We start from the raw sequence: 57,671 nt of genomic DNA, 5'->3' as shown, positions 1-57,671 counted from the left end.
GAGAAGCATCTCTATATTCATAGGATATATTACTTGAATAGAAATCGTTAGTTAATAAATATAGCATCAACATCCCTAGGGAGTATTTGTCTGCATTTTTATTTATCATATCCTTTTGGTCTAGTAAAACCTCTGGTGCAATAAAATATCTTGTTAAGTCTGTATAACTAGTATTAATAGAAGCTTCATATACATTAGCTAAATCCATTATCTTTATATTATCATCTTCCGACAGAAATATATTAGAAGGACTTAAATGCTTATATATTATCCCTCTATAGTGTAAAAAATCTAATACTGTACAGGCTTGGATTATAATCATAAGCTTTTCCTTTAAACTTAAATCTTTATAAATTTTATCAAGGCAAGGGTTATCTATATATTCTGTTGTACAATAATATTGTTTTATATTTACTCTTTTTCTATCTATGGTTTTTATTGTGGAGAACTGCTCACTGGAAAGTAAATATTTATGTTTAATTCTAGTTAAGTTGACAAAATTGTTAATAAAGTAATCAATGACTTTCTTTTGCTTATCAATATTGTATAGCTTCATAAATAACCTTTTATCATCATTCCAAAAATCTACTACTTCATATATACTACTGTAAATATTATCTTCCAAAACCTTATTAACTTTGTACCTGTTGTCTACTAACTTCATCTCTATTTCCCCTTTATTCCATTTATAAAATGGAAAGATTATTCTTTCAATTATCTTTCATTGCATTATATAAAGATTCTAGACCTTTACTAAGAGAGACCTTTTCCTCATCTGTCAAATCCACCATTTTAGAATCTAAAAATTTCACCCGTTTTTCTAAAACCTTTTTTACGATATCGTGTCCCTTTGGCAACACTTCAATTCTAACTACCCTTTTATCTTTTTCGTCTTTTTTTCTTACTACCAATTGATTTTTTTCCATTCTATCTACTAGATCTGTTATTGTACTACAAGCTAAAGCCATTTTCTGACTCAATTCCCCTATAGTTAATTCTCCGTTATAAATAAGAATTTGCAAAGCACTGAATTGAGGAATCGTGATATTAAAGTCGTTTAATATCTCTCTACCTTTTAATCGAATAATGTAGTCGACTTTTCTAAGATGTTTTTCAATACTAGCTATATTGTTTGAAATACCCTTTTCTTTCAAAACTCCACCTCCACTTTATAAAATTATTTTTATCTATTATGGAACAAAAATTTTAAACCCTTCCGGTTCTATTTCAAAGACGGATGGTAATTTACCGCCATATTCTCCATCAATATCTATTACCACATCTTCAGCAGTATCTACCTTGATCTTCTTTGATTTAAAGTAAGATACATTAGGATGATTTACATGCTCTCCCCTAAAGATATTAATGAATATTTGAGCTAAGTCCTGAACTTCTGACTTTTTAATAATTACCACATCTAAATAACCATCAGACACATTAGCATCTGGTGCTAATCTTTTAAATCCGCCAATTGAAGCACTATTTGAAATTAAAAACAATAATATATCTTCTTCCTTTGTATATTCTTCACTTTCAAATTTTACTCTAATAGGCTTAAATTTTTGTTTTGGTATTTCTTTTAAACCTTCTATATAATAAGCCATCCTTCCAAAAATAGCCTTTGCTTCAGCTGGTACTTGAAAGCCAACATTGGTCAATAGACCACCAGCTGCTACGTTAATAAAATATTCATCATTTACCTTGCCTAAATCTACTTTTTTAATCTTTTTATTTTTTATCATGGCGAAAAAATCATCCATATTTCTTGGTAATTCCATATGATTTGCAAAATCATTAACTGTACCAGCCGATAAAATAGCTACCGGAATTTTCCTATGGCTTTGAGCAACTCCTTTTGCTACCTCATTTACAGTGCCATCTCCTCCACAGGCAACAATAAAATCCCATCCTTCATCACAAGCTCTCATAGCTTCTATCATTGCATCGTTTTTTTTGGTAGTATTGAATTTACCGACTACATAACCATCATTTATTAAAAGATTACATAAGTAATCTACTCTTCTCTGAATATTTTGCCTTCCAGATGAAGGATTGCATATGACTTTAACCTTCTCCACCTATATCAACCTCTCCAATTGAATAATTTAATTATTTAATTATATCTACTATATATAGTATATCAATAGTGATTTCTTTAGCAATACCATTAGTAAAAGATAGATATAATGTTTCAAACTATTTAAAAGAGAACCCAACTGGGTTCTCTTTAATAATTTATCGTTTTTTAAATGCATCTTTAACTATGTCTATTATTTCCACAATTAATGTTATGTAGTCGGTTATGTTTTTAATATTATTTTGCAATGTTGAAGCTGTACCACTTATGCTTTCTCCTACTACATCAATTGTATCATATACTATCTCACTAGTGCTATCTAATTTTTCTGTAATAGAGTTTGCATTAGAAATTAAAGATGTCACTTCTGGAGATAATTCCCCAATTAAAGCCTTTGTTTCTTCTGAAATAAAATTTATATTCTCCGATATCCCAGGTAATTGCTTTAAAACCCTATCCATCTCCTCTTCATTTTTCTCCGCTAATCTTCTAGCTTGAAATACTAGGTGGTTGACGTTTTTAATCAATATTATTAAATAGCCTAGAACCCCTATTCCTAATAGGAATAATATAAATTTTAATAGTTCTTCGATTGTTATAGTAGCTGTCATAATAATCACCTACTGAATTTCCTGATTGTTTTCAGGTTCCTCATTGGTTTTAGCTTTCTCTAATTCAACTTCTATCATATCCCTTTCTTTAAACTCTTTGACTTTTTCTTTAATATCACCTCTAATTTTCCCTTCAATTTCCTTTATGGATTCAACGGAGTCCTGTACAGACTTTTTAACATTTTCTGCAGTATCCTTAGTCTTCTTGGTTATATGCTCTCTTGTTTCTTTTCCGGATTTTGGCGCAAAAAGAATACCAGTAATAGCTCCTATAGCTGTTCCTAAGGCTATTTTTTTAGCAGTATCAACCTTTTCTTTTCTCTCTGCTTTTCTTTTTCTTTCATTTAGTAAATCCATCAATTTCACATAAATCTCCCCTTTATATCTGTTTTGAGTATTAAATACCCTAAAAACATCCTATTAATCAATTTAGATAGTAAATCTACTGATTGTGGGGAAATATTAAAGGATATTATTTTTTATCTAATTTTTTTAGCATATCCTGCAATTTTCTTGCTTGATATCCTGATTCTTCAGCAAAGCTTCTTAATAAATCTGCAACTTCTGTATCCTGTACATTTTTTGCATACATCTCATAATCCCGCACCATTTCCTGAGCATCGAGTATTTTTTTCTTCAAAACTTCTTTTGTATTCAATTCCATCTTTTTGCCTCCTATTCTTATTACTATATATTAGTTATAATTAAATATTTCTATAATGGGTAAATAGAGTATAAAATTAGTATGATCTAATATATATCAATTTTATACTTTTAAAAAAAATTATTTCATTTATAATTATAAATATAGTTATTATTTTGAGTATCGAAATATCTCTATATAGGGGGAAAATCATGAAGGCTTTTAAAACCTTAAAAGAATTTTTTATTAGTAACAAATGGAATTATCTATTTGGTATAGTTTGGCTAATCGTCATTGATTCAGTCCAGCTCATAGTTCCACAAATATTAAGGACAGCAACAGATCTTCTTGAAAATAGAATGCTAACCTTTCAAGGTTTAATTAAATATAGTTTATATATTATATTAACTGGCTTAATTATTGCTATAGGTAGATACTTTTGGAGAATATATATATTAGGAACCTCAAGAAGAATGGAATACTATTTAAGAAAAAAACTTTTTGGTCATCTATTAACCTTACCACCAAATTATTATGATACCCATAAGACCGGAGATTTAATGGCACATGCTACAAATGATATAAATGCAATTCGACATGCTTTAGGTCAGGGTATAATAATGTTTATTGATTCAATATTTTTGACCTTTTTGACAATTATTATGATGGTTAAAACTACTACCCTAAAGTTAACCATAATCGCCTTATTTACTCTACCCTTTATTACTATTATGGTTAGGCAATTTGGAAAGGTTATACATAGACGATTTCGCTTAGTACAAGAAGCTTTCTCCGATTTAACAGATGCGGCTCAAGAGAGTTTTGCAGGAATAAGGGTAATTAAATCCTTTGTACAAGAAGATCTAGTCACAGAAAATTTTACAAAAGTAAATCAAAATAATTTTGAAAAAAACCTTCAATTGGTAAAGGTTTCAGGGATATTTCATCCTTTAATCCAATTTATTTCGTCAATAAGTTTTTTTATTGTTATAATTTATGGTGGTAGACTTGTAATATTAGATATTATTTCTCTAGGTGATTTTATCGCCTTCAATAATTATCTAAGTCTACTAATATGGCCTATGATGGCTATGGGTTGGGTTATCAATCTTTTGCAACGTGGAATTGCTTCAATGGAAAGAATTAATGCCATATTAGAAGTAAAGCCTGAAATTATAGACTCTAATACTGCTTTAGAACTAAACTCTTTAAAAGGTAAAATTGAATTTAAAAATGTATACTTTAAATATCCCTTAAGTACAGATTATGTTTTAAAAGATATAAATTTCACTATAGATAAAGGTAATACTTTAGCTATTGTTGGTAGAACAGGCAGTGGTAAGACCACTATAATCAATTTACTTTTACGTCTATATGAAACAGAAAAAGGAAATATACTCTTAGATAATATTAATATAAAAGATATAAAAATAAAATCTATAAGGGAAAATATAAGCTATGTCCCTCAGGACAATTTCCTATTTACTACCACCATAAGAGAAAATATTGGCTTCGCCTTTGATATCCCTATTGAAGAAGAGCGAATGATAGAATCCTCTAAATTAGCTCAAGTATATGACAATATTGTGGATTTCCCTAAAAAATTCGATACTGTATTAGGTGAAAGGGGAGTTACACTATCTGGAGGACAAAAACAAAGAGTATCTATAGCTAGGGCTTTAGCAAAAGATGCTCCCATACTAATACTAGATGATAGTCTCTCCAGTGTAGACACAGAAACAGAAGAAAAAATATTAAACCAATTAGAAAGTATTACAAATAAAAAGACTACCATAATAGTTAGCCATAGAATTTCTACTGTAAAAGATGCAGATGAAATTATTGTCCTAGATGAAGGTAGAATAATAGAACGGGGAGATCATGATACCTTATTAAAAATTGATGGATTGTATAGGTATTTGTATGAAAAGCAATTGCTAGAGGAAAAAATATCTGGAGACTAACGGGAGGGATATTATGGGTAATAATTTTCATGAAGATCAAGTATTAGGAAAAGCTTATGATTCTAAGTTAATGAAAAGATTGTTAAAATACGCCAAACCCTATTGGCATTTATTAGCTTTAACTATAGTTTTAATGATGGTAGTTACTGGTCTTGAACTTGTTAGACCTTATCTTATAAAAATAACGATAGATGATTATATAAATGGCTATAGAAAACCTATGTATGAAGTAGGATTATCTGAACCCTATGAAGGAACTATTTATAATGGGAAAAAATACGTTAGAATAGATAGGTTATCAGAAAGTGAAAAGGAAACATTAAAGAATAATCCTATTAAACTTTTGATTAAAGAAAAAAATAATTATTATTTAATAAGTCCTGAAGATAGTAATTTCTCTCAAGGTCTTAAATTAACGAAATCTGACTACCAAGATTTTCGAAAATATGATATAGATAGTCTGACTAAAATAGGTATTATATTTATAATTGCCATTATTATAGCCTTCTTGTTTAATTATTTACAAGTCTATATACTGAATTATACAAGTCAAAAAATAATTTTTAATATTAGACAGGATATTTTTTCACATATCCAGAGCTTGCCTATAGCTTATTTTGACAGAAATCCAGTTGGAAGATTGGTAACCAGAGTTACTAATGATACGGAGAATTTAAACGAGATGTATACTGGTGTTTTAGTAAACCTATTTAAAGACATGTTTATATTAGGCGGTATAATAATTATTATGCTTAAAATGGACTTTAAATTAGCATTGGTATCTTTTGCCTTAGTACCATTAATACTTATTGCCTCCATTATTTTTAGGAGGAAAATTAGAGAGGTATATAGACTAGGACGAGTCCAATTGGCTAAAATAAATTCTACTTTAAATGAAAATATTACCGGTATGAAAACCATCCAAATATTCAAAAAAGAAGAGAAAATTTTTAACCAATTTGATAAAATTAATAATGAATACTTAAATACCGCAAAAAGAGAAATAGGATTATATGCTATATTTAGACCTTCTATTGAGGTAATCCATTCTCTAGGGTTAGCCCTTCTAATATATTATGGTGGTCATCAAGTATTATCTGGAGTTATAGAATTTGGAGTATTGTATGCTTTTATTGATTATTTACAAAGGTTTTTCCAGCCTATTCGTGATATTACAGAAAAGTACAATATACTCCAATCAGCTATGGCTTCCAGCGAGAGAATATTTATGGTCTTAGATGAAGAATCTAAAGTTAGTAATAGTGAAAATCCCATTCCTATTACTGAGTGTAAAGGAAAGATCGAATTTAAAAATGTATGGTTTGCTTATGAAGATGAAAATTGGGTGTTAAAAGATATCAGCTTTACCATTAATCCAGGAGAAACAGTAGCATTTGTTGGAGCCACTGGTGCTGGTAAATCTTCCATTATTAATTTAATAGCCCGTTTCTATGATATTCAAAAAGGAGAAATATTAATTGATGGAGTAAATATTAAGGATTACGATAAATATGAATTACGTAAACATATTGGTGTTGTGCTCCAAGATGTCTTTCTCTTTACAGGGACTATTAAAGATAATATAAGATTGAATAACAAAAATATTAAAGATAAAGAAATAGTTGAAATAGCAAAGCATGTCAATGCTCATCATTTTATTGAAAAGTTACCTCATCGGTATGAAGAACCAGTTATGGAAAGAGGTTCAAATTTATCAGCTGGCGAAAGACAACTATTGGCTTTTGCAAGGACTTTAGCCTTTAACCCGAGTATTTTAATCCTAGATGAGGCAACTTCAAATATCGACACAGAAACCGAGTTGTTGATACAGGATGCATTATCTAAATTAATAAGATATAGGACTACCATTGCTGTAGCTCATAGACTATCCACTATCCAAAACTCAGATAAGATAATAGTACTTAGCAAGGGAGTTATTAAGGAAATGGGAAGTCATCAAGAATTATTAGAAAGAGAAGGTATATATTATGATCTTTATAGATTACAATTTAAAGAAGACTTTTTTGCTTAGCTTTTACTAACAATAACAAAAATATTTTATAGGGGTGTTGAATATGTATGATTGTCATATCCATAGTGATTTCTCAATAGATGGTAAATTCTTGATGGAAGAAATGGTGTTAGGAGCAATTGAAAAAAACATGAAAAGTATTTGTTTTACAGATCATATCGATTTTGATGTAACTAAAAATAGAATTGATATCGATTTCAGACCTGACGATTATTTTAAAAAGATTAAACAAGTTAAATATAAATATATGGATAAAATTGAAATATTGGCTGGAGTGGAAATCGGTATGCAACCCCATCTACGCCACAGATATAATGAGTTTATTAACAACAATCCCTTTGATTTTGTCATAATGTCTATACATAGCATCGAAAGAGAAGATATACATGCTGATAATTTTACCTATGACAAAAGACCTTTAGAAGCTTTAACCATTTATTATGAATACTTATATCAAAGTATAAAAAATTATAATAATTATGACGTAATTGGACATATAGACTATATTGATAGATATTTTGAAGTTCCTTCACAAATACCATGTTTTAAGGAATACTATCCTTATGTAAAACAAATTTTAGAATTAATAATTCAGCAAGGAAAAGGTCTTGAAATGAACACCGCCGGGGTCAAATACGGGTTAGGATATTACCATCCTAAAATTGAAATACTAAAATTATATAAGGAGTTAGGTGGTGAAATAATTACAATTGGTTCTGATGCTCATAACCCTGAATTCATAGGATATGAATATAAAGAAGTGGAAAAATTACTTCGGGAATTGGAATTTAAATATATATACCTATATAAAGAAAGAAAGAAATTCCCCATACATATAGGTTAAACTTCTTTTCTTTCTATTGAGTAGTTTTGTTTGAAGCCACAATTTTGACATTGGTAAGTATGAACGCATTTATTTCTATTTACACCATCTACTAAATGAGTTATTTCATCTAGTAAATATGGACTATAGTCATCCATAAGATTTACCAAGGGCCCTTTATCTTCCATGGTAAAATCACAACTTGAACAATTAAAATCTATTTTATATAAGCCATTACATAGTGGACACACTAATTTCATAGGAACCTCCTTGTATTAATGAAATCTTATTATATTATTTACATAGAAGTATTATAATATACAAAAGTCCCTTAGGAACTAGTTCCTAAGGGACTTTTGTATTCCCACAGTGCCGTCCTTCCAATTAATTCACACCCGCCTCTCACAAGGTGGGTGCCCTGTCAACAGCTTGAAGCTTCCATCCAAAGAAGGCCTGCTCTACACTGCTGAACTCGAACTCCCGTGTCCACTATGTCGGTTGAATTATTTGGACTAACGCACACCGCAGAAATATTTTCTACATATATTATACCCTTTATATATATAATCTGCAAGTAACAGATACAATTAAAAATGAGAATTTATGGCTATTTAGCCAATATTTCATTTAATTCTTCCTCATTTAACGATTCTTTGATTATTAGTTTATTTGCAATTAGATCTAAATATTCTTTATTTTTCTTTAATAATTCTTTTGTATCCATATAAAGGTTTTCTAACATCTCTTTAGCTCTTTCCATTAAAGAGATATCTGTATTTAAATTACTGTTGAGAATAACATCATAATTTATTAAACCTAGTTGTTCATCCATTCCATAGGATCCCATCATAGCTAAAATCATCTCTGTTGCTTTTTGTAAATCGGAAGAAGCACCTGTAGTTATATTATCTATACCGAAAATAATTTCTTCTGCTGCTCTTCCCCCTAATGCAACCATAATATTTGATACAATATCATTTTTGGTTTGATACATCTTATCTGGAGGTATGTTTAAACTAAATCCTCCCATGCCTTTTGTACTGGGAATAATACTTACCTTCGTAACTCTATTTGACTTAGTGAGCTTTTTAGCTACCAATGCATGTCCAGCTTCATGATAAGCTGTAACCTTCTTGTCTTCAATAGAAATGCTACTTCTATCCTTTTTCTCTTCCCCTACCAGTACAGTGAAATAAGCTTTATTTATATGTTCCATAGTAATCCGTCTATCCCTATTTCTGGCAGCTATCATAGCAGATTCATTCATTAAGTTCTCAAGTTTTGCTCCACTAAAATAGACAGTTTCTAAGGCTACTTTTCTTAAATCTACATCTTTAGATATAGGTTTATTTCTACTATGGAGTTTTAAAATGGCCAATCTAGCGTTCACATCTGGTAATCCTACCTCTATCTGCCTATCAAACCTTCCTGGTCTTAATAAAGCTTCGTCTAGTGTATCGATTCTATTGGTGGCTGCTAAAACGATTATGCCTTCATTGCCTTTGAACCCAGACATTTCAGTTAATAAGGCATTTAATGTTCTGTCTCCCTCTTCACTACTACTTTGAGAATTTGCCCCTTTTCTTTTCTTCCCTAAAGCATCGATTTCATCGATAAATATTACTGATTTTCCCTTTTCTTTTGCTCTTTTAAACAATTCTCTTATCCTACTTGCACCTAAACCAGCATATACTTGTATAAAATCCGAACCTGATACAGCATAAAAAGGAACCCCTGCCTCTGTAGCTAATGCTTTAGCTAATAATGTTTTTCCCGTTCCCGGAGGTCCATATAATAATACCCCTCTCGGTAACCTAGCTCCATATCTAATGTATTTTTCAGGATCTTGTATAAAGTCTACCAATTCCTTTAGAGAAGCTTTTGCCTCTTCATTACCAGCCACATCGTCAAAAGTAACCTTCTCCAATGACGAGCTCTCAGTATCTAAATTTGACATAGTAGCCATCTCTTTTTCTACCTGCTTTGTATTATTTTTAATTAGAAATGCTACCCCTGCTATTCCTAACATCATAAGAAGAAAGCTGACCCCTTGATTAATAACCCCGTTTTTATCTCCTTCCATCACTTTAATATTATTTAATAATAGATATTCTTTAAAGTTTTCTGTCCGTGGATTATCTGTAACAAATTTTGTACCATTCTTTAACTTACCAACTAATTTGTCAGAATCACTTATCTCTACTTCATCTATCAAGTTTTTTTCAATATGTTGTAAGAATGATTTATATGATATTTCTTCATATCCTTTATCTCTGTTGGTGTAAAAATATATACTAAAAACCAATCCAATGGATATAATTAAAACTAATATTAGTTTTACTCTTCCATTTATTCTCATATGATTTTCCTCCTTGGTTTACATAATGCTATTAAAATTATAGCATTACCGAAGAGCCTTGTCTATTTCTTATTTTTGACAATAATAATAGAGATTCTTTCCTTTCCTAATATTAAGAAAAGAAAGAATCTCAAACTAATCTCAAACTTTAAATATCAATTGTCAATTCACTAATCTCTACCTAAAATATATAATATTCTGTCTAACTTTTTTAACTGTTCTTCGTTCAACATTGGCCTAATACTATTTAATTTTTCAAATATGGCTTCATATTCTTCTGGAGTCATTTCCGACTCCATTTGTTCATTTACCTTTATTATTTCAACAAATATATCATCTTCCGATTTATCAGAATATGCACCTGTCAATCCTTCTATTATCTCTATCTGTTCTTCAGAAGGTTGAAAGTCTTTAAACTCTTCCATTGCCCTTTTTAAATTATCATCTTTTTTCATAATTACTCCCCCCTATAGGCTCCTAATTTAATTTATGAACTACCACCTAGATATATTACAATTAAATTTTGTAACTTTTTTTATGTTACAGCATAGAATAGATATATACCTATATAATTCTAGGGGGATTTGAAATGAACATTGGACTTGTCTTACTTCTAGCGTTAACCACTTTCAAAAATAAAGATACGAAGGAAATTAAGCTATTAAACAATAATTTTAAAACAATAGACTTAAATCTACCTTATACCATGGAGAAGATTAATATTATGAAAAAAATAGGTCCTTATTTTCCTAAAGAATTTATTCCTTCAATAAATAAAGCCCTTATGTTTACTGAAAAGTTTATTAAACTTTACGAAACAATGGAGTTTATGAAATTTTCCGAAGCTAATTATATTCAAAATACAGTTTCTGTTGAAAATAATCAACAAAGATTAAGTTACATAGCGGAGACTATAAAAAAAGAATCTTCAAAAGAAAAAATAGATCAAATGGGTGGAGCTATAGGAATGGTGCTTACTATGGATAGATTTAATAAATTATTTCAAATATTAGAATCTATTATGACAAATCCAGATAACCTAAATGATCCATCTAATATAGTAAAATTGATGGAACCTTTTATGGAAGGTAAAGACGAAAAAGAAAAAAAACAGCTAATGGATATGACTAAAATGATAGAAATAATAAAAACATTAGATACTCCAAAAAAGTCTACTAAAAAGGAAGAAAAAACTTAAGAAAATGCTTTAGCTCTTAAAATAGAGCTAAAGCATTTTTATGCTAATAACTTTTAAAATGGTCTATCAATTTTTGGATATCATTAGGAATTGGAGCCTTAAATTCTATATCTTCTTTACTCCTTGGAAGTTTTGCTTTTAAATAGTGAGAATGCAAAGCCTGCCTCTTTATATATTTACTAGATTTATAATATAAAGTATCTCCAATAATAGGGTGTCCCATGTGATTTAAATGGACTCGTATCTGATGACTTCTGCCAGTTAAAATTTGTACATCCAAAAGGCTAGCTTCTTTATATCTTTCTATAACTTTATATTTAGTTATAGCTTCTTTTCCTTTATTAGTAACAGTTTTTTTAATGCTTTTTTCTTCTTCTCTACCAATAGGTAGGTCAATAATATCTTGATCTTTCTTTACAATGCCTGCTACTACAACTATGTACCTCTTCACCACTTCATTGTTTTCGAATTGTAATGCCATCTGTTGATGAGCGAAGGGCGATTTAGCCACTAATAGAATCCCTGATGTATCCATATCTAATCTATTGACAAATCGTATCTTCCTATTTATTTCTTTGGTTTTAAAATAATAGCTTATTCCATTGGACAAAGTATTTTTTTGATGACTTTTAGTTTGATGTACTACCATAAATGGTTGTTTGTTTAATACTAATAAATCCATATCTTCATATATAATCTCTAAAGGAATAGGTTCTGGTAAAATATTTTCTTCTTCATCTTCTATTTTAATAGATACAATATCTCCTTTTTTCAATGATCTATCCTTTCTTTTAAATTCTCCATTTACAAATATGTTTCTTACCCTATACAATCTTCTGAAAAGTCTTCCTGAAATTTTATTATCTAATAAAAATTCTTCTAAAGATTCACCCTCCGCTTCTACTTTGAATATAATTACATCTTGGTTGTTCATTAATAAATTCATATTACCCTCCAAATATATACGCTTTTGTTGTATAATATAGCTACAGTTTATTATACCAATAATATAATAAATTTAAATGACATACAAGTTTGGAGGGAATTTTTTTGAATCCTACTGCTAAAAAAAGGATTATAAATGTTATTTCTAATTATAATCCAGCATCTAAAAAAACTAGTAATTTCCTAATCAAAAAGTTGAATAATAAAGGTTTTATTGTTCCTGAAAAATACGATAACAGTGCAGAATTAAATATTTGCATTGGTGGAGATGGAGCTTTTTTGAGGACAGTACACAAATATCAATTTCCTGATATACCCTTTGTTGGTATAAATACTGGCCATTTAGGCTTTTTTCAAGAGATACTTCCTGAACATATTGATGAGTTTATAGAAAAATATATGAATAAGGACTATGTTATTGAAGAAATTTTTTTGGTAAAAGCTAATATATGTACTCAAACGAGTTGCTTTGAATTATATGGTGTCAATGAAATTGTAATTAAAGGAATCCAATCTAAAGTAGTACATTTAGAAATATTTATAGATGGAAATCATTTGGAGAAGTTTTGCGGTGATGGAACAATTATATCTACACCTGTTGGAAGTACAGCTTATAATTTTTCCTCTGGTGGTAGTATAATATACCCTTCTTTAAAAACTTTACAGATTACCCCACTATCGCCAATAAGTTCTAGAGCGTATCGTTCTTTGCCTAATAGTGCAGTAGTACCAGGTGATATTCCAATAACTATTAAACCAGAATATCGATATGAAAATTCTATTTTAATAGTTGTTGATGGATTTGAAATAAGATATGATAATATTACTAAAATAGATTTCACAATCCCAGAGAAGACCATATGTAAATTAAACTTCGATAAGAATATGTATTGGAATAATTTAAAGAGTAAGTTTTTATAGAAATAAGGGCAGACTATTTTATCTGCCCTTTTCTATTAAATACTATACCCTATTTAATTTTTAATAGTGTTTATAGACTCTATCATTATATTCCTTGCTATTGGTGCTGCGGCTTGGCCTCCTGTACTTCCTTCTTCTTCTAAAACGACTGCCACTGCAATTTTAGGATCGTCTGCTGGAGCAAAACCTATGAACCAAGCATGAGCCTTTCCCGATGGATTTTCAGCAGTACCAGTTTTCCCAGCTACCCTAATATTTTTAATGCTTGCATTTTTGGATGTTCCTCTTTTTACTCCTTCAACCATCATGTTTTTAACTTCATTAGCTATAAAAACATCTATTGCTCTAGAAATTATTTGTGGCTGGTTACGCTTTATCACTTTCCCTTCTGGGGATATTATCTCTTTTACTAAAATCGGTTTTACAACATCTCCCTTATTTGCTATACCAGAAGCCACTAGAGCCATATTTAAAGGAGTAACTAAAACTTTCCCCTGCCCAATACTAGAAGCAGCAATATCAGTTTTACCTAAGTTTTCCCTGTAAGGGAAAGATGATTTTGCCACGGGAAGATCAAAAGCAATATTTTTATTTATCATAAATCTTTCTGCTACTTCCCCCAATTTATCCTTCCCGATTAAAACACCTTTTTCTGCAAAATAGGTATTACAAGACTTAACTAAAGCATCTTCCAAATTTAGTTTTCCATGAGCTTTGCTATTATAGTCTTTTAATACATATCCATCTATTTTTGTACTTCCGGTACATTCATACTCCCTATCCAAATCCCTTTTTTCTATTGCTGCTATAGTAGTTATTACCTTAAATGTTGAACCAGGAGTATATAATCCGGAGGTAGCTCTGTTTAAGAATGGACTATTTACATCTTCTACAATATTGCTCCAATTCTCTTTAAGGGTTAAAGGGTTAAAGTCGGGTAAGCTTACCATAGAGTATATTTCTCCTGTATTTGGATTCATAGCTACTATGGATCCTTTTTTCCCTTTTAAAAGATTTCTACTGTACTCCTGAAGGTGGTGATCTATAGTTAGTTTAAGTGTATTGCCCTCTGTATTTGGTATTACTATATTTTTTAATTCACTTAAAGGGGTTGAATCACTTATATTTAACAAAGCATTATTATATTCCAACTCTAAGCCTACTTTTCCATATTCTCTATAACTATAACCTATAATATGACTATAAAGATTGCCATAATTATAAAGCCTTTTATAGGTCTCTCCTTCCTTTTCGCTATAAGCTAATATCTTACCTTCCCTATCTATAATAGAACCTCTTAGTATTTTCTCTTCATTTATCCATAGTCTTTTATTATAGCTATTCATTTTTATAGATTCAGCCTTAAATATTTGAAAATAACTTAAATATGCTACTAGACTTACAAATAAAATACAAATTCCAATTAGCACGGTAATTATCCTTTTAAGTTCTTTGTCCATCTTTTTCCTCCTCAAAATCCAATTCTTCTGATGCTACTTGAAGAATTCCTAAAGCTATAAAACTTGACAAAATAGAACTACCACCGTAACTGACAAAAGGTATAGTAATTCCAGTAAGTGGAATCATCTTTAAAACTCCACCAAATATTATAAAAGATTGGATTCCGAACAATATACTTATTCCTAGAGCCACTATTCTATAAAACTTGTTCTGTTGATTTATTGAAATTTTAAATCCCCTATAAACCAATATTAAGAACAACATTATTATACCTATACCAGTAAATATCCCCATTTCTTCACATATAGCAGAAAAAATAAAATCTGTATGGACTTCTGGGATAAAATCTGGATATCCTAAGCCAATCCCGGTACCAAAAAAACCACCCTCAGCAATTGCAAATAAAGACTGGGTTATCTGGTATCCTTTATTATCGATATATTTCCATGGATTTAACCAGGTTTCAAATCTAATTCTTACATGAGGAAAGATAAAATATCCTAATGTTCCACTTACAATAAAGATTAAAAGATTATATAATACTAATTTCCTATTTTCCTCATATATAAATTGGATTGCTAAGAATAGGGTATAAAAAATTAAAACTGAGCCTAAATCTCTTTGTAAAAATAGGAAAAGAATGAAAATATACATAACTCCCATTAAATAATAAGGACCATACTTCTTTTTCTTATAATTTTCATAATTGGTATAATAAGCACTAATAAGAAAAATTGCTAGTATTTTGATAATTTCTGAAGGTTGAAAACCAAACCTACCAATTGTAATCCAGTTAATAGATCCTTTTGTTCTTGTGCCTAATAGTAAAGTCATTATAAATAAGATGATTGAACCTATTCCGTAGACTAAAATTCGATTTTCCCATCCCTTTGTCCTTTTAAAGAATATATAGGTTATAAAAAATATAACAATACCCATACCTACCCAAAGGACTTGTTTTACACCTAGAACAGGATCTATCCTATATATCATTATAATCCCAATACTTATAAGCATGGTAACTATCAAAAATATATAATTGTCACCTGTAGAAATACGCAATAATAGAAAATTAGATATATATACAATAAATATAAGACTTATGCCATAGATTATAGTAAATTTGTCTAAATTATCCTTATTATATATAAAAAGTAGTATTAAGGCCATTAATTCAAATAGCACCAGTAGATTACGTGGTAATTTATAACTAACTTTTTTATTCAACATATTTCCATCCCTACTCTCTACCTACATATAAAAATTCTATCTGTCCTATTCTAATCCTATCACCATTCTTTAATTTAACAACATCCAATACCTTATCTCCATTTAAAAAAGTACCATTAGCACTACCTAAATCCTCTAAATAATAATTGCCTTCATCCTTTACTATTTTTAAATGTTTTTTCGAAATATAAGGATCCTTTATTATAATTTCATTGTCCTTTCCTCTACCTAAATAGATTCCATCATCTAGATGATAGTATTCTTTCACTTTGAAAGGTAAAGTGTCTTTTTTATTCACTAGTTTTAAATAGCTACTGTCATCCAATGGAGCAGTATCTATTCCCTTGATATCCAAATATATAAGTCTTATTATACTTAGTATAAATAAATAGATTATTACTATAAAAACATATTTAAAGATTAAAGAAAATATATTATACATTTTAGTCCTCCAAATTATTCTATCCTTTTAATAATGTTATCACAAAGATTCTATATTGTGAATAAATTTAATCTATAAGTTTATATTTAATTCTAACCCATTATCTGTTAGAATAGTATTTAACATTAGAAGCCATATACAAGGAGGGATTAAATGAATAAAAAGTTAAAGCGATCTAGTTCTGATAAAGTTTTAGCTGGGGTTTGTGGAGGAATAGGAGAATATTTTAATGTGGATCCAGTAATTGTTCGTATTTTATGGGTTCTAGTAGCATTTATGCCAGGAGGGCCAGGCCTAATAGCCTATATAGTCTGTGCATTAATTATTCCTGAAGACGATGGAGTAATATACCAAGATACTAGCAGTAATTCCAGTAATAGTTCTAGTAATAATTCCAGTAATACACCTATTTTCATTGGTATTGCCTTAGTTGTAGTAGGTGCTTATATGCTAGCAAGATTATTATTACCTCAGCACATTTTCAGATACTTCAATATCTTTAGATATTGGCCAATATTATTAATCATTGCAGGTCTTTATATTATATACAATAATAAGAAATAATCCAAATACTAGTACTATATTTATATATATTATCATCGGTAAACCTATATAATGTATTTTTAACCTACCAACTGGAAATAATATGTATAATGATAATTAGGAAGGTAGTGATATTATGAGAATTCCAAGCCATATAGGTATTATCCCCGATGGTAATAGAAGATGGGCTTTAGAAAATGGACTATCTAAAGAAGCGGGTTATAAAGAAGGATTAAAACCAGGTTTAGAACTATTTAAGCTATGTGAAAAGGTGGGAATAAAAGAATTAACCTACTATGGATTTACTATGGATAATACTAAGCGTCCTAGAGTTCAGCGATTGGCCTTCACCCAAGCTTGCATAGAAGCAGTTAAAATGCTATCAAAAGAAAATGCTTCTTTATTGGTAGTAGGTAATACGGATTCAGAAATGTTTCCTAAACCTTTAATCCCCTTTACCATAAAAAGACAAGATTTTGGTAGTGGAGGGATAAAGGTAAATTTTCTAGTTAATTATGGATGGCAATGGGATTTGAAAAACTATTTTATTTCAGATCAAAATAATCAAAATTTGACCCAGCTAATAAACTCTAGAAATATTTCTAGAGTAGATCTTGTTATCCGCTGGGGTGGAAGAAGAAGGTTAAGCGGTTTCCCTCCTTTACAAACGGTCTATTCAGATTTTTATGTAGTCGATGATTATTGGCCAGATTTCAAACCAAAACATTTTTATGATGCTCTAGAATGGTATGATAAACAGGATATAACCCTAGGAGGATAGACCTCCTTTTTTTGTTGCTTAAATTATAATAAAGTGCTAAAATTAATACACTAAAAGGTAAGGAGGATTGCAATGAAAAATTATGGAGTCTTTGATATATTAGGTCCTGTAATGATTGGCCCTTCTAGTTCTCATACTGCAGGAGCTGCTAGGCTCGGAAAAATCGGAAGAGAAATTGCAGGAAATCAATTCTACAAAGTAACATTCTATCTACATGGTTCCTTCGCCAAAACCTATAAGGGCCATGGCACTGATAGAGCATTGGTAGCAGGTATCCTTGGAATGGATCCCTCGGATGAAAGAATAAAAAGATCCTTAAATATAGCTAAAGAAGAAGGAATAGACATAGAGTTTATAGAAGCAGATTTAGGGTATGTACATCCAAATACCGTTAAAATGGTTTTCCATTATAAAGATAAAGAAAATTATTATATAATCGGTTCTTCTATTGGTGGAGGCAATATTTTAATTACCAATATAAATGGTAATGAAGTTGAATTTACTGGTGATTATCCAACTATATTAATAAAATATAAAGATCAAAAAGGTTCTATAAGTAGGATAAGCTCAATACTTTCAAACGAAGATATTAATATAGCTACCATGAAAGTATCACGGGAAGGTAATATTGCAACTATGGTTATGGAAATAGATAATCCAATAAAGGAAGAAATAATAGACAGTATATCATCTCTAGATGAAATTATATATATTACGGGAATTAACCCCATAGGGAGGTCTTAATCTATGTTTAACAAAGGAAAAGAACTATTAACCCTATGTAAAGAACAAAATAAAAAAATATGGGAAATAGTTATAGAAAAAGAAATGAAAGATAATGATATGTCCTATGATGAACTTATGGAAAATATGAAATTTGTTTTAGATACCATGATAAATTCTGCTAATAGTGGTCTAAATAAGGATATTATTTCTGTTTCTAAACTTACTGGTGGAGCAGCTAAGAAATTAGAAGACTATAAAAATAAAAATAATACTATTTCCGGAAATCTACTAACATCTGCCATGGCAAAAGCCTTATCCACCTCAGAGGTCAATGCATCCATGGGTAGAATAGTGGCCGCCCCAACTGCTGGTGCTTCAGGTATATTACCTAGTGCAATTATTACAGTTAAAGATAAGTTTAATCTAACGGAAAAAGATATGATCCAAGGATTGTTTACTGCTGGAGGAATAGGCCAAATAGTAGCTAAGAATGCTACTATTTCAGGAGCTGAAGGGGGTTGTCAAGCTGAATGCGGAGTAGCTAGCGCTATGGCTGCTGCTGCTGTAATTGAAATGGTAGGAGGAGATGTAGAAACAGCATTAGATGCAGCATCTTTTTCCCTCATAAATATTATGGGTTTAGTTTGCGATCCAGTAGCAGGATTAGTTGAATTTCCCTGTGCATTGCGTAATGCCTCTGGAGTAGCTAATGCTTTAATATCCGCCGATCTCGCTATGGCAGGAGTCAAATCCTTAGTACCTTTTGACGAGGTAGTAGAAGCCATGTATCGAGTAGGAAAAGCAATGCCTGAATCCTTGAAAGAAACTGCTTTAGGTGGAGTTGCAGCTACTGCAACAGGAGAGGAGTTTAAAAGGAGGGTTTTATGATAGAAGTATATAATGAAATCTATAAATTTGTTTTGAATGAGTTAGAAAAAAGTTATCTAGAACCTTACTCCAATGATTTTTTTAAATTTGTCCAAGGAAATGATTTTAAGATAAAACTGAATAATATCCTATTAGAAAACAAATACAATGCCTTATCTTTAATGAATTTACTATATCCATTATATAAAAAACATCAAGAGTTATCAGAAATAGGTTGGCTAAAATATATTCATGATTATGTTTTAAGTTTATCTTTTCCTGAAAAGGTTAATACGAGATTTAAGGAGAATTTATCTCCTTTAGTCTCCTTTTACTTAAACCTATTACGTACTTTTTCTAATTGCGAGGCAAAGTACAATAAAAACAGTTTCGTATATAAATATCCCATAAGTTTCCTAAAACCTGAAGAAGAGTATAAAATTAAATTTTTAGATGAATATTTAAATTTTAAAAATGCATTTTTAAATAATTGGGTATATGAATTAATGAAAATTGATTTATCCCTAACCAGCCATAATACCGTAGACCATGTAGTTGGAGTAAATCATCTTAGCCTTAATATAAGCAGACAACTTAAAGCTTTAGGATTGCCTATTGATTTAGGTATTGTAGTAGGTGCAGGATTAGGCCATGATATAGGTAAATATGGTGTATATGAAGAAGATATGAGTAGGGTGCCTTATCTCCATTATTATTATACTGAGGAGTGGTTTAATAGATTAGGTATAGAAAAAACTGGTCACATTGCCACCAACCACTCGACTTGGGATTTAGAACTGGAAAACTTACCTCTTGAATCTCTAGTTTTAATATATGCAGATTTTAGAGTAAAAAATAAAAAATTTGAACATGGTTTTAAAATGCATATATACACTTTAGATGAGGCTTATAATGTTATACTCAATAAATTAGATAATCTAGATTCTAAAAAAGAACAGAGATATGAAAAAGTATATAGAAAACTAAAAGATTTTGAAAATTATATGCTGAACCTAGGGGTAACTACAGATCTATCAAAAGAAAACCCTGTGAAAAAAGCTTCAAAACCTTATTCTCTAATGGCCAATAGAGAAATTGTTGATAATATAAAATATTTTGCAATAGATCATAATATAAATTTAATGGCCAAGCTAATGGATGATATTAGTTTTAACTATATTTTAGAAATGGCTAGATCTGAATTTAACTGGAGAAAACTTAGACTATATCTTCAAATTTTTAAAGAATATTCGACTTATTTGACCCAAAAACAAAAAATAGTAACTTTGCATTTTTTAACAGATTTGTTATTCCACAGGGAGGAAGATATCCGAAATGAAGCTGCAGAATTAATAGGGGTATTAATTAGTCAGTATGATGAGGAATATAGAAAAGAAATACCCAAATCTATTAAAAGGAAAAACCCGGAAACAACTAGTGTAAAAGTTTTAGCAGATCTTCTTAACTATATTCTGTATCCAGACCATAAAATACCAGAATCTAATATAGAATGGCAATATAATTTAAAAACCATTATCAAATCCTTATTTTATAATTCTAGAATGGGGAACTATGAAAAGTATTCAAAACTACTAATTATTTATTATAGCCAATATCAATCTATGTCTCCAATTAATCAATTATATTTATCTCAGACTTTAAAATATATTCCCCTACTCTATTTAAATGATAGGGATTTAAATAGAATTTACGACTATATATTAAATCAATTAAACTCAAGTATGCTAGAGATTAGGCTTACAATACTAGATATAATTGACGAAATATTCCAAGAATTAAAAGAAAAAAAGGAGTTTATTATTCTGCTTAAAAATTGGTTGCTAGATAATTTACAATTTTCACCCTATGTTTCTGAAAATTACTTAAAATATAAATTGGCTGTCAAAATTAACTTGGAATCACATATTTTAAAACTTTTAGAATTTAATTATAAAAAATTCGAAGAAAATATTTCTGAAATATTCCTAAAAAATTTAAAAACTGCAACAGAATGGATGAACAAAAAAGTAAATATCGATATCCTATATGATCAGGTAAAAAAATCTCCAGATTCCTATGGTCTTCATACTGGTATGCATTTTTGTAATCTACTAAAGGTTAGTGCCATAGAAAAAGTACGTAACTATGCTGGACATACTCTATTACACATATTTGAATTTCTATCACAAGAGGAAAGAAATGATATTGCTGTTGAACTTCTTAGAGCTTTAGAAATGCAGAACTATCAATTTACTAAATATATACCAAATTATTTAGGCCAACTACTTTTATATCTACAACCTACTGAATTAGATGAGATAATCGATGATTTCCAAGAAAAAGTTCGACAGTCGAATACTCAAGTAGTATTCTTGCTATTAAAAACCATAGGTGTATGTATAGAAAATTATCCTCAATATGGTCAAAGATTTAGGGAGAAAGAAAAGTTTAACGAAGAACGATTGGATAGACTTTTAGGATTATTATTAAATGGGATGGCCTCCTTTGATGAAGAAATAAAGACCGAAGCCTTTAGAATTGTTGGTAGTCAAATTTTTAATTCTAACAGACTATTATTAGAAGAAAAATACTTTATATTTACTAGAATAGGAAAAAAAATATTGACATTATTGACTAAAAAGGAAGACGATGAGTTTATCTTTCTCAACAATTCTGCTTCATTAAACAATATATATAGATTTATACTTGATTACGAATTTATTTATGGTCCAATTGAGTTAATTACCAATAAAAAAGTAGCTTTTTTCCCAGGAAGCTTTGATCCTTTTTCTCTCAGTCATAAGAAGATTGCTACAGAAATAAATAGACAAGGCTTTGAAGTCCACCTAGCAGTAGATGAATTCTCCTGGTCTAAAAGGACTCAGCCCCATAGATTTAGAAGAGATATTATCAATATGACTATTGCTCATGAAAAGGATATATTTTTATTTCCTAGTGAGATCCCTATCAATATAAGCAATGATAAAGATTTACTCAATCTTAAATCCCTATTTACCAATAGAGATCTCTATATGGTAGTAGGTACAGATGTGTTAGTTAATGCTTCTGCTTATGAAAAAGGAGGGGTATTAAATGAATTTCCCCATATAATTTTTGATAGGAAAAGCATTCAGTCAAAAGAAAATGAGGATATTATATTGGAAAAAAGGTTTAAAAATATTAAAGGAGAGATATTAAGACTTTCACTTCCTCCCCAATATGAAGATATTAGTTCTACTCAAATTAGAGAATCTATAGATTTAAATAGAGATGTTTCGAATCAAATAGACCCTTTAGCCCAACGATATATCTATAAATATGGACTATATTTAAATGAACCCCAATATAAATCTTTAGTACAAACAAAAACTATGGAAACAGAAATCATAGATAATATGGATGACCATTTGATTCAATATATAAATAAAGAATTTAGCCATAGAATAGATATAGAAGCTATCCATGAATTAAAAAATAAACTCAATCCCATAATGCTTTTGGTTAGAGATACAAAAAGTAATTCTATTCTTGGATTTTCAATCTTCTATTGGGTTAAAAATAGTATGCTATATGATGAATTCCAAAACACCAATATAACGGAATATTTTAGGAAGCATTCAAAGGGTAGGTTAGTTCTAATTTCAGGAATATATACCAAAACTAATGACTATCATATTGCTGAAATAATATTGAATGAAACTTTAGCTTATTGTATAAGTTTAGACTATAATTATGCCATATTTAAGAATTGTTTAACTAATTACAATAAGGAATATATAGAAGAAAATCTAAAAGATCAAGGTTTTATAAAGACTCCTTTTAGCTACAACAATTGTCCAATTTTTGTAGTGGACATGAATGCTCCTATGACTTTAAATCAAGATTTAGAGAACCTATTAAAACCTCCTTTTGAAAATAACATAGAATTAAGGAAAGAAATTAGTAATAGGAGGAAAAATCTCAAAGAAGCTATTTCTAATTTGCACCCAGGCCAATTATTACTATCTTTCAATAGAGATATGGTTTATAGCAAATTGATTCAAAAAATCTGTGATGTTAATGAAGCTTCTATAATACAAAAAAAGAACAGAATTTTAGGTCCTAATATATGTGTACCTTTTGGCTCTATATTAAATGGTACCATATTGCCAAATACTATTACTAAAACCATGCATACGGAAAAAATATTTAATCCTAGTATTATGGATTTTACAATTGCTGCCTTCCCAAATTATTTAAGCTTAGAGAATCAAACTAAAGTACTGAAGTCCTTTGATAGACCAGTAATTTTAGTAGATGATCTTCTTCATAAAGGTTACAGACTAAATGTAATTGAACCTTTATTAAGAAAAACTCAAGTGCCCATTAAGAAAGTAATAGTAGGAATTCTAACTGGTAAGGGAAGTGAAATTGGAAAAGTAAAGGATATTGATGTAGATTGTGCTTATTTTGTACCTAATTTAAACCTTTGGTTCAATGAAAGTGACCAATATCCCTTTATAGGTGGAGATATGGTGTTTAGAGAAGGGCTTTCTCAAGATTATTTAATACCAAGTGTTAATTTAATTCTTCCCTATGTTTCACCAAGTTTTATTAAAAACACTCCACCCCAAAATATATATATATTATCTGAAACCTGTTTAATCAATGCAATAGAAATATTCAAAATTATTGAAAAGGCTTATCAAGAAATCAATGAAAAAAATTTAAAAATAAAAAACTTAGGAGAAATATTAGTATCTCCAAGAAGGCCTGATATTTATAAAAGTATGGATTCCATTAGCAATCAGAAGCCTTCATCGTGTTTAGAGTCGGATTTGGAACATCTTAGGAGAATAAAAAATATTATTATTAGATAGTTTCTAGAAGAAAGTGAGGAAAATATGATTAATTACTATAAATACAAAGAAAATTATTTTTTTTCTTTCCAGGAATATAGTTTTGAAAAGATTCATGAAGAGGAAATAAAAAATAGCAAAGAAAAATTATATTTTTTAAATAAACTAGACCCCATTGAATCTAGAAGAAATTATTTAATTAATCATCCAGCTTTATTATTCATAGATAAAGAAGGAGTTGAATTACTCCTTTTAGAAAGAAAAGATTATTTAAATTTTATTCCAACTTGGATAATAGATAAAATCAATAGGAACTTGGTCGTTTCATTAAACACCTATTATCCTAATTGGGAAGATGTTTTTAATCAAAAAAACAATAAAAAGTGGAAAATTAACTTATTAGCCTTAGGTGATGTGGGAAGTACCCTTCTTATAGGTTTAAGACTTTTGGGTGAAGATTGTATTGATAAAATTGGCATCTACGATAGAAATCCTAACAGGTTAAAACGATGGGAATATGAACTTAATCAAATAAGAAAGCCTTTTGATGAAGAAGCTTTTCCCCCTGTTTATCCACTGGATAAGGATGAGTTATTTGATTGCGATATTTTCTTATTTTGTGCCTCAAAAGGAATACCGCCTGTAGGCAGTAATATTGATGATGTTCGAATGGCACAATTTGAATCTAATTCTGAAATAATAAAAGAATATGCAGTAATGGCAAGAAATAAGAAATTTAAAGGGATATTTGCAGTAGTGTCAGATCCTGTAGATCTATTGTGTAAAGTAGCCTTTTTAGAAAGCAATAAAAATGAGAAGAATAAATATGATTTTCTAGGTTTGGCTTCAAATCAAATAATCGGATATGGACTAGGAGTTATGAATGGTCGAGCTAGCTTTTATGCCGAAAAATCCAATAGCACAATCCCTTATTTAAATGAGGGAAGGGTTTTTGGTCCTCATGGAGAAGGATTGATTGTAGCTAATAGTATTGATAATTATAATGAAAAATTATCTGAATACTTAACTTATAAAACTTTGAATGCTAATAAAGATGTTCGGAATTTAGGTTTTAAACCCTACGTTGCCCCTAGCCTATCTTCTGGTGCCCTTTCCATTATTGCTACTATTAAAGGAAAATGGTTCTATGGTTCTACCTATATGGGAGGTGTCTATATGGGTTCTAAATGTAGATTAGTTGGTCATCAAATAGAGGTGGAGCAATTAGATATGCCTTCTAAATTGTTTGATAAAATAAAACAAACCTATGAAATGTTGGTGAACATAATATGAAAAAATATTATCTAATACTACCAGAAAAACCTTCTCCTTTCTTAAAAAGAATGATAGATAGGACTACTAGAAATATAGAATATGAAGTCTTAGAAGATTACGAGCAATTACCAAGTTTAAAAAACAGAAAAATAATTTTTGCTGTAGAATTGCCTATAACGGGAATTAGCAACAATTTAAATAGATTTTTTCTAAAATTATTCACTAGAGGTTATGATTCTTTATTAGGTTCCGAGGGGATAGTCCTAGTTCATAGCCAATATCAGTATTTCACAAAAACTACAGCCCAATCTATTATATTTCAATCTAATCTTTTGGGTTGTAGATTCCCTGGTAGACCTATGGTAGAAGCTACGGGAAATTTAGACAATTTTATTCCATTACAGAAGGTATATGGATTATCTATAGAAGAAATCTGCTTATTCTTATGTGAGGAACTAGGAAAAAGGCTTATCAATGATGAAATAAACAAGGTAAAGAAACCTAAAATTCTAGTTCTCCATTCGAGCAATAGGATGTATTCCAATACTTTATCTCTATGGGATATGGTAAAGGAAAATCTATATGAAATATCTATTACAGAAATTAATATTCAAAATGGCACTATTGTAGATTGTATAGGATGCCCCTATAAAACTTGTAAACATTATGGTGAGCAAACTAAATGTTTTTATGGTGGAATTGTAGTTAAAGAAGTATACCCTGCCATATTGAAAGCAGACGCTCTTGTGTTTATTTGTCCTAATTATAATGACATGATTACAGCTAATATAGTAGCTTTGATAAATAGATTGACAGCTCTATTTAGAAAAACTAAATTTTATGACAAAACCCTATTTTCCATTATTGTATCTGGCCATTCAGGAGGAGATGCTTTAGCTAAACAATTAATAAGTAGCCTAAATATCAATAAAACCTTTAGATTGCCACCGTATTTTTCCTTAATAGCTGTAGCTAATGATAGAGGAACAATAAAAGAAGTTCCTCAAATCGAGGAACTTGCAAGAAGATTTGCAAGGAATATGGTTAATGAAATAAGGAGATAGATAAAACTTGCTTTATATTAATATAAAGCAAGTTTTATCTTATGCTAATATACTTCCATTTATCGGTCTTAAATCTAAATTTGATAAGTGCCCATCTTACAAGCTGGTCACAGAACATAGCATACCAAGCTCCTATTAGTCCCAAGCTTAAAACCTTTATGAAAAGATATGCTAAAGCTACTCTAACGATTAATACACTGAAGAAAATAGCTACTAGAGTCCATACCGTATCCCCTGCTCCCCTTAATCCACCAGCTAAAATTAATTGAGAGGATTGGAAAGGTTGAATGATTGCAATTACCTTCAATATTTTAGCTGCTTCATTTATTACATTGGGATCTTTTGTATAAAGGCTAGCAATAAAGGAGCCAAAGAAGAAAAACACGACTCCAACTAGTGTAGCTATAATAGCTCCAATTCTGCCACTAGTCCTAATATATTCTTCAGCTTTATCTGAATCCTCTGCTCCTAAGCTCCTACCAGTTAAGGAAGAAGCTGCAATTCCAAAAGCTTGACCTGGGGTAAAAGAGAGACCTGATATATTTAAACATATTTGATGAGTAGCATAAGCTACAGTACCTAAGGATGAAACAATACGTACAAATATCAATATACCAGCTCTAAAAGCAATTTGCTCTAAAGAAGCAGGTATTCCAATTTTGACTAGATTATACATAATGTCCTTATTAAATTTAAATCTATTCTTAAGATTTATCCTTATTATAGTGTTCTTTTTAAAAATATGCCTTAATAACATTAAAGTTGCAACCATTTGAGAGATAGATGTAGATATACCTGCCCCAGTAACCCCTAATCTTGGGAATCCAAGTAGCCCATAGATAAGTACAGCATTTCCAATTACATTTAATGTATTTACCTTTAAATTAATATTCATGGGAGTTTTAGTATCTCCTGCTCCCCGTAAAACCGCATAAATTGAAAAATTAAAAGCCTGAAATACCAATCCAATGATTATAACTTTAAAATAATTTCTACCAAACATTAAAGTATCCTGATGAGCTCCAATAAATTTCATTAGCTGATCTGTATATAATAGTCCAAAAATAAAAATTGGTAATACAAGGAGAACCTGTGTTAGTAAAATTACATGTCTTATTACACTTTCTATCCTATCTTCTCTTTTTGCTCCTACATATCTAGCAACCATAGCCGTTGCACCTACGTTTAAAGATTGAACCAAAGATAATGCAATAAATACAACTTGATTAGTAATCCCAACAGCTGCAATGGAAGCAGCTGCTTCCCCTGGATCTACAATCCTTCCTAACATCATCATATCCACCATACCAAATAGAGTCCCTAAAAATACCTCTATTAGAACTGGCCCTGCTGTTTTTAATACTATATCCCTTGTTTTCTTTTTATTTTGGATCTCCTCCATAAATAACCACCTCTTGTAAATAATTTCGACACCCTAAATATTATAGCATAAATTTAACATAAATCAAACCTACTAGTATCTCAAATACAAACTTTTAAATAAATAAAAAGCTACAAACTATTCAGCTAAACAGTTTGCAGCTTTTTATGCGATATAAATATTTACCTATGCATTTGCTTTTTCGCCATATTTCTCTTTTATATATTTATCAATACCTTCTGCCGCTTGTTTTCCAGCTCCCATTGCAAGGATTACAGTTGCAGCACCAGTTACAGCATCTCCCCCTGCAAATACTCCTTCTCTTGATGTTTGCCCATCTTCATCTACTACTATACATTTTCTATTATTTATTTCTAATCCAGCTGTAGTTGCAGGAATAAGTGGGTTTGGTGATGTTCCTAAAGCCATTATTACTGTATCTACGTCAAACTCAAATTCTGAACCAATTATAGGCTCAGGTCTTCTTCTACCTGAAGCATCTGGCTCACCTAATTCCATCCTTTGACATCTTATACTTTTTACCCATCCATCTTCATTGCCAACGATTTCTATAGGGCTAGTTAGAAACTCAAACTTAATTCCTTCTTCCATCGCATGATGAACCTCTTCTACCCTAGCTGGTAATTCTGCTTCAGTTCTTCTATATACTATCCAAACTTCAGCACCAAGTCTTAGAGCAGTTCTTGCAGCGTCCATAGCAACGTTTCCACCACCAATAACGGCAACTTTACTACCAACCTTAATTGGAGTGTCATAATCTTCTCTAAAGGCTTTCATAAGGTTGTTTCTAGTTAAGAATTCATTTGCTGAAAATACTCCATTTAAATTCTCTCCAGATATTCCCATAAACCTAGGAAGCCCTGCACCAGAGCCTATAAATATAGCATGGAAACCCTCTTCATCTAAAAGAGAATCTATAGTTACAGTTCTACCAACTATTACATTAGTTTCGATTTTAACTCCTAATTTTTTTAGATTTTCTATTTCAGGTTTTACTACCGCTTCTTTAGGAAGCCTAAACTCAGGAATTCCATATACCAAAACTCCACCTGGTTCATGTAAAGCTTCGAATATAGTTACATCATAGCCTTCTTTTGCTAGATCTCCAGCACAAGTAATACCTGCTGGACCTGATCCTATTACAGCTACCTTAAATCCATTCTTTTCTTTAGTCTTTCCTACTTCAACATTGTGTTCTCTTGCCCAATCAGCTGCAAATCTTTCAAGTTTTCCTATAGACACAGCCTCACCTTTAATTCCTAGTACACATACCTGTTCACATTGTTCTTCCTGAGGGCAAACCCTTCCACAAACTGCAGGTAATGCAGTGTATTCAGCAAGAACATGAGCAGCTTCTTCAAATTCACCTTCTGCAATATGTTTAATAAATCTAGGTATATGAATACCTACCGGACAGTTACCTACACAAGGATGATGTTTACAATTCAAACATCTTTTAGCTTCAGCCATAGCTTCTTCTTCAGTATAGCCTAAACAAACTTCATCAAAATTTGATGCTCTTTCAACTGGATCCTGTACAGAAATAGGAACCCTTTTAAATCTATCCATTATGAACACCTCCATGTTGGCATGTACAAGTTTTTTCTTGGCCACGTTTAGCTAATTCAATTTCTTCTTTTTTATATTGAGCTTGTCTTTTTAAAGCTTCATCAAAATCTACAAGATGTCCATCAAATTCTGGTCCGTCTACACATGCAAATTTTGTTTCGTTGCCTACTGTCACCCTACAAGCACCACACATTCCTGTTCCATCTACCATAATTGGGTTAAGACTTACTACTGTTTTTATTCCAAGTTTTTTAGTCAACAAGCATACAAACTTCATCATTATCATTGGACCAATGGATATTACTAAATCGTATTCCTTCCCTTGATTAACAACAAGTTCTTCTATAAGTCCAGTTACCATACCATTGAATCCATAGCTACCATCATCAGTAGCGATATAAAGATTGCCTGCAACTTCTTTTATTTCATCTTCAAGTATTATTAATTCTTTAGTCTTTGCACCTACTATTACGTCTACATCGATGCCATGTTCATGGAACCATCTTACCTGAGGAAATACAGGAGCCGCTCCAACTCCACCTGCCACAAATAGGACTTTTTGTTTCTTAACTTCTTCAATATCTTCATTTACATAATCTGATGGTCTGCCAAGTGGACCTACAAAGTCCTTTAGATAGTCCCCTTCATCAAGAGCTACAATTCTCTTAGTAGAACTACCCATAGCCTGAATAACTATATTAACTGTTCCTTTTTCCTTGTCATAGTTACAGATAGTTAGAGGAATTCTTTCCCCTTCCTCGTCAACTATAACAATTACAAATTGACCTGGTTGAGCTGAGTTTGCAACCCTAGGGGCTAAAATATCCATTGAAATAATATTAGGGGCAAGGTCTTTTTTCTCTACAATTTTATACAATAGAAACTCCTCCCTCATTTAATTTTATCATTTTAATTATACATCATTTAGGGTAAATATAAAAGGTTAGTTATTTATATGACTAATGCCTTTATTGGAATTTATAGTAAGAAAAATACTAAATTTATCTCCAATTTGAGATACCTATAAACTAAATATCATATATTAATGCATTAGTTGCTCCTACAAATATACGGGGAAAAGAATATGAAATTTTTCTTCCTATAACCAAAAGGCTATTATTTGTCATATAATTAACGATTTGTCCCACAATAAATATAACATAAAGAATTTTTAAATTCAATAGATTAAATGAAAATATAGTTTAAGTTATATACAATATTAGATTGTTAAATAGGATTTTTTTGTTAATCTTTTAACTCTTAATCCATTTACAGGTTATAATATAAAAAAGGCTTCTTTCAAAATATTATAAGGAAGCCTTTTAATTTGTTTTTTAAAAGCCAAACTTTCTTATTTATTACAAAAAGAGACCTGATTTTAGGTCTCAAAATTACATATCTTGAATTATATTGGTCACCCATTTCTTTGAGAATACCCTTGGTAATCCAATTGAAGCTTTAACTATTTCCTCTACATATACTAATAGAGTTACATAATAAACGGGTAGCTTGAATACAAGAGCCCCTAAAAAAGCTAAGGGTACTCCTACTAGCCAAACAGCTCCCATCTCCAATAACATAGAAAATTTAGTATCTCCACCGCCTCTCAAGACTCCTACTATCATGGTTCCATTGAATACCTTAACTGTGAAAAATATAGCTAAGACATTTAACAGTTTTTTTGAAGTTATATATAGACGGGGAGTCAAATTATTAAAAATACTTAAAATTGAATCCGTTGTCAAGTATAGCCCCATTCCTAGTATCAAACCTAATCCTACCGATATAATTAAAAATCTATTGGCATATTCAACAGCAACCTCTTCTTCACCGGCACCAATTTTATTTCCAACCATTACAGTACAAGCATTTCCCATACCTCTAGTTATAGTCATGAATAGATTTTGTACCGTATTTAATATTTGTACTGCAGCTGCAGCTTCTGTCCCTATTTTTGCATAAGCAATAGAATATAAGACCGTGCCTAATGACCACAATACTTCGTTAACTATTACCGGATAGGCTGTTCTAATATACCTTTTAACAAAATTTCTATTCCAGTTAGTCATCTCTTTTATACTAGCTGCCAAAGGTCCATTTCCTGAATAAACAGAATATAAAATAAGGGTCAATTCCACTACCCTAGCTATTAATGTGCCATAGGCAGCCCCTCTGATTCCCAAAGCTGGTAATCCAAGTTTACCAAATATTAGTAAATAGTTAAATATTCCATTTGTAACAAAGGATATTAAACTTACTACCATAGGCATTTTAGCATCTCCAATGCTACGAGAAGCAACTCCATAAGAAAAACTAATTCCTGTTATAATATAACTAAGTGATACTATAGTTAGATATTCTATTCCAAGACGGATAACTTCAGGATCCTTGCTAAATATCATCATAATACGATTAGGTATAAATAATGCAGCTATTGTAAATATAACTCCAATTAAACTTGCTATGGAAAGGGATAGCCCAAGTATTTTCTTTATATTATCTTTATCCTTCTTCCCCCAAAACTGAGCGATAAATACTGCCGAACCTGTAGATACACCAAATACGGTTACACTATAAAAAAAGAATACTTGATTGGCAAGACCTACAGCAGCTAAACTAGCCTCTCCCAAACTAGTAATCATAAGGGTATCCAACATATTTACAGATGATGCAATTAAATTTTGTAAGGTAATAGGCAATGCTATGGCAAACATAGCCCTAAAGAAGTCCTTGTCTTTCCACATTTTCTTCATCATATCCCTCCTATCCATCCTATCATATCTTTTTTGCGTCAGTATTTATGATTCTATCATATATTTTCAGTTTTGAATAGTAATAAAAAATATTAGGGCTTCGAAATATATTTTAATTCTACCAAAATATATTGTCAATGGAATTTTTGACTTAGGTCAAGGTTTCCAATCAAATTTTCTAGTAAAATGGAAATACTAAAATTTATGGAGGTGTCGTAATGGAAAATAAAATAGTAGAATTACAAAATGAATCATTAACAAATTTAGTCAATATTATTTCTAACGTTTATCATGAATATTTCCAAAAAGAAATGAAAAATATAAGCACATTAACCACAACAATATTGAAGGTTCATGGTAAAGACCATAAAGAACTTTCAAAAGTTCATAGAATCTACCATATTATACAAATCAATTTAGTTCAAAGGATGATTAAGGAAGGAATTAATATACTACCGTTAGTTAAAATTTACGATAGGAGACCTAGAAAAGAACTTCTAGAAGAAATATTCCAGGAAAAAAACCTATTAAAATCTGAGGAAGACAATATTGATAATCTGTTTGAAGACTTAAACAAAATAACCAAAGGATATTCTGCACCTAAAGATGGCTGCGCTACTTATGATAGAACCTATGAAATCTTAAAAGAGTTTGAATCCAAAGTATTAGAATATATCCATTTAGAAGAAAATTATTTGTTTCCCCGATTAAAGGAAGAATTGAATAAATATTAGTATAAATAAAAGCCTCTCTCTTTATTCAAGAAAGAGGCTTTTATAATTAGCATTATTATTGATATTAATTTTTATATGATAATGTTTATCATTTTCATATTTGGATATATATAATAATAGATAATAACAAAATGATTATATAGATAAAGGAGAGAATAGTATGACATTTAAACTACCAGAACTAAAGTATTCCTATGAGGCTTTAGAACCTTATATCGATGCATTAACAATGGAAACACATTATTCAAAACATCATAAGGGCTATGTTGACAATTTAAATAAAGCTTTAGAAGGGAATTCTAAATTTCAAGAAATGTCAATCGATGAGATATTGAAATCTCTAGATCAATTACCAGAGGAAATTCGAACTGCTGTAAGGAATAATGGTGGTGGCCATTATAACCATACATTATTCTGGCAAATAATGTCTCCAGAAGGTGGAGGTAAACCAGAAGGAGAACTTGCAAATAAGATTGATGAAGATTTAGGTGGATTTGATAAGTTTAAAGAAGAATTCAAGAAAGCAGCTCTAGGACAATTCGGTAGTGGCTGGGCTTGGTTAGTTTTAAACAACGGAAAATTAGAAATAGTATCTACTCCAAATCAAGATAATCCTATTTCTGAAGGAAAGTTCCCAATCCTTGGCATCGATGTATGGGAACATGCATATTATCTAAAGTATAAAAACCTGAGAGCAGATTATATTGATGCTTGGTGGAATATAGTAGATTGGAATAAGGTATCAGAGATATTTAATAAAATTAGATAATAAGCTATAATGAATAAGTTCTCAAAACAGTGACACTGTCTTGAGAACTTATTTGTAACAATTTTGTAATATTAAATTGCTAATTTCCCATCTCTACTACTATATTATGCTCCAACCCATCATCTATTAATTCAATATACTTATTGTCTATAGAAACTCCATTTGCTATCAAATGCTTAATGCCCTTATTGACCCTGTTTGGATTTTTTACTTCTATATTGTATTTCGTATTTTTAAACCTATATACTATACTAAAACCTTCCCAATCTTTAGGTATGCACGGGTCTATATATAACTTATCTTCCTCTACTCTGAATCCTAATATATCCTCTAAACCTACTATATACATCCAACCAGAGGAACCTGTATACCAAGTCCAACCTCCTCTTCCCATATGTTGAGGGTTTGTATATACATCTGCTGCTATAACATAAGGTTCAACTTTGTACTTATTTGCTTCTATTGGGGTTCTAGAATGATTTATTGGGTTGATTGAGCTAAATAATTTATAAGCCTTGTCTCCTTCTCCTAACATGGCAAAGGCTTTAACTACCCAAGTTGCAGCATGGGTATATTGACCTCCATTTTCTCTAATTCCTGGTACATAGGATTTTATATATCCTGGTTCTTGGTCTGAAGTGTCAAAAGGAGGAGCTAGTAATGCTATTATTCCTTCTTCCTCGTTTATTAAATAATTTTCTACAGATTTCAAAGCTTCTTTTGACCTTTCTTTATTTCCTAAAGTAGAAATAACCGACCAGGATTGAGCTATTGAATCGATGGTACATTCGCTATTTTCCTTAGAACCTAGAGATGTGCCATCATCATAGAAAGCCCTCTTATACCATTCTCCATCCCACGCATTAGTTTCTAGAGCATTCTTTAATTTTTCCATTATATTATTATATTTTGTTGCTCTTTCAAAATCTCCTACCATATTACAAATAGGTATGAAATCTTTAAGCACGCTAGCTATAAACCATCCTAGCCATACAGATTCTCCCTTTCCTTTATAACCTACTTTATTCATACCATCGTTCCAATCTCCTCCCCCCATAAGTGGTAAACCTCTTTCACCAAATTTTAAGGATTTATCTATGGCCCTAGTACAATGTTCATATACAGTACCAATATCTTCAGATATAGTAGGTACTTCATACCTTTCTTCTTCCCATTCCTGTAAAACAGGGCTTTCGATAAAGGGAATTTTCTCTTCCAATATACTCTTATCTCCAGTAACCTTAATATATTTTGCTACTCCTAAAGGCAACCATAATAAATCGTCTGAGTATTTGCTCCTAATTCCTTTATGGACTTCACTATTTGGTATTGGGTGCCACCAGTGTTGTATATCTCCTTCTCTATATTGATGTTTACAATTTCTGAGAATTTGCTTTCTAGTCATATCAGGCATATGGTAAATTGCATTTATTGCATCCTGCATCTGATCTCTTGCTCCAAAAGCACCACCTACTTGATAAAATCCAGCCCTGCCCCATATTCTGCAAACAATGGTTTGATACATTAGCCAGTGATTCATCATATAGTTCATAGTATTATCTGGAGTTTTTATCTGAATAGTAGATAAGGTTTTATTCCAGAATTCTTCTACTTCTATTAGAGCCCTTTTCGAAACTTGAATATCTTTATACTTATTTATTAATTTATAACCTCTTTCTAAATCATTTTCCTCCCCTAATAAAAATGTCAGTTCCTTTTCTCCATTTGCTGGAATATCTATATTTACCTTTATAACAGCACATGGATTATATCCAAACCCTACCTTATTTGATAATCCTTCTCTTTTAATTCCTTCAGGATTTTTATAATCAGGGTAAATTCCTAAGAACTCCTTTCTGTCTCCTGTATAAGACTTAATCTTTTCTGAAGAACCTAGGAAAATTGTACTATCTTTAAATTCGATATTAGTTGAATTTTTAACTAAAAATATATTATCTTTCATTTCTGTTTCCAATAATCTCTCTGTTTCCTCATCAGAAACACCTAGCACGGGTCTAATATAATAATATAAACTAATCTTTCTGTCTTCACTGGCATCATTTTTTAGTCTTATTAAATTGATCTTAATATTATCGTCTAAAGGCACAAAAACTGTTAATTCTTGCTCTATACCTTGACTATGATGATAAAATTTAGTGTATCCAGTCCCATGAGCAACTATATAATCATTATTATCCTTGGTAGTTTTAGAGGTAATATTCCATGCTACCCCAGTATTATCATCTACTAAATAGATTATTTCTCCTGGCCTTTCTAGTATTGGATCGTTGTACCAAGGAGTTAGTTTGTTTTCCCTACTATTTTTAGCCCAAGTAAACCCGCTACCTAGTTCTGTAATTATAGAACCAAAATCCCTATTAGCTAATACATTTATCCAAGGTAAAGGAGTATTTACATCCTTTGAAACTTTTATTATATATTCCCTACCATCCTTTGAAAATCCGCCATACCCATTGTAGTAGTCTAAGTCTAAGATTATATCCTTTTTTGGATATTCCACTAATTTACCATTATATTCTCTAGGAGGTTTTAGCTCTGTAGTAAATTTACCAATCTTTGGTCCTTCTTCTGTTTTAATAATTACCGTTGCCCATTTGAAAAATAAAGCTAAATCTTCTTTCGGCATAGTGTTTATATTTCTAATAAACACTCCTCCTGAAATATCAACTACATTACCTCTTCTTTCATAGACTACTTCCCGTATATTTTCAAACAAAGGTTGATAATAGATACTATCTTCTTCATTTAATATAACTAAATCCACTGTTAATCCCTTATATGACCAATACTCATGAGCATCTAATAGCTGGACTAAGGTGCCAATACCTTCCATAGATTTGATAGTGGCTAATACTATCGGATTATCCCCAGAAATACCATAGGCCCATAATCCTTCTTTTCCTTTTATATTTTGCTTTAATATAGACGCATAAGGAGCTTTTGTATTTTCCTTTAGGTAAAATAAATATGGGAGCAACTCATCATATAATTTTGAATGGGACCTGTTTAAATTTAGATATCCCATTTCCGTTTGAGATTTAGTCTTATAAAGGTCTATGGCCATTTTTATACTGGACTTATTATTATATTTTTTCAATATATCTCTAGCTCCATCTTTGGTCCTAGCCAAAGCGGTAATAAAGAATATATCCATCTTCTCCTTAGGTTTTAGTTTTATCTTTTTTCCTATACTCATTATGGGGTCTAATACTACTCCAGTAGTATTGGTAAGCCCTTTTAATATTCCTTTAGGACTATCTAGTGAATTGGCTCTACCAATAAAATTTCCTCTATTTGTTTCGTATTGAAAACTATCTTCCCCATTGTTGAAAGCCCTTACTCCATGAAGAATCCAAAGGTCTTCCCCTTTATCTTCTCTTTTTCTTCGATTGGCTAAAATTCCTTCTTCTTCCTCAAGGGCTTCCGTTTTGATAAATAGGTTATTGAAAGCAGGATGAGCTAAATCTGAAGCTAACCTTTCCCCTACTATTTCAAAATAGCTTATAGCCTCAAGGATAGCTTCTTCATCTCCATTATTTATTAATCTAACATTTCTTATTTCCCCAATTTCTTCTGGTAATAGAAAAATGTCCATTTTAGTTTCAATATCCCCATCTTTCCGCCTAAAACTTGCCTTATAGGTAGAAAATTCTACATTATAATAGTCGGGCTCTTTGTATGTGGGTGCATAGGTAGTAGACCATAAATTATTATTTTTTACATCCTTAATATATATAAACTGTCCATAGGGAATTGATAAAAAATCTTTTCTCCATCTATTTATAAAAATATCTTGATTTTTCGAAAAGCCTTCTCCCCTATTATTAATCATTAAAGTATAAGTGTTTGAGGATAGAAGATGGCATTTAATATCCTGTAGATCTTCTTTCCCATATATCCTTTTTTCCAACTTTTCTTCTCTTTTTCTCTCGATATTTATATCTTCCAAATTCTCTTTTTCCTTAGTTATAATTGGATTTAAAGGAATTTTCTCTTGTAGCAAAAATTCTCCACATTTCATCTGAGAATCTCTATGAAATCTATCAATTAATATGTCGTTGTTTATAAAATTGTTTATAGCTGCAAATATCATCCCTTGGTGATGGCTCATATAGGATTTAACTATACCTTTATCTAAATGTGAAGGTAGTCTATTAATACTATAATCTACAGCCTCAAAAAACCCATATTCTCCTTCTAAACCTTCTTCCTTTAGCTTTTTAATATTCTCTAAAACTTTATCAGGTTCAAACTTTAATGCTAATAAGGTAGAATATGGTGATATTACTAATTCATCCTTGAGCCCTCTTTGAAAACCTAAAGTTGGAACACCAAAAGCCTTATACTGATAATTGAGTCTATTGTCAAAGGCAAAAAACCCTGACTCTGAAATACCCCAAGGTATATTGTTTTTATTTCCATAGTTTATTTGAATATTAATAGATGTTTTGTAAGTTTCATCTAATAGAGTATTTTTATAGTTTTTTAATACCAAAGTAGGCATCAGGTACTCAAACATAGTTCCAGACCAGGAAGCAAGGCTTATACGGTTATTTTCCATAATAAGGGGCTTACCCAACCTTTGCCAATGTTTTAAAGGTACCTCACCTCTTGATATGGCAATATAAGATGAAATCCTAGCCTCAGATGCCAATAAATCATAATAGGAATTTAGCACCTTCTCTTCCTTTACATTATATCCAATATAAAAAAGATCTTTTACCTCATCATATAGAGGAGCAAATTTAGTATTGTCAATTATATTTTTTATTCTATCTATTAAATCTACTATCCTCTGTTTTTCAGTAAAGTCCTCTATATATTCTTTTAGCCCTTCTTTTAATACTATTAAATAAGATATGAAATTTCCACTATCTACCGTTGAGACAAAAACCGGTCTTAGGGGTTCTAAAGTTCCAGTGCCATACCAATTATATAAATGTCCTTCCCATTTTTCCATTTTCTCTATAGTATCTAAAGTCAATTCTATCAAATGTATCATCTTTTCTGTATTTATGAAACCCATATCCCTACTAGATAGTATGGAAAGCAAATAGAAACCTATATTAGTAGGTGAGGTTCTATTAGCTACTCCATTATATGGGTATTCTTGGAAGTTATCTGGTGGTAAATAATTGTTTTTACCGTCTACAAAGTTTTCGTAAAACTTCCATGTTTTTTCTCCTATTTCCTTTAATAGTTCTAAATCTTCTTGCCTTTTCTCTGTAGTTTCAACTTCTTCTTTACTGACTTCATAGGCCACCATAGGTCCTAAAGACCAGAGTAAGCCAACGATTAACCCAATTAATACATTTGGTGTATTAAATATATAGGTAAGAATCACCAATGCTAGGGATATAAGAAAATTACCTCTCATTAAATTAAAGTAGCAAGTTATACTGTTGCCTAGTTTTCTTTCCATATCAAAGGCTGTTGTCCACTCTAGCAAATTTTTCTTTGAAACCAATACCCTATATAGCGTTCTAACTATAGCATCTACCATCATTAACCCTTCATGAGGTAAAAACATAAAAGTTAATAATCCTTGATATAGATGGGTTTTATAACCGTATATTATATTCCCATTTAACTTCATCTTCTGAATTTTTGATTTTCTGTACAACAAAACCTCTATTGCCATTATTATTATAGGTAATAATAAAACGGTCAGTGCTAATCCTATCCAGGCAAAAATATTTCCAGGGAAAAATATCAAACCCAAAAATATGGTCATTAGTAAAGATATAGGCAGCAAGCTTCTTCTTAAGTTGTCTAAAATTTTCCACTTAGACAAAGATGAAATGGATTCTCCATATTTACCAAAAAGCCATCTAATTAGTTGCCAATCTCCTCTGACCCATCTATGTTGTCTCATAATATAAGAACTATACTTTTCAGGATATCCATCTATCAGCTCTATATCCGTTGCTAGTCCTACTCGAATCAAACTTCCTTCTAGGAGATCATGGCTAAGTATAGCATTTTCAGGGATTACATCATTTATACATTTTTGAAATACTTCTAAATCATAGATTCCTTTTCCTGTGAATATAGCTTCTCCAAATAGATCTTGGTAAATATCCGATACTGCTGTACTATAAGGATCTATTCCCCCTGCCCCTGCAAATATTCGTGTAAATAGAGATTTATTGCTACTTTCGATGTCTACCAATATTCTTGGTTGAATTATTCCATATCCTTCTTTAACTATATTTTTGTCTTTATCTATAATAGCCTTGTTTAAAGGATGGGAGATAGTACCTATTAGTTTTTTAGCACCCTCTATAGGTAATTGGGTATCTGCATCTAAAGTTATAATATATTTGATCTTTTCCTGAAGTTTTGTAATATCTCCTGAAATAACATTAAAACTAGTATCCTCATCTCCTAAAAGAAGATTATTTAACTCTACTAAAGCTCCTCTTTTCCTTTCCCATCCCATCCATCTATCTTGGGTTTCAGAATAAACTCTTTCTCGATGGAAGAAATAAAATATATCTTCTTCTAAAGCATACTTATCATTTAGATCCTTAATTGCCTTTAATCCTTTATCTATTATTTTTTCATCATCTAAGGCGATTTTATTGTCACTATCCTTAAAATCTCCTACTATTCCAAAATATATATTCTCTAATCTGTTAGATAGATAATAAACTTCCAAATTTCTAACTAATTCTTCCACCCTATCTTCACTAGGAAGCAAAGTAGGTATAACAACAAAAGTTGCCAATTCTTTAGGAATTCTTTCTTTATAGTCAACTTTAGGCAAAACTTTAGGTCTATATCTTTTAGAATATATATAATTGAATATGTTTATAGAAATAGTCATAGTTGGGATAATAGTTATAAAAAAAATTAGAATGCCCCAATAGATATTCCCTCTTTTAGATCCATAGATACTGAAAAGAACTGTTAGTAATAAAGAAACTAAAACTATTGGCATATAGTAATAGCTATATGTATTTATATAGAAACTAGAATTTCTATTATTTTTACTAAAAAATTTGAATAGCCTTTCTCTTCCTTTATCTATAAGGTAATATCCGATATGTGCTTTCTTATCCCTATTTCCCTTTTTCCATTCTTCCTTAGCAAATTCCAATGCCTTCTTAGACAATAGTATTTCCTGAACATTGAATCTATCTGCTAATTTTTGAATTTCATACCTATAATAACTCTTTGATTGAGAGTCCATTTCTTCATATGTTTTCAATGGGTCTTCAATAAGTACCCTCTCTACAATACATATGGAATGGAAAATATTATCCCAATTTAAGGAGGAAAGGTTTCTTAAAGATGTCATACAATAGCCTAGTGAAATTTTTAATTTAGATTGGATAGTATATTCGTTTTCTAAAATTTCTTCAATACTTCTCCCATAATAATCTAGTTTTTTATTTATTCTATCTAATATGAACTGAAAGTTTTCCTTTTCCTCCCTTATTTTCCTAACTATTCTTTCTATTTGTGTAGAGTCCATACTATGTATATTTTCTACAATCTTTGCTAGATTTCCTTCTATGGATAGGTCAAAATTGTCTATTTCCTGCCATAGAGTATAAATTTTCATAAGACTTGATGAGATGTTTCCAATCCATTCCATTAACCCTAAAGTAATATATCTTGAAAACTGAGCTATCTCCTCTAAGGATAATATATCTTCCCTTTGAAAATCATTAATAAAGCTTATCAGGTTTTCCTCAGATATGCTCCCTGCTCCTTGGGAAATTAGTTCTAATGCCAATAGATAAACTCTGGGATAGCTTTTATATTTACCTGTTTCTATTGTATTTAATACAATTTTTCTTTCTCTTTTTATATTAGCCCTTAATTCTTTATATATTAATTCTACTAAATAAAAATTATCCAATAGCCAATCTGTCCCCTTTGGTAAAGACTTGCCTTTAGATATATCCCTATTAAATTCTAAATATGCTTTCTCTATTTTTCTAAAGCTTTGGTCTAACCTATTTAAAAAGAACCTTTTAGTATTGGACTTTCTAACAATTTTATATAGAGTATGGATTTCTTCTTCTCCTACTGATAACCTATTAATATATTTTGTCCACATCTTTGCCCTTCCTTTCAATGCTGGATTATTAATTATTTAATAATCTTCTTATTTTACTATCATATTTTATCCATAATTCTTCCGCATACTCTTCATCATGACCTTCTATATATAGATTAAACCTTGGTTTTTCTTCATCTGGAATTATTAATGCCCAGCCATTATCATCAATAAACCTTATTCCCTCTTTAAGTTCTACACCTTCTTTTCTATCTTCTGTCAATCTCCTAATGATATTCCCCTTATTATCCCATTTACAGGGTATTTCTTTCTTGAAATAGAAATACTCAGGTATTTCTTGAAGCAATTTATTTAGTACCATATCGTTATCCACTAGATAATCGATGATTTTTCCTGTAGCCCAAATACCATCAAAGTTCAATACAAATTGAAAATCCAATTCTTTATTGACTATAGTTTGAATTAAATCTGAAATATTGGATTTAGTATAAATAGTATTGCTATTATATTTTTTGGCTATCTTTTCAGCAATCCTAGGAAAATTATAAGGTATTACCGCTTCTTTAATCTCTCCAGTTTTAAAACCTATTAATAATGATAATAGATAATATTTTTCATTCTGGACAATATTAAACCCATCGGTTAAAGCAATTCTTTCACCATCTTCACTATAAAGAATACCTAAATCGCCATCTTTCTCTAATACTAAGTTTTTTATATCTTCTATTTCTAAACCATTTCTATATTCTGCCACCTTAACATTACAACCTATTTTATTTAAATATTTTTCTGCTAAACTGACAATATTTTTAGATGGAGCGGCAATAATCAGTTTAGGATTTTTATTTCTAATTTTATGAACATTTTCTAATCTCTCTATACCTTCTTTTAAATAGATGGATGAAAAATTATAAATATTAACTATATCCTCTATTTCACCTTCGCTACACCTTTTATAATCTTCTATAATCATGGCATTTTCGATTTTTCTTTCTGTACCTTTATCAATATTTCCTCCCTTATCATTTATTATTTCTATATATACTAGATTTTTATTAAGTTCATCTGTTCTTATCTGAACTCCACCATCTGCTTTAAAATGTTTTACTCCAAATCTACACATGGGCATAGTACCATCCTCAATATCGATTACCAAAGATCCAGTAGATAAAATTCCAGATATAATAGAGGATTTAATGGATTTAGATAGATTATGTTCATCGCTATTTGCTATATAAATACCTTTACTTTTGATTACAGTGGCTAAACTAGTTCCTAGCTTGACAGCTATTTCTGGTGTTATGGTAGCATTGTAAATGCCAGAAATATTCCTAGAACCAAAAAGCTTTCTAGATGCTTTTTCTTCCCATACCATATTTTCATTTAGAGTAATATTCTCATCTATGGTCTTGTGTGGCCATATCTTAATTCCAGGTTTAATGGTGCTGTTTTTAAATATTTTTGAATGTGCACCTATTACAGTTCCTTCAAATATTCTATTTCTTTCATCTATTTTTACATTATTACATATGACAGCTTTTCTAATTTCGCAGTTATTTGAAATGTCTACATTATCCCAAATAATACTCCTTTTTATAGAGCTACCCTCTCCTACACTACAGTTATTCCCAATTACCGTATAAGGCTCTAGACTTGCTTGAGCCTTTATTATAGAGTTTCTTCCTATATATATAGGTGGATATATTTTAGCACCTTTTTCAATTATGGTTCCTTCTCCAATCCAGATACCTTCCCCTTGATTGTCTCCTAGAAGATATTTTCTACTTTCCTGGCTCAATATATCTTTATGAGTGTTTATATAGGTACTTAAATCACCAACATCACACCAATATTCTTCTGTTATATATCCATAGATAGGTACTCCGTCTTCTAATAATTTAGGGAATAAATCCTTACTGAAGTCGAAATTTTCACCTTTTTTATAGTATTGAAAAACCTCTGGCTCCAATATATATATTCCTGTGTTAATAGTGTCGCTAAATACTTCTCCCCAGCTAGGTTTTTCTAAAAATCGTATAATCTTTCCATCTTCATTGGTTACTACCAAACCATATTCCAATGGAATAGGCTCTTTTTTTAAAACCAATGTGGCTTTGGATCCTTTTTCAACGTGGAAATCGTAGGCTTTTTTTAAATCTATATCAGTAAAAGCATCTCCGCTTATTACAACTATAGTAGCATCTAAAAAATCATCGGCATTCTTTACACTGCCTCCTGTACCTAAGGGCTTTTCCTCTATATAATATTTAATATTAACATCAAATTTGGAACCAGAGCCAAAATAATCCATGATCATATTAGGTAGATAATGTAATGTAACTGCAATATCCTTTATTCCATGCTTTTTCAATAATTCTATTCCATATTCCATTACCGGTTTGTTAAAAATTGATACCATTGGCTTAGGTAAGTCGCAAGTTAGCGGCCTAAGTCGGGTACCAATTCCTCCAGACATAATAACCCCTTTAATAGTAATCACTCCTTTAATGCCTAATACTCATACATGGATATCATGTGAAACTTTCCCCAATTTTATACATAAAAAACCTTCCCATTTTAAATCTGGGAAGGTTTTTTATTATCTTATAGCTTCTACTCTATCCATTGTTGCTTTTTCTATTAATTTAATCTTTTCTTCCGATGAGATTTTATTCTCTCCTTTTGAGTAGATATATATTTTTATCTTTGGCTCTGTTCCTGATGGTCTAACTGCATACCAAGAACCATCATTAAAGAAATATTTTAATACATTTGATTTGGGATTTCCTGTCTCATCTCTTAAATAATCTATAGTTTTTACTAATTCCATATCACCAATAGTGTTAATAGGAGTTTCTCTAAAAGAATCCATTATCCTTTTTATCCTTTCCTGTCCTTCAACTCCTTCCAATACTATGGAAATTAGCTTTTCAAAATAATAACCATATTGTTCATATAATTCTTCTAATCTATTTAATAGATTTTTCCCTTTTTTCTTGTAGAAAGCAGCCATTTCCGCTATTAACATAGAGGAAATAACTCCATCTTTATCCCTAACAATGGTACTATATACATAACCTATACTTTCCTCATATCCAAAAATAAAGGTATGTTCATGAGTTCTGTCGAATTCATTAGCCTTTCCACATATATGTTTGAAACCAGTAAGAGTTTCTAAAGTAGCCACATTATAATCCTCTGCAATCGCTCTGGTTAAATCCCCTGTTACTATACTTTTAACTATGGCCCCATTTTTAGGAATAGTACCTTTCTTATCTTTAGATGATAATATATAATCTACTAGTAAAGCTCCTGTTTGGTTTCCATTTAAAAACACATATTCCCCATTATCATCTTTAACCATACACGCTACTCGATCACAATCTGGATCTGTTGCTATTAAAATATCTGCATCCTTTTCTTTACCATATATTTTAGCATATTCAAAAGCTTTAACATCTTCAGGATTTGGATATCCTACAGTAGTAAAATCTGGATCTGGTTTTTCCTGTTCAGGTACTACATATACTTCTGTAAAGTTTCTTTCTTTTAGTACTCTTCTAACCAATTTATTTCCAGTACCATTTAATGGAGTGTAGACAATCTTAATTTCTTTATCTATATCATCGTTTATCCCTAATTTTTCTACCTTTTCCACATATTCATCATCAATCTCTTTACCTATATATTGGATAAGTCCTTTTTCTATTCCTTCTTCTAGATCAATTAGCTCAATATTGGAAAAGTCTCCAATATTATTTATATTGTTAAGAATCTCTTCGGCTATATCATCTAATATTTGGGAACCTTCTTCCCAATATACTTTATAACCGTTATAATCTTTTGGATTATGACTAGCAGTAATAACTATTCCAGATATTGTGTTCAATCTTCTTATAGTATAGGATAAAATTGGTGTAGGCCTTATATCATCAAATAAATAGACTTTTATACCATTAGCTGCTAAAACCCTAGCTGCTATATATGAAAACTCTTTGGAAAAATGTCTAACATCATAAGCTATGGCTACTCCTCTTTCCATAGCCTCTTTTCCTTTATTTACGATGGTATCTGCTAATCCTTGAGTAGCTAAAGATACAGTGTACCTATTCATCCTATTTGTTCCTGCACCAATTTTACCTCTTAATCCAGCAGTTCCAAAGGTTAAATCCTTATGGAATCTATCCTCTATTTCCATTTCATCATCTTTAATAGCTTCCAATTCCTTTTTAGTTCCTTCATCAAAGTATCCATTATTTAACCAGTAATTATATTTGTCTAAAAAATTCATTTTAAACCTCCCTATTTCTATTCTATTTTTTTAAAAACTCTAAGGCATTTTGCACTTGAAGTAAAATACCTTTGGTTAAACAATCCTCATCTATGTCAAAATAAGGGGTATGACCACTATAAATAATGCCTTTTTCTCTATTGCCAGAACCTAAATGGAAGAAAGCAGAAGGTCTTGCAGCTGCAAAATAGGAAAAATCCTCTACCCCAAAACTAGGATAAGGCATTTGATATACATTGTTTTCACCTAATAATTCTAATCCGTTTTTCCTAACAATATCCACCATATCATCATCGTTAATCAAAACAGTATAGCTTTCTGTTCTTATAAATTCTCCTTTTCCACCTAAAGATTGAGGTGTTTTTTCTACTATGTTTTTTATTCTATGTAATACTAGCTTTCTCGATTCTTCTTTTAGAGTTCTAACTATTCCTTCCATTTCAACCTTATCTGCAATTATGTTTCTTGCATATCCACCCTTTATGGTCCCAATAGTTAACACTGCAGAAGACCTAGGATCTACATTTCTGCTCACTACTGTTTGTAAAGCTACTAATACCTGACCAGCTATAGCAATGGCATCTATTCCATCTTGAGGATAGGCTCCATGGCTATTTTTCCCATAAATTATTATTCTAATCATATCCGAGGCTGCCTTCATCTGACCATATTTAATACCAATCTGACCAGTTTCAAGACTATTATCTACATGGAGACCAAAAACTCCATCTACATAAGGATCCTCTAATACCCCTTCCTCTATCATAGGTAATGCTCCACCAACGGTTTCCTCTGCTGGCTGAAATAAGAGTATAATATTTCCATTTATATTATCTTTTATGTCGTTAAGCACCTTACTAGCTCCTAGTAAAATAGCTGTGTGGGCATCATGACCGCAGGCATGCATCTTCCCGTCTATTTTAGATTTATAAGGAACATCTTTTTTATCATCCATAGGTAATGCATCTATATCTGCCCTAAGAGCCACAGTCTTTCCTTTGCTTTTTCCTTTTATTATTCCTACTACTCCAGTATTTGCAACTATCTTGTTTTCAATACCCATATCCTTTAAATGTCCGATAATCTTGTCCCTAGTTCTGTACTCTTCTAGTCCTAATTCTGGGTATTGGTGAAAGTCTCTTCTTATATCTATTACCCAGTCTTTTATCTCCATCACCTTTGATTCCAAATAATCGGTTTTTACCATAGAGTCACCCCTTGAATAGGTTTTTTAATTATTATAACATATACTAATACCGAATAATAAAAAATCATTAATTAATTTTTGGGTTAACAAATCAATTACCTTTCTCATATTATGTATCATGGATTAATAATACTTTATTAAGGAAGGTGGAAAGATGGACAAAATTAATAATATAGAAATACCAAAATTGATTAGCCCTGATATTATTGAATCAGTCATAGAGAATGAAGAAGCGCTTAGTGCCTTATTCCATTTACAAGAAGAAGAATGTTTTTTAAAAAAAGGTAGCAGTCGAATAGCACGAAATTCGAAAATGTTGAAATTCGTATTATGTGATATACAAATTTATTTAAATGATAGTAAATGTAGAAAAGAAGATGTGAAAGAAATCAATACTAATGACAAATCTGATATCTACATAAATGTATCTGATATATCCAATAAAAAAATGGTTGAGAACCATGAAAAAGAGATTAAATGTATAAAAGAATGGCTTGAGTCAATAGAAGTAGAGTTAGAGAATATCAAAAAAATATTAAAAGAAAAAGACACGAGAAACTGGGGAACAATAAAAAATAAATGAATAGTAAATCTTCTTAAAAAATTTATTTAATGGAAGTAGCAAGATTAATGAATTGGAATATAATGCTAATGGGCAAAAGGCCTTAACATTGTTTAAATTGTTCGCCCAAGAATTTTATTGCCGCAATTCAAGAGGGAGGTGACATAATATGTCAGAAATGGTTAAGGAAACTATAAAAACTGTGCTTGAAAATTCTCCAGATATGAATGAGCCATTACATTCTAGAGATGGTAGAAATGAATGTAAATTTGGCGATTGTCCAAAAGCAGAATGTTGTTTTAATATTTGTAGGAGCATTGTAATAAATATTTGTGATTAATCTTATAGATAGAACTGCTTGATAATAAAACCCAGACAAGACATGTCTAGTCTGGGTTTTTGGGATAATGTTAAAATGTACACTTTATTTCATCAATTCTCTTGTAAGAGTACCAACGCCTTTGCCTAATACATCCTTTATCCCCAGCCTATAAAGAGTTCTTTCAATTGCTGACATAGTTGATACTAAATCATGAGTATCGATATTACCCATATGCCCTAATCTAAACATTTTTCCTGTATAGGCTCCAAGGCCTCCTGCTACTACTGCTCCTTCTTCAGCTAATATTTTTCTAAACTCTCCATCATCTATACCATCCATGTATAATACATTTGAAAGGGTTACTGCTCTATGCTCTTTTTCTGCTAATATGGTAAATCCTATTTCCTCCAATGCAGCTTGCATAGCTTTTGCTACTTTTATATGTCTTTTATATCTATTTTCAATACCTTCTTCTTTCATTATCCTTAAGGATTCTTGTAATGCCCATATCATATTTACTGGTGGAGTACCAAAGTATTTTGCTGGATCATTCATAATTGGAATCCATTTTTCAAAGTCTATATAGTAATCTCTAATAGTTCCTAAGGATTTTCTTCTTTCTAATGCTTTAGGCCCAGCAAGTACTATTGCAAGACCTGGAGCAACTCCAAAAGCTTTTTGTGATCCAGTTATAAGCACATCTATGCCCATTTCATCTAAATATTCTGGCTCAGCGGCAGTAGCACATACTCCATCAACTACTAATACAGTGTCTTCAAATTTTTTCACCATTTGTCCTATTTCAGCTACTGGAGCACATACTCCCGTTGAAGTATCAACATGGGTAACGGTTACAGCTTTATAATTCTTTTCTTTTAGTTTCTTTTCGATATCTTCTACAGGTACTATAGTTCCCCATTCTGAAGATATAACATCAACATTTAGACCTTTTCTTTCACAAAGTTCAACATAACGATCTCCAAAGAAACCAGTGGATACTACTAATACATTATCTCCTTCTTTTGTAACATTAGCTATTCCCATTTCCATGGCTAATGTACCAGTTCCAGCTACTACAAAAGCTTCTCCTTTAGTTTTAAAGATGGTTTTTAAATCTGTTATTACTTCTTTAAAATCGTTAATAAATCCTGGATCACCAAATGCAACGGTTTCCCTTCCCATTTGATCTTGTATTGATCTAACAACTGGGGTAGGTCCTGGAATCATAACAAGTTTTCTATTTTTCATTTTTTCTACCTCCTAAAATATTAACTAATACTACTAATAGTAACTTTCAGTTAGCTATATTTTGTATATTTACTATTGGTAAATTTATTTTTGTTTTGTTAAAATCATTGTAGTATTTATTTTAACAAAAGTCAATGTTAAGTTTTAAATTATGTTATTATCTTTTGATAATGTCAAAATAATAATATGAAAAAAAGAGGTATATTACCTATTGACTGAAAAACTATTAAATAGGTATAGAATCATCTCAAGCGTAATTGAAGGCAACCTTAGGCCTTGTGTAGCACCTAAAAGCCTTGATTTAAGTGAGTACCAAATTTCTCGACTAAAAAAAGAGTGGAAAACGAAAGTGTATCGTTTCTTATTCACAAAAATACTAATAAGAAGCTTTCTCTTAATTTTGATGATTTGAAACAACATTATTTTCCCTATACACAATAGGCTTTTTTAGTTATTAAAAACCAGAATGCCTAAAATCTCTAAAAAGTCAAAGATAATTGTCATAATCAGTATTTCAATAAGAATTAAATCGAAATACAAGGCCATGTTTGTGAAGTAGTTAACTTTATAAAGTCTAAAAAGAAGTATGAAACCAAGCAGAAAAACACTAAAATAAAATAAATTCCTCTTATTCTATTTAAAATGCAATTTTATATTACAAAACTGCAATTATAAAAGAATAAAAGGAATTCCATTAATTAGTATAGGATTTTAATTATTTTCTATTTAACTCAATTTAGCCAATGCTTCTAAAAATCCATCTACATCTTCTTTATATACATATCCCATTGTTCCAACTCTAAATACATCATCAGCAATTGGAGTTAATCCACCATTTACTATTACTCCTTGCTCGGATAAACCTTTAACTATTTCTTTAGCTTTGCCTGGGGCATAAACTGCCGTTAAGGTTCTAGAAGCATATTTATCATCTTTTGGAAATATATCGTATCCTAATTTTCTTACACCCTCTATTATTCTATTGGTGTTATCAATATGTCTCTTATATACATTATCTAAACCTTCTTCAAAGATCATTTTAAGAGCTTCATCCACAGCAAAAACATTGTAAACAGCAGGTGTATTAGGAGTTTGATTTTTATCTTGAAACTTTTTTGCTTTACTTAAGTTAAAATAAAATTTTGGAAGGTTGGATTTCTCTGTTGCTTTCCAGGCTTTATCACTTAACGATATAAAGGACAACCCTGCTGGTACCATAAGCGCTTTTTGTGAACCAGATAAAACTACATCTATATTCCACTCATCCATCCTCATTTCCAAACCGCCTGCTCCACTTACAGAGTCTGTTATTAATAAAACATCACTTCCTTCTAATGCCTTACCAAATGCTTCTATATCATTTGTTACTCCGGTAGAACTTTCATTGTGTATTACGAAGATTCCCTTCGTATCTGGAGTTACATATTCCATTACCTTATTTACATCTGCTGCTTCACCTAGATCAAATTTTACCCTTATCACCTTTAATTGATGTGCTTCAGCCATAGATGCAAATTGTTCACTGAAAGTTCCTATTACTGGTACTATAACTTCGTCACCAAAAGAAAAACAATTCTGTATAGCTGCTTCCATTGCTCCTGTTCCTGATGATGTTAATATGAAGACTTCATTTTTTGTTTTAAATATTTTTTTCAATCCATCCCTTACTCTTTGATGTATCTCACAATATTCAGGTGAACGATGTGATATAGATTTTCTATTCATTGCTTTTAGAACTCTTTCCGGTACGGCAGTTGGCCCTACCATCATTGATATTTCTTTTTTCATTTTCATACCTCTATTTACTATTATTATATCCTATTTAATATTGTTAAATTAATCATATAATTATTTTGTTCTTCTGTCAAGTATATATTATTAAATTAGTTATCAATTATAAAAATAGGCTGTCCCAAATAAACTTGAAACTTATTCGAGACAGCCTATTTTTCATATTTAATTAATAGTCTTAAGGCGATTAGTAGCTTCTTTTGATATTTGTACAACAATATCTACCCATTTCTTTTTATTTTGTTTAGTGAACCTTGCTGTTGGTCCAGATATGGTAATACATGCTATTGCGTCGTTATTCAAATCAAATACAGGTGCTCCTATACAGCTTACTCCTAATTCCCTTTCTTCATTATCAAAACCATACCCATTTTCCCTTATCTTTTTAAGCTCATTTAAAAGTTCTTCTTTGTTTACTATAGTATTATCTGTGTATTTAGTTAATTCTATTCTTTCCAATATCAAGTTTTGTATTTCTTCAGGTTTATGGGCTAATAAAATCTTACCGGCTCCAGTACAATGTAATGGTGCTGTTGCTCCTGTAGTTGTAAACATCTTTACTAATCTATTGCTTTCTTCTTGAGCAATATATACAATCTGATAGTTATCCATAATTGTTAAATTAGCTGTTTCACCTGTAAGATCTCTAAGCTTTCTTAAGTATGGTTTCAATGTTATAGATATATGATTTTGACCATATGCTAACATACCTATTTGCCATAATTTCAATCCTAAACTATATTTTTTTGTTCTATCATTTTGAACTATAATATTACATTCCTTAAGAGTATTTAGTAGATGATAGGTAGCGCTTACGCCATAATTTAGTCCGTTACTTATTTCCGTCACTCCAACCTCTTTTTCTGAATGAGCAATATATTCTATTACTTCTATAGCTTTAATAACAGAAGCTATAGTTTTTTTCTCTTTAGTTTTTTTATTATTTTCCATTATCATTCCTCCAGAATATTATTAATAAAATTTAATTTAATATAATAACATTTAAATTTAGGTTCATTTTATTTTGTATAATAAAAAGACGTTTTTACCAATGGTAATTAAAATTCGGCTTCGTTAAACCATTCTATCCTTTTTAATTATAAAAGTCAATCCAATTTATACATTAATTATAAGCCCTGATTAGAGCCAATCTAACCAGGGCTTATATATAATTTAGTCTATATGTTTCTTATATAACCTATTGTACCTTAGAGCATTCTTCCTTATAGCATCGATATCTTCTTCTGTAACTTGCCTAACAACTTTACCCGGCACTCCCATTACTAAGGAATTTGGCGGGATATTCTTTCCCTCTGTAACTACAGTTCCAGCACCAATTATACAATTATCTCCTATAACTGCCCCATTTAAGATAATAGAGCCCATTCCTATTAAGCAATTATCTCCTACGGTACAACCATGCACGATTGCATTATGTCCTACTACAGTATAATCTCCTACTTTAGTAGGTATATCTGTTTCCGTATGGACAGTGGCATTATCTTGAATGTTTGAAAATTTACCTATAGTAATATTTTCAATATCCCCTCTTAGAACAGCTCCATACCAAATGCTTGTGCCTTCTCCAATATTTACATCACCTATAATTGAAGCAGTATCGGCTATAAAGGTATCTTCATGAATTTTTGGCTCTATTCCCTTGAGTTTTCTAATCATAGACTATTCTCCTTTATATATATTATTGCTTTTCTTTATATTTGATATTATAGCAAAATCCTATCTTTTGGCAAATGGATTAATGGTTTTATATTTTTCTATACTAAATAATACCCATTGTAAGGGAATTTATTTGAAAATTTTCAGCTAATATATGCATTCATTTTTCTAAATAAATAGTATACCTACACCTATTACCGAAATAATTGCTCCTAGTATTTCTTTTGGTTTTACTTTTTCTTTAAAAATTAATATGGAAAAAGGTATTATGGTTACTGGCATTATAGAAGTTATGGTAGAAGAAATACCTGCACTAGTATATTTTAATGATAAAAGAGATAAAGTTACCCCTATAAAGGGACCAAAAAGAGAACCTATGGTTATAGCTCCCATGGCTTTTTTATTTTTAAATGCTATTTTCAAATCTCCAAATTTTTTTGTTATAATAAATAAAATGGTGAAACTAATAAATCCTGAAATTATACGTATTTGAGTAGCGGCCAAAGGATTATAATCTCCCATTCCTTTCTTACTTAATATAAGACCTAAAGCTTGTCCGAAAGCTCCTAGAAAAGCATATATTAATCCTTTTGCAGAATAAGTTATCTTTACCTTATTTTCGCCTGTTTCTTTACTTAAAATTACTATAGCTATTCCAAGGATTGTAATAGTCATACCTAATAAACTAATTAATTCTAGTCTTTCGCGTAAAAAAACAAATCCAAGAAAAGCTGAAATCGGTGGACTAGATGCCATTATCAATAATGATATTCTAGAGCCTACTTCTACGTAAGATTGGAATAAGAATAAATCCCCTAAAAAGAAACCAATGAATCCAGATGCCATTAACCATATCCAATTGCTCTTGGTAGCATCTAATGGCAACAAAATTCCTCTAGAAAAAAAAGAGTATGTACTAATAAAAATAAATCCTAAAATTAACCTTATATAATTAACGGATAAAGATCCTACTTTTTTCCCTGCACTCTCAAAAGTAATTCCTGATATAGTCCAACATAATGCCGTTCCCAAAGCAGCTAATTCTCCTAAGTTTCGGTGAATCATCCTTTTCCACCACTTTCTAATTATATTCACTAAGATATAATATACTACTTAATTTTTCTAATGTAAATACACAAAAATAAAACAATAAACCTTAATAGTTTCATTAAGGTTTATTGTTTTATCATTCCCTTTTATACCTTAATATTTATCATAACTTATTATTTCATCAAGTTGTTTCCTAGGTCTTGGAGCAGGTGACTCGTTGGGATATCCTAATGGAGTTATTGCAACTATTCTCACCCCTTCTGGAATACCCAGTACTTCCTTTACCTTATTCTCATCATAACTACCTAACCAACATGTACCTAGTCCTTGTTCGTAGGCTTCTAATATCATATAGGCCGTTGCAATAGACAAGTCTACTGTATATCTTGGTTGTCCACCTCTCATAATACTTTCTACTTCAGTACCACAACAAACTAAAATTATTGGAGCTTCTCCAACGAAAGGCTGACCTATAGCTTCAGTAAGCTTCATTCTAGTTTTCAATTCCCTTACAACTATAAATCTCCACTCTTGTCTGTTCTTTGCAGAAGGTGAAAGTCTAGCCGCCTCTAGAACCTTTAATAATTTTTCCTCTTCTACAGGTTTGCTGCTATACTTTCTTATACTTCTTCTACCTCCTATGGCAGATAAAACATCCATAATATGCCCCTCCTAATAAACATTGTATATTTGTTAATATTATATCATATTTTATACTTGATAGTGTTATAGTTTGTAAATATTACCCAATATATAGTTTCTCCAACATTACAGCTAAATTTGCTCCTACTACTGCATTGTTATAAACTAACTCTATATTAGATTGTAGGCTTCTACCTCCGGTTATCTTTTTCACCTTATCTAATAAAAATGGAGTTACATCTTTACCTTTTATTCCTTTATTTTCTGCCTCATTTAAAGCATCTTTTATAGCTTTATCTATTACTTTAGGATCCATTTCATATTCTTTTGGTATTGGATTTGCAACTACCACTCCTCCATCTAATCCCAAATCCCATTTAGTTTTTATAGTCTTTGCCAACTTTTCTTCATCTTCTATTCGATAATCTAGCTTAAACCCGCTTTTCCTCGTAAAAAAGGCAGGGAACTCTTCAGTTTTAAATCCTACTACAGGTACTCCAAAGGTTTCTAAGTATTCTAATGTAAGACCTAAATCTAATATGGATTTAGCTCCAGCACAAACTACCGCTACATTAGTACGAGCCAACTCTTGTAAATCAGCAGATATATCAAAGGTCTTTTCCGCTCCCCGATGGACTCCACCTATACCACCTGTTACAAATACTTTGATGCCTGCTAAATTAGCTATTATCATAGTAGAAGCTACAGTAGTAGCACCATTTAATCTTTCAGCTATGATAAAGGGTAAATCTCTTCTACTCACTTTCTTAACATCCTTTGCCTTTCCCAAATATTCGATTTCATCTCTATCTAATCCTACCTTAATCTTCCCATTTAATATAGCAATAGTAGCTGGAAATGCTCCTCTATCCCTAATTATATTTTCAACTTCTAAGGCAGTTTTTACATTTTGAGGATAGGGCATTCCATGAGAAATAATTGTGGTCTCTAAAGCCACTACAGGCTTTCCTTCTTCTAAAGCTTCCTTTACCTCTTCCTTAATATCCATATATTTTTTCATTATAGTCCCAACTCCTTTATTCTTTTTTCAATATTGTCTACTGATATATTTGGATTTATGGTATTTTCATTCTCCAAGGTTATAAAAGATGCACCTTGGGCAAATTTTATAGTTCTTTCTATGTCCAACCCATTGAAATAGGAATAAGCTAGCCCTGCCATAAAAGCATCTCCTGCCCCAGTAGCATTTACAATTGATATCTTAGGTGATTTCATATGTAACTCTTTTTGTTTATCGAGGTAGTAAACTCCATCCTCCCCTAAAGTAATAAATACCCTTTCAACTCCCGTATCTATGAAATAGGTGGCAACTTTTTTTAAATCTATTTTATCTACTATTTCCACTCCAGATAATGTTTCTGATTCTAATCTATTAGCTTTTATTGTATGAAACTTACCTAGCATATCTTTAATCTTTTCTGCTTTGGAAGTAGATACCGTATCTAAAAAGAAATCCACTTTAAAATTAATGAGCATATATCTTAGTACTTCTTTAGGTATATTGGTGTCTACTATACAAAGAGCAGAGTTTTCTATAATTTCTCTTTTATATTGAATAAAAGATATTGTCATCTTTTCAAATATATCCATAGATGAGAGGGCTAATTCCATATCTCCCAGTTCATCTAATATAGCTATATAGGTAGATGTCTTCATCTCTGGAAGAATTAAAGACTCTGACATATCCAAACCTATTTTCATTCCTTCTTCTATCATTAGCTTCCCATAGATATCATTACCCAACACTGTAATAAGTCTAGTATCTATTCCTAATCTAGCTAAATTTTCTCCTATATTTCGACCAACCCCACCTAAAGTCATGGTAGTTTTTCCTGGATTAGAATCTTTCATTCTAAGCTTTTTATGAGGTAATCCAATAATATCTATATTAGCTCCACCTACTATAGTTATATAAGATTTATCTTCCATAATATATCCTCTCCTATAAATATCCTTTCTAAAGATATACTTACCTATATTTTACCATACTTATATAATTTTAACGCTAGACATTATTAAAACTTGCTTTATATAAAAAAAGAATAATTCTATATAGATTTCATTGCATTATAAAACTCTAGCATGCAATCGCTAGAGTTTTGCTATCTAATAAAATTTCTCCAAGAAGTTAAAATTTTCAGTTCATCTATAATTTACACGTCTGTTATTGCCCTCCCTAAATATGTATGTCTAATGACTCCAATCTTAATACAATTTAGCAATATTTGATTAACGCTAAATTGTGCACCTACCTATAAAGGCTTTTTAATATATATTCTAGCAATATAAGTAAGTCAATATAAGGAATTCTTTTTCCCTAACTAACACTCATGGTAAATATCATATAAAGAATGTGCAGTACTAAAATTTCTTTTAATTAATAAGTTTTCTTGTAGTATAATTTATATCTGAGTACTTTTCTTTTTTATAGCAATTTGTATAATAGCCCCAATTACAATAAACAAAAGAATTATACCAATCCATATTTCAAATCCAGGATGGTGCCTAAGTCTATATATTTCCTCCATCTTCATACTATCAATAATCTTTTGTTCATTATAACCTTTTATCAACGCCCCAAGATAGTTTCCAACAAAAATTCCAGTGGTTATTCCTATAGTCATAAATACAGAAATAAGCCTTTTTTTCATAAAAAGCAAGAATAGAGCAATTGAACTTAAAACTAAATAGAATTTCCAATTATGTGAAATCCAACCAAATAGATATTCTGAATTTAAAACAGTAAATGAGATTAAAAGTACTATTCCTAAAATAAGAAG

At 30.7% G+C, this 57,671-nt stretch carries 46 protein-coding genes and 1 other RNA gene (1 of these 47 only partly in view); 16 read left to right on the top strand and 31 right to left on the bottom strand.

Going from position 1 to position 57,671, the window contains the following annotated elements; genetic code table 11:
- The 6 genes from C3E89_RS00600 to C3E89_RS00575 all read right to left on the bottom strand — a co-directional run.
- Positions 1 to 664, bottom strand: the start of a protein-coding gene (locus C3E89_RS00600) for a diguanylate cyclase domain-containing protein (RefSeq protein ID WP_236910570.1). Its footprint begins 4,724 nt before the window's first position; 664 of the gene's 5,388 nt are visible here — the first part of the coding sequence; the start codon lies at positions 662 to 664; its stop codon lies beyond the left edge, outside the window.
- A gap of 46 nt (positions 665 to 710) precedes the next feature.
- On the bottom strand, positions 711 to 1,154 hold the full coding sequence (locus C3E89_RS00595; protein WP_236910569.1) for a MarR family winged helix-turn-helix transcriptional regulator: 444 nt from the start codon (positions 1,152 to 1,154) through the stop codon (positions 711 to 713).
- A 36-nt stretch (positions 1,155 to 1,190) separates the two neighbouring features.
- The gene (locus tag C3E89_RS00590) at positions 1,191 to 2,078 is read right to left on the bottom strand and encodes a diacylglycerol/lipid kinase family protein (RefSeq protein ID WP_236910568.1); all 888 of its coding nucleotides are present in this window, start codon (positions 2,076 to 2,078) and stop codon (positions 1,191 to 1,193) included.
- 157 nt (positions 2,079 to 2,235) lie between these two features.
- Positions 2,236 to 2,688, bottom strand: coding sequence for a hypothetical protein (locus tag C3E89_RS00585; RefSeq protein ID WP_236910567.1), 453 nt, complete (start codon positions 2,686 to 2,688; stop codon positions 2,236 to 2,238).
- Positions 2,689 to 2,697: 9 nt separating this feature from the next.
- Positions 2,698 to 3,045: a YtxH domain-containing protein gene (locus C3E89_RS00580; RefSeq protein WP_236913413.1), complete on the bottom strand. Its 348-nt coding sequence runs from the start codon at positions 3,043 to 3,045 to the stop codon at positions 2,698 to 2,700.
- Between the two features lie 115 nt (positions 3,046 to 3,160).
- Positions 3,161 to 3,352: a hypothetical protein gene (locus tag C3E89_RS00575; protein ID WP_236910566.1), complete on the bottom strand. Its 192-nt coding sequence runs from the start codon at positions 3,350 to 3,352 to the stop codon at positions 3,161 to 3,163.
- Positions 3,353 to 3,543: 191 nt separating this feature from the next.
- Between C3E89_RS00575 and C3E89_RS00570 the strand changes: the two genes are divergently transcribed.
- Genes C3E89_RS00570 through C3E89_RS00560 form a run of 3 tightly spaced genes read left to right on the top strand, consistent with a single transcriptional unit; the run spans position 3,544 to position 8,171 of the window.
- Positions 3,544 to 5,295 carry an ABC transporter ATP-binding protein gene (locus tag C3E89_RS00570; protein ID WP_236910565.1) on the top strand — a complete coding sequence of 584 codons (1,752 nt, stop codon included), beginning with the start codon at positions 3,544 to 3,546 and terminating at the stop codon, positions 5,293 to 5,295.
- Positions 5,296 to 5,308: 13 nt separating this feature from the next.
- Complete coding sequence (locus tag C3E89_RS00565) at positions 5,309 to 7,327, top strand: ABC transporter ATP-binding protein (RefSeq protein ID WP_236910564.1); 2,019 nt, start codon at positions 5,309 to 5,311, stop codon at positions 7,325 to 7,327.
- Positions 7,328 to 7,370: 43 nt separating this feature from the next.
- Positions 7,371 to 8,171, top strand: coding sequence for a histidinol-phosphatase HisJ family protein (locus tag C3E89_RS00560; RefSeq protein WP_236910563.1), 801 nt, complete (start codon positions 7,371 to 7,373; stop codon positions 8,169 to 8,171).
- Here the strand turns inward: C3E89_RS00560 and C3E89_RS00555 are convergent.
- The 4 genes from C3E89_RS00555 to C3E89_RS00540 all read right to left on the bottom strand — a co-directional run bounded on the left by C3E89_RS00555 (position 8,168) and on the right by C3E89_RS00540 (position 10,964).
- A complete protein-coding gene (locus tag C3E89_RS00555) occupies positions 8,168 to 8,410 on the bottom strand; it encodes a hypothetical protein (RefSeq protein ID WP_236910562.1) in 243 nt (80 codons plus the stop codon). The genes C3E89_RS00560 and C3E89_RS00555 overlap by 4 nt on opposite strands.
- Before the next feature lie 97 nt (positions 8,411 to 8,507).
- Positions 8,508 to 8,684, bottom strand: a non-coding RNA gene (gene ssrS, locus C3E89_RS00550) — 6S RNA.
- Between the two features lie 73 nt (positions 8,685 to 8,757).
- The gene (locus tag C3E89_RS00545) at positions 8,758 to 10,509 is read right to left on the bottom strand and encodes an ATP-dependent metallopeptidase FtsH/Yme1/Tma family protein (protein WP_236910561.1); all 1,752 of its coding nucleotides are present in this window, start codon (positions 10,507 to 10,509) and stop codon (positions 8,758 to 8,760) included.
- Positions 10,510 to 10,679: 170 nt separating this feature from the next.
- Positions 10,680 to 10,964, bottom strand: coding sequence for a hypothetical protein (locus C3E89_RS00540; RefSeq protein ID WP_236910560.1), 285 nt, complete (start codon positions 10,962 to 10,964; stop codon positions 10,680 to 10,682).
- A 134-nt stretch (positions 10,965 to 11,098) separates the two neighbouring features.
- Between C3E89_RS00540 and C3E89_RS00535 the strand changes: the two genes are divergently transcribed.
- Positions 11,099 to 11,707, top strand: a complete 609-nt coding sequence (locus C3E89_RS00535; protein WP_236910559.1) for a hypothetical protein — start codon at positions 11,099 to 11,101, stop codon at positions 11,705 to 11,707.
- 43 nt (positions 11,708 to 11,750) lie between these two features.
- On the opposite strand, the gene C3E89_RS00530 is transcribed toward C3E89_RS00535, so the two are convergent.
- The gene (locus C3E89_RS00530; RefSeq protein WP_236910558.1) at positions 11,751 to 12,653 is read right to left on the bottom strand and encodes an RluA family pseudouridine synthase; all 903 of its coding nucleotides are present in this window, start codon (positions 12,651 to 12,653) and stop codon (positions 11,751 to 11,753) included.
- 104 nt (positions 12,654 to 12,757) lie between these two features.
- Between C3E89_RS00530 and C3E89_RS00525 the strand changes: the two genes are divergently transcribed.
- Positions 12,758 to 13,573 (top strand): NAD(+)/NADH kinase, encoded by an 816-nt coding sequence (locus tag C3E89_RS00525; protein WP_236910557.1) that lies wholly within the window; start codon positions 12,758 to 12,760, stop codon positions 13,571 to 13,573.
- Positions 13,574 to 13,626: 53 nt separating this feature from the next.
- Here the strand turns inward: C3E89_RS00525 and C3E89_RS00520 are convergent, their stop codons facing one another.
- Genes C3E89_RS00520 through C3E89_RS00510 form a run of 3 tightly spaced genes read right to left on the bottom strand, consistent with a single transcriptional unit; the run spans position 13,627 to position 16,706 of the window.
- A complete protein-coding gene (locus C3E89_RS00520) occupies positions 13,627 to 15,033 on the bottom strand; it encodes a peptidoglycan D,D-transpeptidase FtsI family protein (protein ID WP_236910556.1) in 1,407 nt (468 codons plus the stop codon).
- Positions 15,017 to 16,261 carry an FtsW/RodA/SpoVE family cell cycle protein gene (locus C3E89_RS00515; RefSeq protein ID WP_236910555.1) on the bottom strand — a complete coding sequence of 415 codons (1,245 nt, stop codon included), beginning with the start codon at positions 16,259 to 16,261 and terminating at the stop codon, positions 15,017 to 15,019. Before C3E89_RS00515 ends, C3E89_RS00520 begins: the two co-directional genes overlap by 17 nt.
- A 13-nt stretch (positions 16,262 to 16,274) precedes the next feature.
- Entirely contained in the window at positions 16,275 to 16,706 is a 432-nt protein-coding gene (locus C3E89_RS00510) for an FHA domain-containing protein (protein WP_236910554.1), read from the bottom strand.
- A gap of 153 nt (positions 16,707 to 16,859) precedes the next feature.
- On the opposite strand from C3E89_RS00510, the gene C3E89_RS00505 reads away from it, so the two are divergent.
- The 7 genes from C3E89_RS00505 (at position 16,860) to C3E89_RS00475 (ending at position 26,800) form a co-directional block, all read left to right on the top strand.
- Positions 16,860 to 17,270 carry a PspC domain-containing protein gene (locus C3E89_RS00505; RefSeq protein WP_236910553.1) on the top strand — a complete coding sequence of 137 codons (411 nt, stop codon included), beginning with the start codon at positions 16,860 to 16,862 and terminating at the stop codon, positions 17,268 to 17,270.
- A gap of 115 nt (positions 17,271 to 17,385) precedes the next feature.
- A complete protein-coding gene (locus tag C3E89_RS00500) occupies positions 17,386 to 18,030 on the top strand; it encodes an undecaprenyl diphosphate synthase family protein (RefSeq protein ID WP_236910552.1) in 645 nt (214 codons plus the stop codon).
- Positions 18,031 to 18,102: 72 nt separating this feature from the next.
- A complete protein-coding gene (sdaAB, locus tag C3E89_RS00495) occupies positions 18,103 to 18,774 on the top strand; it encodes an L-serine ammonia-lyase, iron-sulfur-dependent subunit beta (RefSeq protein ID WP_236910551.1) in 672 nt (223 codons plus the stop codon).
- A 3-nt stretch (positions 18,775 to 18,777) separates the two neighbouring features.
- Positions 18,778 to 19,644 (top strand): L-serine ammonia-lyase, iron-sulfur-dependent, subunit alpha, encoded by an 867-nt coding sequence (gene sdaAA / locus C3E89_RS00490; RefSeq protein ID WP_236910550.1) that lies wholly within the window; start codon positions 18,778 to 18,780, stop codon positions 19,642 to 19,644.
- Complete coding sequence (locus C3E89_RS00485; RefSeq protein ID WP_236910549.1) at positions 19,641 to 24,482, top strand: cytidyltransferase; 4,842 nt, start codon at positions 19,641 to 19,643, stop codon at positions 24,480 to 24,482. Before sdaAA ends, C3E89_RS00485 begins: the two co-directional genes overlap by 4 nt.
- Before the next feature lie 24 nt (positions 24,483 to 24,506).
- Positions 24,507 to 25,754 (top strand): lactate dehydrogenase, encoded by a 1,248-nt coding sequence (locus C3E89_RS00480; RefSeq protein WP_236910548.1) that lies wholly within the window; start codon positions 24,507 to 24,509, stop codon positions 25,752 to 25,754.
- Complete coding sequence (locus tag C3E89_RS00475; RefSeq protein ID WP_236910547.1) at positions 25,751 to 26,800, top strand: flavodoxin family protein; 1,050 nt, start codon at positions 25,751 to 25,753, stop codon at positions 26,798 to 26,800. Before C3E89_RS00480 ends, C3E89_RS00475 begins: the two co-directional genes overlap by 4 nt.
- A gap of 34 nt (positions 26,801 to 26,834) precedes the next feature.
- On the opposite strand, the gene C3E89_RS00470 is transcribed toward C3E89_RS00475, so the two are convergent.
- From C3E89_RS00470 to C3E89_RS00455, 4 genes are all read right to left on the bottom strand, one after another.
- Positions 26,835 to 28,202 (bottom strand): MATE family efflux transporter, encoded by a 1,368-nt coding sequence (locus tag C3E89_RS00470; RefSeq protein ID WP_236910546.1) that lies wholly within the window; start codon positions 28,200 to 28,202, stop codon positions 26,835 to 26,837.
- 165 nt (positions 28,203 to 28,367) lie between these two features.
- Complete coding sequence (gltA, locus tag C3E89_RS00465; RefSeq protein WP_236910545.1) at positions 28,368 to 29,771, bottom strand: NADPH-dependent glutamate synthase; 1,404 nt, start codon at positions 29,769 to 29,771, stop codon at positions 28,368 to 28,370.
- A complete protein-coding gene (locus tag C3E89_RS00460) occupies positions 29,764 to 30,648 on the bottom strand; it encodes a sulfide/dihydroorotate dehydrogenase-like FAD/NAD-binding protein (protein WP_236910544.1) in 885 nt (294 codons plus the stop codon). The genes gltA and C3E89_RS00460 overlap by 8 nt, the downstream gene beginning before the upstream one ends.
- 514 nt (positions 30,649 to 31,162) lie before the next feature.
- Complete coding sequence (locus C3E89_RS00455) at positions 31,163 to 32,524, bottom strand: MATE family efflux transporter (RefSeq protein ID WP_236910543.1); 1,362 nt, start codon at positions 32,522 to 32,524, stop codon at positions 31,163 to 31,165.
- A 218-nt stretch (positions 32,525 to 32,742) separates the two neighbouring features.
- Between C3E89_RS00455 and C3E89_RS00450 the strand changes: the two genes are divergently transcribed.
- The gene (locus tag C3E89_RS00450; RefSeq protein WP_236910542.1) at positions 32,743 to 33,258 is read left to right on the top strand and encodes a hemerythrin domain-containing protein; all 516 of its coding nucleotides are present in this window, start codon (positions 32,743 to 32,745) and stop codon (positions 33,256 to 33,258) included.
- Between the two features lie 160 nt (positions 33,259 to 33,418).
- Positions 33,419 to 34,027, top strand: a complete 609-nt coding sequence (locus tag C3E89_RS00445) for a superoxide dismutase (RefSeq protein ID WP_236910541.1) — start codon at positions 33,419 to 33,421, stop codon at positions 34,025 to 34,027.
- 79 nt (positions 34,028 to 34,106) lie between these two features.
- On the opposite strand, the gene C3E89_RS00440 is transcribed toward C3E89_RS00445, so the two are convergent.
- The 4 genes from C3E89_RS00440 to C3E89_RS00425 all read right to left on the bottom strand — a co-directional run bounded on the left by C3E89_RS00440 (position 34,107) and on the right by C3E89_RS00425 (position 47,578).
- Positions 34,107 to 42,119, bottom strand: coding sequence for a GH36-type glycosyl hydrolase domain-containing protein (locus tag C3E89_RS00440; RefSeq protein ID WP_236910540.1), 8,013 nt, complete (start codon positions 42,117 to 42,119; stop codon positions 34,107 to 34,109).
- 28 nt (positions 42,120 to 42,147) lie between these two features.
- A complete protein-coding gene (locus C3E89_RS00435) occupies positions 42,148 to 44,556 on the bottom strand; it encodes a sugar phosphate nucleotidyltransferase (RefSeq protein WP_236910539.1) in 2,409 nt (802 codons plus the stop codon).
- 123 nt (positions 44,557 to 44,679) lie between these two features.
- Entirely contained in the window at positions 44,680 to 46,371 is a 1,692-nt protein-coding gene (locus C3E89_RS00430) for a phospho-sugar mutase (RefSeq protein ID WP_236910538.1), read from the bottom strand.
- 22 nt (positions 46,372 to 46,393) lie between these two features.
- The gene (locus C3E89_RS00425) at positions 46,394 to 47,578 is read right to left on the bottom strand and encodes a M20 metallopeptidase family protein (RefSeq protein WP_236910537.1); all 1,185 of its coding nucleotides are present in this window, start codon (positions 47,576 to 47,578) and stop codon (positions 46,394 to 46,396) included.
- Between the two features lie 154 nt (positions 47,579 to 47,732).
- Here C3E89_RS00425 and C3E89_RS00420 point away from each other — a divergent pair, with 154 nt between their 5' ends.
- Both C3E89_RS00420 and C3E89_RS00415 read left to right on the top strand, forming a co-directional pair.
- Positions 47,733 to 48,161 carry a hypothetical protein gene (locus C3E89_RS00420; protein ID WP_236910536.1) on the top strand — a complete coding sequence of 143 codons (429 nt, stop codon included), beginning with the start codon at positions 47,733 to 47,735 and terminating at the stop codon, positions 48,159 to 48,161.
- A gap of 148 nt (positions 48,162 to 48,309) precedes the next feature.
- Complete coding sequence (locus C3E89_RS00415; protein WP_236910535.1) at positions 48,310 to 48,480, top strand: hypothetical protein; 171 nt, start codon at positions 48,310 to 48,312, stop codon at positions 48,478 to 48,480.
- Positions 48,481 to 48,564: 84 nt separating this feature from the next.
- Here C3E89_RS00415 and C3E89_RS00410 read toward each other — a convergent pair whose 3' ends face one another.
- The 9 genes from C3E89_RS00410 to C3E89_RS00370 form a co-directional block, all read right to left on the bottom strand.
- A complete protein-coding gene (locus C3E89_RS00410) occupies positions 48,565 to 49,710 on the bottom strand; it encodes a pyridoxal-phosphate-dependent aminotransferase family protein (RefSeq protein WP_236910534.1) in 1,146 nt (381 codons plus the stop codon).
- 726 nt (positions 49,711 to 50,436) lie between these two features.
- Positions 50,437 to 51,498 (bottom strand): pyridoxal-phosphate-dependent aminotransferase family protein, encoded by a 1,062-nt coding sequence (locus tag C3E89_RS00405; RefSeq protein ID WP_236910533.1) that lies wholly within the window; start codon positions 51,496 to 51,498, stop codon positions 50,437 to 50,439.
- Positions 51,499 to 51,666: 168 nt separating this feature from the next.
- Entirely contained in the window at positions 51,667 to 52,452 is a 786-nt protein-coding gene (locus tag C3E89_RS00400; RefSeq protein WP_236910532.1) for an IclR family transcriptional regulator, read from the bottom strand.
- Positions 52,453 to 52,674: 222 nt separating this feature from the next.
- Complete coding sequence (locus C3E89_RS00395) at positions 52,675 to 53,178, bottom strand: gamma carbonic anhydrase family protein (RefSeq protein ID WP_236910531.1); 504 nt, start codon at positions 53,176 to 53,178, stop codon at positions 52,675 to 52,677.
- Positions 53,179 to 53,346: 168 nt separating this feature from the next.
- Positions 53,347 to 54,243, bottom strand: coding sequence for a DMT family transporter (locus tag C3E89_RS00390; protein ID WP_236910530.1), 897 nt, complete (start codon positions 54,241 to 54,243; stop codon positions 53,347 to 53,349).
- A gap of 138 nt (positions 54,244 to 54,381) precedes the next feature.
- Complete coding sequence (locus C3E89_RS00385; protein WP_236910529.1) at positions 54,382 to 54,888, bottom strand: nitroreductase family protein; 507 nt, start codon at positions 54,886 to 54,888, stop codon at positions 54,382 to 54,384.
- An 82-nt stretch (positions 54,889 to 54,970) separates the two neighbouring features.
- Positions 54,971 to 55,891: a pseudouridine-5'-phosphate glycosidase gene (locus C3E89_RS00380; RefSeq protein ID WP_272876542.1), complete on the bottom strand. Its 921-nt coding sequence runs from the start codon at positions 55,889 to 55,891 to the stop codon at positions 54,971 to 54,973.
- Positions 55,891 to 56,820 carry a PfkB family carbohydrate kinase gene (locus C3E89_RS00375; RefSeq protein ID WP_236910528.1) on the bottom strand — a complete coding sequence of 310 codons (930 nt, stop codon included), beginning with the start codon at positions 56,818 to 56,820 and terminating at the stop codon, positions 55,891 to 55,893. Before C3E89_RS00375 ends, C3E89_RS00380 begins: the two co-directional genes overlap by 1 nt.
- Positions 56,821 to 57,293: 473 nt before the next feature.
- Positions 57,294 to 57,671, bottom strand: a 378-nt coding sequence (locus C3E89_RS00370) for a hypothetical protein (protein ID WP_236910527.1), incomplete at its 5' end; no start/stop codon positions are given.

The organism is Clostridium sp. Cult1, from assembly GCF_021655095.1.
Lineage (GTDB): Bacteria > Bacillota > Clostridia > Tissierellales > Tepidimicrobiaceae > Schnuerera.
Note: the sequence above shows the minus strand (reverse complement) of the source record. Positions and strands in the feature narration are given on the sequence as shown.

What these genes read in the sequence shown, in the direction of transcription:
- C3E89_RS00405 (WP_236910533.1), bottom strand. Translation starts at nt 51,498, where the DNA reads ATGAAAAAAGAAATATCAATGATGGTAGGGCCAACTGCCGTACCGGAA.
- C3E89_RS00545 (WP_236910561.1), bottom strand. Translation starts at nt 10,509, where the DNA reads ATGAGAATAAATGGAAGAGTAAAACTAATATTAGTTTTAATTATATCC.
- C3E89_RS00585 (WP_236910567.1), bottom strand. Translation starts at nt 2,688, where the DNA reads ATGACAGCTACTATAACAATCGAAGAACTATTAAAATTTATATTATTC.
- C3E89_RS00395 (WP_236910531.1), bottom strand. Translation starts at nt 53,178, where the DNA reads ATGATTAGAAAACTCAAGGGAATAGAGCCAAAAATTCATGAAGATACC.
- C3E89_RS00455 (WP_236910543.1), bottom strand. Translation starts at nt 32,524, where the DNA reads ATGAAGAAAATGTGGAAAGACAAGGACTTCTTTAGGGCTATGTTTGCC.
- C3E89_RS00450 (WP_236910542.1), top strand. Translation starts at nt 32,743, where the DNA reads ATGGAAAATAAAATAGTAGAATTACAAAATGAATCATTAACAAATTTA.
- C3E89_RS00565 (WP_236910564.1), top strand. Translation starts at nt 5,309, where the DNA reads ATGGGTAATAATTTTCATGAAGATCAAGTATTAGGAAAAGCTTATGAT.
- C3E89_RS00505 (WP_236910553.1), top strand. Translation starts at nt 16,860, where the DNA reads ATGAATAAAAAGTTAAAGCGATCTAGTTCTGATAAAGTTTTAGCTGGG.
- C3E89_RS00440 (WP_236910540.1), bottom strand. Translation starts at nt 42,119, where the DNA reads ATGTGGACAAAATATATTAATAGGTTATCAGTAGGAGAAGAAGAAATC.
- C3E89_RS00430 (WP_236910538.1), bottom strand. Translation starts at nt 46,371, where the DNA reads ATGAATTTTTTAGACAAATATAATTACTGGTTAAATAATGGATACTTT.
- C3E89_RS00475 (WP_236910547.1), top strand. Translation starts at nt 25,751, where the DNA reads ATGAAAAAATATTATCTAATACTACCAGAAAAACCTTCTCCTTTCTTA.
- sdaAB (WP_236910551.1), top strand. Translation starts at nt 18,103, where the DNA reads ATGAAAAATTATGGAGTCTTTGATATATTAGGTCCTGTAATGATTGGC.
- C3E89_RS00425 (WP_236910537.1), bottom strand. Translation starts at nt 47,578, where the DNA reads ATGGTAAAAACCGATTATTTGGAATCAAAGGTGATGGAGATAAAAGAC.
- C3E89_RS00500 (WP_236910552.1), top strand. Translation starts at nt 17,386, where the DNA reads ATGAGAATTCCAAGCCATATAGGTATTATCCCCGATGGTAATAGAAGA.
- C3E89_RS00575 (WP_236910566.1), bottom strand. Translation starts at nt 3,352, where the DNA reads ATGGAATTGAATACAAAAGAAGTTTTGAAGAAAAAAATACTCGATGCT.
- C3E89_RS00410 (WP_236910534.1), bottom strand. Translation starts at nt 49,710, where the DNA reads ATGAAAAATAGAAAACTTGTTATGATTCCAGGACCTACCCCAGTTGTT.
- C3E89_RS00380 (WP_272876542.1), bottom strand. Translation starts at nt 55,891, where the DNA reads ATGAAAAAATATATGGATATTAAGGAAGAGGTAAAGGAAGCTTTAGAA.
- sdaAA (WP_236910550.1), top strand. Translation starts at nt 18,778, where the DNA reads ATGTTTAACAAAGGAAAAGAACTATTAACCCTATGTAAAGAACAAAAT.
- C3E89_RS00470 (WP_236910546.1), bottom strand. Translation starts at nt 28,202, where the DNA reads ATGGAGGAGATCCAAAATAAAAAGAAAACAAGGGATATAGTATTAAAA.
- C3E89_RS00420 (WP_236910536.1), top strand. Translation starts at nt 47,733, where the DNA reads ATGGACAAAATTAATAATATAGAAATACCAAAATTGATTAGCCCTGAT.
- C3E89_RS00445 (WP_236910541.1), top strand. Translation starts at nt 33,419, where the DNA reads ATGACATTTAAACTACCAGAACTAAAGTATTCCTATGAGGCTTTAGAA.
- C3E89_RS00510 (WP_236910554.1), bottom strand. Translation starts at nt 16,706, where the DNA reads ATGTATAATATATTTTCTTTAATCTTTAAATATGTTTTTATAGTAATA.
- C3E89_RS00570 (WP_236910565.1), top strand. Translation starts at nt 3,544, where the DNA reads ATGAAGGCTTTTAAAACCTTAAAAGAATTTTTTATTAGTAACAAATGG.
- C3E89_RS00535 (WP_236910559.1), top strand. Translation starts at nt 11,099, where the DNA reads ATGAACATTGGACTTGTCTTACTTCTAGCGTTAACCACTTTCAAAAAT.
- gltA (WP_236910545.1), bottom strand. Translation starts at nt 29,771, where the DNA reads ATGGATAGATTTAAAAGGGTTCCTATTTCTGTACAGGATCCAGTTGAA.
- C3E89_RS00560 (WP_236910563.1), top strand. Translation starts at nt 7,371, where the DNA reads ATGTATGATTGTCATATCCATAGTGATTTCTCAATAGATGGTAAATTC.
- C3E89_RS00415 (WP_236910535.1), top strand. Translation starts at nt 48,310, where the DNA reads ATGTCAGAAATGGTTAAGGAAACTATAAAAACTGTGCTTGAAAATTCT.
- C3E89_RS00580 (WP_236913413.1), bottom strand. Translation starts at nt 3,045, where the DNA reads ATGGATTTACTAAATGAAAGAAAAAGAAAAGCAGAGAGAAAAGAAAAG.
- C3E89_RS00400 (WP_236910532.1), bottom strand. Translation starts at nt 52,452, where the DNA reads ATGGAAAATAATAAAAAAACTAAAGAGAAAAAAACTATAGCTTCTGTT.
- C3E89_RS00555 (WP_236910562.1), bottom strand. Translation starts at nt 8,410, where the DNA reads ATGAAATTAGTGTGTCCACTATGTAATGGCTTATATAAAATAGATTTT.
- C3E89_RS00385 (WP_236910529.1), bottom strand. Translation starts at nt 54,888, where the DNA reads ATGGATGTTTTATCTGCCATAGGAGGTAGAAGAAGTATAAGAAAGTAT.
- C3E89_RS00390 (WP_236910530.1), bottom strand. Translation starts at nt 54,243, where the DNA reads ATGATTCACCGAAACTTAGGAGAATTAGCTGCTTTGGGAACGGCATTA.
- C3E89_RS00520 (WP_236910556.1), bottom strand. Translation starts at nt 15,033, where the DNA reads ATGGACAAAGAACTTAAAAGGATAATTACCGTGCTAATTGGAATTTGT.
- C3E89_RS00485 (WP_236910549.1), top strand. Translation starts at nt 19,641, where the DNA reads ATGATAGAAGTATATAATGAAATCTATAAATTTGTTTTGAATGAGTTA.
- C3E89_RS00375 (WP_236910528.1), bottom strand. Translation starts at nt 56,820, where the DNA reads ATGGAAGATAAATCTTATATAACTATAGTAGGTGGAGCTAATATAGAT.
- C3E89_RS00480 (WP_236910548.1), top strand. Translation starts at nt 24,507, where the DNA reads ATGATTAATTACTATAAATACAAAGAAAATTATTTTTTTTCTTTCCAG.
- C3E89_RS00540 (WP_236910560.1), bottom strand. Translation starts at nt 10,964, where the DNA reads ATGAAAAAAGATGATAATTTAAAAAGGGCAATGGAAGAGTTTAAAGAC.
- C3E89_RS00435 (WP_236910539.1), bottom strand. Translation starts at nt 44,556, where the DNA reads ATGTCTGGAGGAATTGGTACCCGACTTAGGCCGCTAACTTGCGACTTA.
- C3E89_RS00530 (WP_236910558.1), bottom strand. Translation starts at nt 12,653, where the DNA reads ATGAATTTATTAATGAACAACCAAGATGTAATTATATTCAAAGTAGAA.